Origin of the sequence: Streptomyces sp. NPDC001544 (genome assembly GCF_042894285.1) — a bacterium.
Classification (GTDB): domain Bacteria; phylum Actinomycetota; class Actinomycetes; order Streptomycetales; family Streptomycetaceae; genus Streptomyces.
The window spans coordinates 57,085-114,755 of sequence record NZ_JBIAVN010000016.1; the positions used below are offsets into that span (position 1 = coordinate 57,085).

Genomic DNA, 57,671 nt, shown 5'->3' on the forward strand with positions numbered 1-57,671 from the left:
CATGACGACTTTTCCCCGGGAGTGTGCATCAGCGCCCGAACCGTGCGCTGGACGTCGACTGCATATTGCCGAACCTGGCTGTCCTCTGTCGTTCAGCAGCTGAGTGGCCCCACGGAAATGTGGCGCGGGCCCAGCTTCTCGGCTCTCGCTTCTGCCCGTGAAGGCAGGGAGACCGTACAGCTCAGGCCGGTCGCACAGTCCGGACGGTGGGGACCCTAGCATGAGCGGGCGCTGAGGTTTTATCTTTGCCTTTCCCTACTTCTTCTTCCTGTACGCCGGGGCACAGAAGGCCGCTGTTATGGCCGCTATTTACCCGGTTCCTGGCACTCTTGGGGAAACCCAGGGTCCAGTTGCGCCCGTCCGGATCACTATTGTTCTCGCCCGAAACGCTTTCCCACGGTTCAAAAAAGCGAATGGTGCAGCTTCATGGCTCCTACCCTGTGCAGGCCGGCGCTCTGGTTACCCGAGAACACGATCAGCCTGGAAGAAACGCTGAAGCTGTGCCGCACACTGCACGGCAGTCACGAGAAACTCAGCACGGTTCTCAGGATGATCGGGAACACCGGAGTGCAGAAGCGGCACATCGTCCAGCCGATCGATGCCACACTCCGGCACCCCGGGGTGACATCGTCTTCACCCTGCTGTCCGACGAGGAGTTGATGCGGCAGGCACAGGCCGACTTCTCCGCGACGTTCGAAGAGCTGCTCCGGTACATACCGTTCCGGCGTGGCGTCGGTACACCACGTGTGGCTCTCGAGGACGTCACGGTCGGCGACAAGATGATCAAGTCCGGGGACGTCGTGCACGTTTCCTACATGGCGGCGAACCGGGACCCCGAGAAGTTCCCGGATCCCGATGACATACAGCCGGACCGCCCCAAGGTCCCTCACATGGCGTTCGGATGGGGAACGCATCGCTGCCCCGCCGAGCCGCTGGCACGCCTGGAGATCGAGACCGCCCTGAAGGCTCTCCTCGCGAGGTTTCCCGGCCTGAAACTGGCTGTGCCCCCGCATGAGATCGAGTGGCAGAGGGAGAACGTCAACAGGCTGCCGTTGCGTCTTCCCGTCGCCTGGTAGGCCCGCACGCCGGCGTGCCGGAATGCTCGCAGGAAAGGAAAGGTTCCGCACTCGTGCAGCTAGGGTTGGGCCTGCCCCATTACAGCCGCGACGCCACACCGGCCAGGCTCGTCGCCTTCGCCCAGCGCGCCGAAACACTGGGATACGGCTCGCTGTGGGCACTCGAGCGCCTGCTCCGCCCCCTCGAGCCACACAGTCTCCCGCGGAAAGGCACGTACCCGACGTCGCCTGACGCCCACATTTTCGACCCGATCGAGACGCTGACCTACATCGCGGCCCACACGCGCGCCATTCGTCTCGGCACCAGCGCGGTCGACGTCCTGTTCCACATTCCCGTGGTCCTCGCCCGGCGGCTGTCGACGCTGGACCATTTCAGTGGCGGACGGCTCCTCGCCGGCCTGGGACAGGGGTGGTCCGCCGACGACTTCGAAGCCGCATGCGTCCCGGTGCGGAGTCGTGGCGACGATCTCGCCGGGTTCATCGAAGCACTACAGGCCGACTGGGGCCCCGATCCGGTGAGTTCTCAAGGACACTGTCACCGCACACCCGCGGTGGAGGTCGGCCCGAAGCCGCTGCAACGGGGCGGGATACCGATCCTCGTCTCAGTCGTGCCCCGGTCGGACGCCCTCGTCGAGCGGGCCGGCCGCATGGGGCTCGGTCTGCATCCCGTGATCCATGACTGGAAGACCCTGGAACACCAGCTCGTACTCTTCCGGGAAGCGGCTCCCGTCGGTGGCCGGCCCGGCCCCGTCGTCGTCCGGGTGACCGCCCCCGTCACCGAAGCCCCCCTCGCCGACGCCGGGCGCGGGCCGTTGTCCGGATCCGTGGGCCAGGTAGCAGCAGACCTGCACCGCGCCGCCGAACTCGGCGTCGACCACGTCGTGTGGGACCTCACCGCTGCCCGCGTCCCCTACGAAGTCCAGCTCCGCCTCCTGGAGCCGCTGATCGCCGCCAGGCCCGAGTGATCACTCGCCGTCGGGCCCGGCCTGCTCGGACGAGAGTCCGCGACGCCCCAGGGCGGAGGACGCGACGGGACCCCGCTTCCTGTCCGTCCCTTCCGCCGGCCCCCCTGCCGTCCAGGCCTCCCAGAGCAGGGTCCTGATCGCCTCCTCCGACTCCTCGGGGTCATCGAGTTCGGTCTCCTCGCCCGGGACTGCCGCTCGTTCGTCCATGTCCGTCTCTCCGTCGGTCTGTTCCTCTCCGGGCATGAGCCGCGGTTCAGGGAGCGGGGTGCCTGCCGGTCCGTGACGTGACGATCAGTCCGGGGGGCCGCGCCCGCGGACCGGCGGCCACGGAGGCGACCGGCAGGAACCGGTGCGCCGTACGCGAGCCGGCCGTCATCCGCTCCAGGTCGGCCAGCGTGCTCTCGTCCAGCCACGTGGCTCCGTCCTCGCCGGTGTCACCGGGCCGGTCCCCGGCCGGCTCCGGCGGGAACAGTTCGCGCAGCAGCACGAGGGGCTGCCGCCCGTCGATCACCCGCAGCACCTTGAACCGCGTGCCGGGCAGGAAGATCAGCTGCTCCGGGGCGTGCGGGGCGACCGCCGCGGTACGTCGTGCGGTCAGCGACCACACGACGAAGCCGGGTCCGCCCGCACGCAGCGCGGCCGCCGATGCCGAGGCCGCCCAGAAGCCCTGCTCCGTGACGTACCGGTTCTCGCGGTACCACTCCGTCACCGGTCCGGCCGTGCTGGTGCGTACGATCGCCGGACCGCGGTAGGAGGCCAGCCGGCGCAGCCCCGAGGCGAGGCACCGGGCGAGGGACAGGTGCCCGCCGGCCGTTCCCCCGGACAACGCCTCGTCGAGTCTCTCCCACTCCTCGGCCAGATACAGGTGGACGGCCGCCAGGTCGGCGAGGACGTTGACACGGTCGTGACGGATGCCGCCCGCAGGACCCGGGGGCTGGGTCGGCGCCCGTGCCGCGTCGGCCATCGCCTCGCGGTACCGGTCTCCGTACGTGCGCCACAACCGGAGGCGGTCCAAGGCGATGCCCCGTCCACCCGTCGGGACGATCCGCGCGGCGGCGTCCGGTACGGGCTGCACCCGGTATCCGGCACCGCCAGGCGTCCAAAGCGGTGCGGCCACCGAGCACACGTCCCGTTCGCGGCCAGGGGGCGAGTCAAGGATGCTCATCGCGTTCTCCCGGGAGTTCTCGGGTAACCGGTGCGCACCCCGGAAGGCCACCGTCCCCGCAGGGGCACCCGCTGGAAGGACCGTGCCGGATGGCACCGCCGATGACTCTAGGAGCGGCCTCGCGCTTCGTGGCGGGCCGCTGAGCGAAAGCGGCACGGAAGGACCGCGGGTCTTCCCGTCTGTACCGACACCTCCGGCTGCCGAGCGGACCGGGTGGGCGGAGCGGGCACGACCAGCGTGAGTGCCTGCTCGGACAACGCCGGTCGTCGGGGTACCGGCAGTACCTCCCTCCGTGTGCACGACCGGCTTACAGTGCGGAGATGGCTATGAAGGAGCTACGCGCCGAGATCCGGGAGTTTCTGAGCTCGCGTCGCGCCCGCATCGCACCCGAGCAGTCAGGCCTGACCGCCTACGGCGGCAACCGTCGGGTCAAGGGTCTGCGCCGCGAAGAAGTAGCGCTACTGGCAGGGGTGTCGGTCGACTACTACGTGCGCATGGAACGCGGCAGCCTCGCTGGTACTTCCGACGGCGTGCTCGAGGCGTTGGCCTCCGCCCTGCAACTCGACGAGGCGGAGCGCGAGCACCTGTTCCACCTCGCGCGCCGATCCGGCGCGCCCAGCGGCACACGCCGGCGGAGTCCTGCCGTGACGGTGCGCTCGACGCTGCGGCAGGTGCTCGACGCGATCTCCGATGCGCCGGCCCTGATCGGTAACGGCCGTTGTGACGTGCTCGCCATGAACCGACTCGCTCGCGCGCTGTATTCACCGATGCCGGTCGACTCGCGGCGGCCCGCGAACACGGCGCGGTTCGTCTATCTGAACCCCGAGGCGGCCCAGGCGTTCTTTGTCGACTACGACCGAATCGCCGGCACCATGGCCGCGAAGCTCCGCATGGAAGCCGGCCGCAATCCACGCGACGGGGAGCTGACCGCCCTGGTCGGCGAACTGTCGACGTGCAGTGAGCTGTTCCGGCAGCGGTGGGCATCCCAGGACGTGCGGCTGCACCGGTCCGGCCGCAAGCGTCTGCGCCATCCGATCGTGGGCCAGCTCGACTTGGACGTCGAGCCCCTCGAACTGGCCGCCGAACCCGGCCTGTACCTGAACGTCTACACCGCCGCCGCGGGCACACCGACCGCTGACGGTCTGGCGCTACTGGCGTCGTGGGCGGCCACCCGACAGACGATGGCCGCCGAGATCTAGGCACTGACGGATGGGGGGTTCGTGACGACGTCGTCGCGGTCCGTCGGCCGCCGGCAAAGGCTCGCGCCGACGCCAGACCCCGCGACGCCGGGGTGATCCAAACGACAGGGCCTGGGTGTGCTGTGCGGACAGCACACCTAGGGGGTGCCCGTTGCGGTCGTCGCGATACCGCCGTCCACCGGGATGATGGTGCCCGTCAGGTAGGACCCGGCCCGGCCGGCGAGAAACACGGCGATACCCGCCATGTCGTCGTCGCGGCCGAGCCGGCGCAGAGGGGCCGCCGCCGCGATCGTGTCGCCGACGGCATCGAGCGTGGGCCCCGTCATCTGCGACGGGAACACTCCCGGTGCTACCGCGTTCACCGTGACGTGCTGCGGGCCCAGCTCCCGGGCAAGCACTCTGGTGAGTTGATGGAGTGCCGCCTTGCTGCTGGCGTACGAGTAGTTGGGTGCCTGGGCGACGTGAATGCCCCCGGCGATACTGCCGATGTTGATGATCCGCGCGGGATCGTCGGCGGTGCCGGCCCTGCGAAGTGCGGGCAGCAGCGCCTGCACCAGCCAGAACGGCGACTTGAGGTTGAGGTCGATCACTGCGTCCCAGGCCTCGTCCGGGAACGTCTCCAGCGGCTCGCGCCACATCGCTCCCGCGTTGTTGACGAGGATGTCCAGGCGTTCCGAGTCGCCCTTGACGAGATCGGCGAGGCGCTGGCACTCGTCGTGCCTGGACAGGTCGGCGGGGATTGCCCGAACGTCGCCGAATTCGGACAGCAGACGCTGTGCCTCCGCGCACGTGTCCGCACTGCGTGAGCTGATGACGACGTGGGCGCCCGCCTGAAGAAGGCCGCGGGCCATCATCAACCCGATACCTCTGGTGCCGCCGGTGACAAGTGCGTACTTCCCCCTCAGCTCGAAAAGGTCTGCGTGAGTGGTGGAATGGTTGTCCGCCATGGGTCTTCGTCTCTTCTGTGGTGGAAGCATGTGCTGCCACGGTCGCGCGCCCGGGTGCAGCTGAATCGGACTGACGGGGGGCGCCTGGGGCGGCTTCCCGGGCGGCCGCCTTGCGCGTCTCCGCCTCGAACAGGTTGGCAGGCGACCGGGCCGTCCGGGGAGACCCTGGTGATCCGGGTACTGCGAGAGCCCCCCTTGCCCGGTGCGCCGGCCGTGCGAGAACATCCAGCCCCGACCGGCGACCGGGCCGTCCGGGCGGCCCCCCCCTGCCGCAACGCCGCCGTGCGTCACCGGCCGTCGCCCGCGGCGGCCTGCCCGGCGGGCGGCGCCACCAGCGTGGTGAGCGTCAGTGGCGCTGCCAGGGGGGCGTGGCCGTCGTCCCTCGAAGGCTTCCGCGAAACCGGCGTTGACGGTCGAGTACAGGATGCTGTGGACCCTGTCGACGCGCCGCTCGGCGACGGACCGGTCATGCCTGACGCCGGGCCGGCAGGTCTCGGCGCCGATGAGGGTCAGCGCCATCGGGCCGCCCACGGCCTCGCGGTTCCCGCGGTTCCCGCGGTGGTGCTCGGCGGCGAGCAGGGCCAGTTTCCCTGCGTACCCGTACAGGTCGCGGAGGCTCTGCGCGCTCGGCCTGGTCCCCCCGGGGCCGAAGGTGAGCGCCAGCGGATCGAGCCTGTACGCCTCCTCCGGCGCGCCGTCGTCCGCCACGATCACCACCGTGCCTGGGCGGGCGGGGTGACCCTGCGGACAGGAGCCGGGACGGCAGGAGCGGGACGCGTGGGCGCGGGAGGTGCCGGAGGCGCGGGGACGGCCAGGAGGCCGCCCAGCACGGTCTCCAGGCCGTCCGCCAGCTTGCCGGACCTGTCGACCGGCAGCATTCCGTAGAGGCCGCCGGGGACCGCCACGCGGACGGTTCCGTGCGGGCCCCTGATGACCGCCGTGACGTCGAACCGGTAGATCCGGTACTTGCGCTGGCCCTCCTTGTTGCGCTCGTCGGTGCCGCCGATCGCCGCGGTCCGGCCCGTGCTTTCGAGCCAGCTTCTGAGCACCGCCGGCATGCGGTCGAACATCTGCTGATCGTCCACCTTGCCGCCCAGCTCGGGGCCCAGCACGAACGTCCAGCCGCTCTCCTCCTCGTTCTCGTGCTTGGGCTCCTCCTCGGTCTGCACATAGGTGCGCTGTTTGATGAGCGTCCCCTCGGGGGGGCCGAGGATTTCGGCGCGGTCGAGGTCGAGACCGACGACCGCGGTCTCGGAGCCGACCGGGAGCTTGTAGCTGTGCCGGAGCAGTTCCACGATGTGCGGCCGCAGCATGGTCGCGGCGGCGTAGTGGCTATAGCGCAGTCCCGCCCGGGTCGTGAAGTCCAGGCCGTCGATGTGCGGCGGCCGCTGCACATCGAGCGTGGGCACGGTCCGCTGGCGTACCGCGGTCATGCCGGCCCAGCGCTCGATCGACGCGGCGGCGGGCACGGCCCACGGGTGGAGGTTCGCCAGCAGCGCCTTGGGCGGCGCGGTGGGGCGCGCGTACGGCGGCAGCTCGGGCTTGTCCTTGGGCTTCCTGGGCTTCCTGGGCTCCTTCGGCGTGCCCGGAGGCGGCTTCCGCAGCCGGTTGCGCGGCGCCGGCGGCGGCGTCGCCCAGCTGACCTCGGTCTCGCGGTGCTTGGTGAGGTCGACGGGTTCCGGGCGCGCGTCGGTCTCGACCGTGAGGTGCCGGGGCACGAGCAGCCGTACGCTGCCGCCCTTCACCAGCGGGCTGTTCCCCTTCGTGCCGTCCCCCGCGTCGTACCAGGTGAAGATGCGCCGGCGGCGGACCGGCTTCCCGGCGAACAGGCGGACGATGCCGTGCGCGCCGCGCGCCGGGGCGCTGATGACCTCGGGCAGCTCCGTGACCACCCCCATCTCGACCCGGAAGGTGATGCCGTGCTCGAACTCCTCCGAGGTGTCACGGGGGTTGGCGCGGTAGATCCTGACGGTCTTCTCGACCTCGCCGTCCTTCACCTTGCGGGAGGCCCGGTACTCGCCTCCGCCTTCCAGGCCGCCGTGCACCTCGTGGTTCCCGGCGCGGGCGCGGAGGTCGAGGCCACCGCCGTACTCCGAGCCGGAGCCGGCGGTGTCGGAGTGCTCCTCCTGGTACTCCCCGCGCAGGGTGAGCTTGATGTCGTCGCGGGGACGCCGGCCGTGCGGCGCGGCGAGCTCGGCCGCCGTGACCCTCACCCACAGGTAACGCGCGGAGCCGAAGGGGCCGGACAGCGGAATCCAGCGTGAGACGCCCTGGTGGGTGAGCGCGTGCCACTCGGTCTGCAGCGCCCCTGAGGAGAAGGCGGAACGCAGTATCCGGGCCACGAGGTTGGGACGGCCGCCGGTGGCCCCGGCCTTCTCGGTGGTGATCACTCCGCGGGCGCGCAACCGGTCGGTGATCGTCTGGAGGACCTGGTGGGCGGGCAGCACCTCGGGATGTCCGACGCCCGAGATCAGATCGGGCGACAGGTAGGTCCGGGTCGGCGGCTTGCCTGCTGCCTGCCTGGTCCTGCCCGCGGCCTGCCCGGACGCCTCGGCGGACTGCTCCGGCTGCTTCCCGGCCGGCACGGCCCCCTCGGCGGAGAGTTCCGTGCTGCCCGACCCGGCCGCGGCGGGCTCCTCCGGCGGAGGTGTGACCACGATCGCCGGGACCGGCGGCGGCATGATGTCGGAGAGCCGTCGTTCGGGGACGAGCAGGTCCAGGGCGTCGTCCGCGCTGAGGTACCGGGTCTGCTCGCTGAGCGCCCCGTTGCGCCAGCGCAGGTACGTCACCTCGAAGACCGGGACGGTGCGGAGCGTGTGCACGTTCCCGCTGTACGTGGCACGGGTGATGTCGATCCGGCCGTTGCTCACGCTCTCCTCGCCGCCCCGGCTCCTGGCGGCCTCCGCGAACGCGAGCGCCGTCACCCGCCCGCCGGGCCCGGAGCCGTGCTCACCCGCCGCGTCCGAGCCGAGCCTGAACTGCGGGCCGAGGGTGCCGGCGAGGCCGAGGCTCCATCCGTCGCTGTGCTCCCGTTCGTGGTTCGACACGGCCTGGAGGTAGTGCTCGACCTCGACGTCGGGACTGGCTCCGAGGTCGGCGCGGAGGTAGGAGGTCAGCCGCACGCGCAGCGCCTGCTTGTGACGGCCGTCCTTCTGCAGTTCCGTCTCGAGGCCCAGGCTGTGCGTGAGCTCGTCGAAGTGGGAGGCGAGCCGGCCCGGGTGGGCGAGGTCGCGGATCTCTTCGGGCCACAACGCGGGATCGTCGAGCCAGGACTCGGGGAGGCCGTTCTCCTCGGCGTACATGTCCGCGGCCAGCCGGGCCAGTTCGGGGAGCATGTGGAAGGCGGGGTAGATGCCGTGCGTGCCGCTGCTGAAGTCCAGCGGTCCGCTGCCCTGGTGCGTGGGCAGGACGGTCGACCGGTCGAAGCCGACGCGGACCGTGCCGTGCGCCTCGGCCTGCGTCAGGGTGACGGGCCGGGTGGGAGCGTGCTCGTCGGGGACGACGATCCGCGCCACGGCCTTCTCGCGACCGCTGAGGTACGAGGGTTTCTTGGCATCGGAAGTGACCGTCCACCGCACGGTCAGCTCGTAACGGTGCTCGTCGGCCCTCGTGTTCGTCTCGGTACGGCGGTAGCCCTTGGCGAGGCCGCTGAACTTCTCCTTCTTCCCCTTGGACCGGGTGATCAGCCCGCGGACCAGACCGAGCGAGAGCCGCACCGGCGGGGTCGTGATGTGCAGCGCGCCGAGGTCGAACTCGTGCTCCGGGAGCGCGAGTCGGGCGGCGCCGCCGAAGGCGAAGCGGCGTCTGATCCCCCTGCCGCGCTCACCGGCCTGAGCCGTGCCGGTGACGGCCCGGGCGTTGACCTTGATCGGGTAGTTCTCGCCGGTGGCCTTGGGGTCGTCGGCACGGACCGGGTCCGCCATCGGGTTGGGGCCCTCGATACGGGCGCCCCACCGGGCCTGGGCCGAGACCTTGTAGCGGTGTCCGCCGACCTCGATGGTGCGGTGGATGCCGAGAAACGCCTGAGCCGGGTCGGCCTCGAGGGCGGCGCGGCCGTAGAACATCGCCAGATCGCGGTCGGCCCCGGCCCAGTCGCTGCGCGCCGCCGCAACCTTGCCGACGGCCTTCGCATGGTGCTGCGCGATGGCGTCCCGCAGGTCCTGCTGGAGCGTCTCGGTGCCCGGGAGGGCGATCGGCATCGAGAAGCCCATCCCGCGCCGCGAGGCCAGCGCGAGCGGCTCTCGCGGGTGCGGCTGCGGCAGCTTGCCGACCCGGTCCAGCAGGGGGAACCGGAACGGCGACCGGGTGGTCGGCGTCTTCTTCCGCTTGGGCGGGGCGGGCTGTGCGAAGACGGTGTGCCGTGGCGCGTCGCTGCCGCCGGAGACGGGCCGCAGGTCGGCGGTCCAGTCGGAGCCGACGGTCCGGGCGGCGAAGTGCGCCGCCTCCCGCTTGGGCACGCTGATCTCGGACTCCGTGACGATGTCGACCGGCTGCACCTTGTGGGTGGCGGACTCGACGGTCGCCACGAGCCGCATGCCGGCCCGGTAACGGGACTGGTGGCCGAAGATGTTGAGCACCGTGTGGCTCATGTGGCCGCTCTGGAGGGCGTGGCCGGCGGTGCGGTCGCTGATGAACATGGCGTTGGCGGCCGGCGCGAGGCCCTTCGCCTCGAACCCGTGCCCGTGGGAGCCGCCTTCGTGCGCGGAGCCTTCCCCGCCGCCCTCGCCGTGCGAGCCGCCGACGGCGCTCCCGGGAGGCAACGCGTCCACGCCGCCGCTGATGCCCGCGGTGTTGTAGCCGGCGCCGAGGCCGGCCACCGACGCTCCGGCACTGGCCGCCGTGGTGGTGGTGCCCGCGCCGATGTCGTCGCGGGTGCCGACGTTCGTGTCACCGACGTACTGCAGGCTGTCGAACGTGCGGTGCAGGCGCAGGTGGCCGCGGAACGTCCTGCCCAGCGGGCTGCTGACCTCGATGGGGTTCGAACTGTCCCCGCCGGACCACCACGGGTAGCGGTTACGGGCGGTGGGCTCGGTCAGAAAGCCCTCCTTCCCGTCCATCTTGGCCGCGTCCATGATCTTCTTCACGGACGCGGGGGGCAGCCCGGCGGCGATCATGTTCTGGTGCAGCCCGGCGATGACCGGCGTCAGATCGACCGCGTTGAGCAGTTCCCGGGCCTCGGACGGCGACTTGCGCGGCTTGCCGGGACGCGGCGCGGCGGGCGCCGCCAGGTCGGGACGGGGCTCGTCCGCGCCGGTGTACGGCGTGGGGATGTCGAGGTGGATGCGCTCGGGCACGGTCACCCGGCGGCGGGGCGGGGTGGCCTCTTCGCCGTTGACGAAGACCCGCATCTCCAGCCCGGACAGGAAACGCCTGAAGTCGTTGATGAAGGGCTTGCGGCCGGAGAGCACGACCCGCTGCCAGGCGCTTTCCCGGCTCTTCGAGGACCCGACCACGAACTGCGGCGCCGCCACCGCCGCCGCGGACGCCGCGGCGCCCGCGCCCAGGCTGAGGGCGGTGAACAGGATGGTGTCCGCGCCGTACCGGGTCTCGTGGCCGCTCTTGCCCCCGGTCGCCGTCGATCCGAAGCCGACCGGGTATTCCTTCACGTCCTTCTTCGGCAGGACCAGCGGCGTCAGGCCGCTCGGCACGGGACGCAACCACACCAACCGGCCCGCGACGACGACCATGCGCCCGGCCGCGAGCAGGTCGTCCCACTCCTTCGGCGTGCCGGCGAGCAGCAGGTCGCGGATCGCGCCGCGGATGCCCGCACGCAGTTCGGCGTCCCGGTCGGTCGCGGGCAGGAGGAGGCGCTGACTGACCCGGCCCGCCCACAGGGTGGCGTCCTGCGGTGTGAACTCCACCTCCCCGATCGAGTCCGGGACGACGGTCTGGCCCAGCGCGCCGTGCGAGATGTACCAGGGGAACTCGTCGGCAGGCGGCGGCTGTTCTCCTTCCGGAGGGGTGACGGTGATCACGGGGACCGCCGGTGCCTGCGGTTGGGACGCCGACCGAACCGCCACCGGCTCAGGTACCGCCGGAGTGGACACCGACGGCCGCGGCGCGGCGGTGTCCACGGTCCCGCTTTCCGCGGCGGCCCGAGGCTGGAGGTCCTCGGCCGCCGGGGCCGCCGTCGCCGCGCCGATGGGCTGCTCGTCCGGATGTACGGGGCCTTGCTCCGGCGCTCCGGGCGTCCTCGGGAACCGCCCGGTGCTGATCTCCAGCGGACGGCGCTCCCCGGCCTCCAGGCCGATGGCGTTCCGGTACTCCGGCGCGGGGAAGGCCGGTTGCCCCGCCGGTGCCCCGGTGACGGGTGTCTGCTCCTGGGGCAGGCGCCCCTCGGGCAGCGCGGAGACGAAGCCCGTGGGGCTGCCGTCGGGGCGCTCGTGGGTGTGCAGTCGGGCGGGCTCGTTCCGGGTGGCGGGGGTCACCGACACATCACCCGTGGGCAGATGCGCCGCGAGGCCGGTGGCCTGCTCGATGCGGCGTGCCACCGCCCGCACTTCCTCCTCCGCCGCGCCGGTCTTGCACGACGTCACCAGGATGTCCGTGGCATCCGCCGGGAGCCGGTCCCTCATGACGGCCAGCAGACCCTCGGTGTCGAAGTCGGCGGTCCGGCCCTTCTCCGCGGCACCCCGGAAGCCCTCGCCGGTGCCGTGCGAGCCCCACACGGCCACCTTCGCGCCGGGTGACAGGGGAAGCCTGCGCCGCGTGCTCACCAGCCGGCCGTCACCGTCCCGCCGCCATTGGACGTACTCCCGCATGCCGGGCACGTCGCGGTGTGCTTCCCGGCGCGCCGCGGCGTTGCTGTCGGTGAACGACGTCAGCCCCGCGTCCCGCCCGTCGCGGTCCTTGAGCTTCTCCACCTGCACCAGCGAACGCAGCAGATGCCGCTCCGGATCGGTGATGGCCCCGGCGGCCAGCATCCGCTCGGCGGACTCGCGGGTCATCCGGACCGGAACGGGGTGCGCGATCGGTACGTCCACCTCGGCTCGGGGGGCGTGGACCCCCATGGCGTGCGCGACGGTGTCGCGCTTGTGGCCGACCAGCCTCAGGTCGACGGTGAACTGCACCAGAGCCGACGGCCCTTCGAAGAACAGAACGGCGTCGTTTCCGGCGGCCCGCTGGCTGCTCTCGCCGGTCTCACCGCCGGCCGAGCGGTAGGGCGCGGGCTCGTAGTCGTGGTAGTAGTGCTCCCCGACGTTCATCCAGCCCGGCAGCGGCGCACCCTGTCCGCCGGTGGTGTGGGCGCTTCCCTGGGTGCCGGCCTCCCCGCCCTGGCTCTGCCGCATGGTTCCGCGGGCGCCGCCGGCCACCGCCTCGAATTCCGCCGCCTCACCCGCGCCGAGTACTTCGCCGCCGGTGAGGCGCGCGTGCACGGTGACGTCCAGGTCCTCGGTTCCGGGGAACCTCTTGACGAACGCCTTCGGCAGGGGCAGCCCGGTGGTGGCCAGCACGGGCAGCGCCGACTCCAGCCACTCCGTCGAGACTCCCTCACGGCTGACGTGCGCCCCCGCGGTGCCGGTGGTGCCGAAGTCCGGCGAGGCGCCCAGCTTCCGGGCCAGGTCGACGATGCCTGCCCGCACCAGCGGCGCTCCCCTGAAGCCGTTGGCCTGTGCCTCCCAGGGCAGCCGCGCCCCGGAGGCGCGCCACTGCGCCAGCGGGACCGGCGGTGCGACGGGGTCCCCCGGCGCGGGCAGGGCCCGCGGCGGGCGCAGTCCGGCGAGCGCCCGCAGGTCCGACTCGGGGATCCGGAACCGCAGGTAGCGGTCGTCCTCGGCCGGGGAGCCGTCTTCCGCGGCGGGGGGCGCCGTCAACTCCACCGAGACGATCGGCTCCGCGTCCTCCGGCAGCCCCCCGCGGTACAGTTCCAGCCGCGCGGACACCGGTATGCGGAGCCGGACCATCCCGTCCTTGCCGGGAATCCTGGTCGTCACGCCGGTCACGAGGGCCCGGCGCACCGTGTCGGCGAGGGACCGCCGGCCGGACGTCCCGATGAGGGGTACTCCGGCGACGGTGCCGGAGTTCTCCGAGACGGCGCCGACGGCGATCAGGGGGACGTCGAGGCCCGGCCCCCGGTCCTCCGCCTCGGTGGACGAGCGGTCGAGCACGGCCGTGGTCGCGTAGCCGATCTGGCGCTTTCGCGTGGGACGGCTGTCGAAGGTGCCGTCCCGCCGGTCCAGCACCAGTTGTGCCCAGTAGGCGTCCCGGCCCTTGCTCTGCCGGAACAGCTCCACGCCCGCACCGCCGTCGTCCAGGCCGGCCAGCAGCCCCGCGGCACCGTCGAGCAGTGCCGCGAGGCGCACGGTGTTGCGCCGCCCGTCGTCCAGCAGTCGTGCGGGCAGCAGGTCCTCGGTGAACTTCTCGCCGAGGGTTTCCAGCAGCTTGCCCCTCAGCGCGGGCAGCAGCCGTCCGAAGCCGGGCAGCTTCTCCACCACGCCGAGCCCCAGCGGCGGGCCGGCCGCCAGCACGAGCCCGGCGGCGGAGTCGGCCGGCACGGGCCCGGCCGGCGTGCTCTGCGCCGCGGTCGCGGCAGAGGCGTCGCTTTCCTTCACCGCCCCGGTCGGCGCCACGGTGGACGGCAGGGGAGCGGCCGTGCGCCCCGCCGTGTCCCCGGTCTTCGCCGCGGCGGCGGCCTCGGGTTCCGACGGAGCGACGCCCCGCGCCCGCAGGCGCTCGTCGACCTGCGGGCCGAGGCCCAACTCCCGCGCGTGCTCCTCGGTCACCAGCGCGGCGACCGCCCGGGACAGCAACCGGCCATCGGTGCGCAGCTGTCCGGAACCCATGCCCACCTTCGCCTCGGCGGCCATCAGGACCTCCAGATCGCCCTGGACGAGCACCAGCCGCTCGTCGGCGTCTGTGAAGCCGATCCGGTCGACCGCCCCGAGTGAGGCGAGCGAGTCCTGGGAGGACTTGCCGAGACCGTAGCCGGGGACCAGGCCGCCCAGCACGAACGAGTCGCCGGAGGGGCTTCCGGCTCCGCCGCTCATCAGCGAGAGCATCATCGACCTGATCGCGCCCTGGACTCCGACGGCCTGGTGTCCTCCGGTGATCCACCGCTCGGTGGGCGGCCCGTCGACCACTTCCACCACCGTGGGGTTGAGCACATGGAAGCGCGTGCCGACGGCTCCGGTCAGCGTGCCCAGCCTGCGCTGGTAGCGCAGGTCGTCGACCACCCAGGCGCCGTTCGTCCCACGAGCCAGAGCGACCGGGAGCGAGTCCGGGCTGAAGTCCTCCTCGATCCACAGCGCGGGATCCAGGGCCGGCACCGCGAACGCCTCGTCGCCGCCCGCGGCTTCGGCCAGCAACTGCTGCGCCAGCTCGCCGATCTCCGCGCCGTCGCCCACGATCTCCAGGGCGAGCCACTCCTTCAGCGCCCGCTTGCCGGGAGCGGGGGCCGCCCACGCCGGGTCGTGCATCTGCGCGATACCGCTGAGCTCCGGGACCGGTGTCGCGACGGTCCGGGCGGCGATGTGCGGCAGGTGCCGCTGGGCCCTGGAGAACGTGAGGGCGGTCGAGGTCGTCAGCCGTGCCGGCACCGCGTCCATGTGCAGCGGCCGCACGCCGTCCGCCGCGGCCGGGGCCGCGCCGGTACGGGCGATCGTCGTCACCGACGGTGTCTGCCTGCCCGGCCGGCCCGGCAGCAGCCGTCGCCGCCACGTCCTGGGGAGCCGGACGGAGGTGACCTCCACGTCGAAGGCCAGCGAGGTGTCGAACGCGCTCGTGGCGCCCGACCCGGTGGTCAGCCACCGGCCTCCCGTGTTCAGCCCCGCCTGGCCGGCGCGGATGCGGGACATGCCGAGCGCCGCGGCGAAGGTCAGGTACAGGTGCCCCGGGAGGGGCTTGACCGACACCGTTCCCAACAGCGAGACACCGTCCTGGCCGCTGCCGCCGCTGTGCACGCTCTGCGCCGACACAGCGCCCCTGCGGCTCTCGAAGTCCTCGATGTCTCCCCTGTACCGGGGCTCGGTGACCAGTCGGCCCCTGACGCGCACCAGGACGTACTCGTTCACGTTCCAGTCCTTGCGGCGCAGCCGCACCGGGATGCCCCGGCCGAGGAAATGACCCTTGCGCGCGCTCAGGCCGGAGGGCGACAGCGCGGTGGTCAGGGCCCGGTGGTTGCGGCGTTGCCGGACCAGCTCGGGGACCTGGTCCCAGCGGTCGGCGTGGTTGGCGTCGGCGAAGCCGGGCAGGATTCCGGCCAGCCGGGGATCGCTCGCGAACAGCTCCTCGATCCGCTGGATCAGCTGGAAGGTGTCCACTTTGGACAGCGCCACGCTCGCGCTCGTCGGCCCGAACGGCAGGAACCGCTCGTATCCCGGATCACGCAGGAAGAGCGGGACCGACGAGAGGTCGCCGGGCACCTTCACGCCCAGCGACAGCGCCTCGTCGGGACGCAGGCTCAGCCAGGCGGTCACGTCCTTGTACACCGGCCCGTCGCCACGCCCCGCCCGCATGGCGGTGGAGCGTGCGCCCGTGCCCTCCACCCAGATCCGCACCCGGGCCCGGTAGACGATCCGCTTGCCGGTGATCTGATTGCTGTACGAGGAGGTGGCAGCGGACGCCGAGTAGATCGTCCGGTTCGCCGCCGACGACGCTCCCGGCCGCAGGGCCAGTCGTACCCGGGGTCCGCCGGCAAGGAGCCCCAGGCCGACGGCCGGGCCGAGTCCGAGGTCGCCGCCGACGCCGCTGCTGGTGTCCACCGCCCGCTGCCGGCCGGACTGCCGGCCGGGGCGGGACATCATGTCGTCGATGGGGAAGACGGGGGCCATCCTGACGATGTCCGCACGCGCCCGGTAGGCGCCCAGCACGCTCTTGTCGGCGCTGACCAGGTCCTCGGAGTCGGTCCAGCCGTCGAAATAGGCGGGCAGGTCCTCCGTCAGACGGTCCGCGGTGCCGGCGCCGAACGCGGCGGACCTGCCGCGGGCTCCGGGCGCGGTGACCGCGGGGTGCGTCACCGACCGGATGACGTCGAAGAGTCCGCCACCGCCCTCGTACTGGCCGCCGGCGTCGGTCACCGCGAGCACGTCCAGCGACTCCGCGAGCCGCACGGCGCGCGCGAGGTCGACGGACAGCGGCTCCAGCGGGGCGTTCCAGGGCCGGACGGCGGCCGGGACGAGGTGGTTGACCGGCACCCGGGCGGTCACCGTGCCGCCGCTGTTCATGGTGCGGGCCGTGCCTGCCCCCGCTTTCTGCACCCGCAGCGTCAGGGTCACCTTGCGCGGGACGTCGACCGTGCCGCCCGTGCTGGCCCGCAGGTGCGTGTTCGTCACCGTCTCGTCGACGGTGACCTGCCGCGACGTCTGGCCGAACGCCAGGTTCGCCGCCGCGGTGCCGCCCGCGAGCAACCCCGGTACCGGTGTCGGCAGGAGGACGGTGGCGGCCCCCTTCAGCCCCCAGCCGTCCGTCGACCTCTGCGAGCGCGAGGTGGCCGACACGGTGCCGTGCGCACCCGCCACTCCGGAGGTGTCCGCCTGGTCCTCCTCGGTCAGGACGATCAGCGGCCGGTTCTCGTCGTGGGCGCGGGCGAGGGAGACAGTCACGTCGTACCAGCCGTCCCCGCCGCGGACCTGGTACGGGATGCCCTCGCCGAGGTAGGCCTCGGTGCGTGCCTCCAGCTCGTCCACGATCGGTTGGGGGTCACCGCCGTCGGTCAGCGAGCGCACCTGGTCGGAGACCCACTGCAGCCTGGGCCCGTCCAGGCCGTACAGATGGACCGTCCCAGGGGCGTGCATCCGCTCCAGGTAGGGGTGCAGCCGGTAGCGGCCGCCGGCCGGCCGGGTGACGGGCGCGTCGGTGGCGGTGCCCTGGGGCGTCTCGGTCCGCTGCTGCGGGTGCGTGTCCCGGGCGTCCGTCCGGTCACCGGGCGCCTGGCGGGCCGGGGCGGGACGCGCGACGGCCCGGTCACCGGTCGCATCGAGAGCCGGGGCGGGACGCGGTGTCTGCGTCGGCCCGCTCTCTTCGGCCTGCCCTTCGTGGACGTCGGTTCCGTTGCGGGAACGGGCGTCGGGATAGGCCGCCTCGGCGTCGGGGGCGGCTATCGCCGGACCGATCCGACCGGCCGGGACGGCCGCAGGGGTGGTCGTGGCATCGGCGGGTGGCATCTGGAAGTGCCGCTCGGACTCCTGGGCTTCGGGCTGGCCGGCACCCTGCCTGAGCACGGTGCTCGTCTGCTGGATCGTGTGGTCCTCGGCCACACCCGGCGCACCCCCCGTCAGACCGGCTTCCCGTTCCACCGGCGCACCGGCGTAGCGCGTGTACCCGGTACCGGCGGGCCAGGCGTCGTCTGCGTCCGGCCCGCCGATCCGCAGCCACGAGTCCGCGGGTATCGATGCCGTGAGTCCATCGTCATCGACCGTGCCGTCGCCGTGCCGGAACACCTCGGTGCCGGCCAGCTGGGACGACGGCAGCTCGATCTCCCCGGGCAGGTACTCGTCGGTGACGGTGAGGTGAACCGGCTTGCCCAGGGCAGTGGTCACACCGTCGGCCCACTTGAACACGGCCGGAGGGATGTCCGCGCCGGGATACACGACCACGAGCGGTTTCTCCGGCGACCAGCCCAGCTGGGACATGAGCGCGGTGAACTCCGGAGCGCGCAGGGGACTGCTGCCTTCGAGGCCGAAGACGGCCGGCACACCCCGGGCACCCGGCACAGCCTTGACGACGAAGGCGTCGTCACGCCCGAAGCGTTCGCGTACGCCCGCGGCGTCCCACTCCTGCACCGATCCGCCGGCCTCATTGAGGAACGCCACGGCGTCCGGCTGCCGGGTCACGAAGATCCGCCCCAGCGACGCCAGCGGCTCCAGCTGCGGCACATCGTCCGGCACGGGCCAGCCGACGCTTCCATGGGCGCCCGGTTGCGCGCCCCGGCCACCGAACCAGGCCTTGACGGCGAAGGCGGCCAGGGCCTGCTCACGGTCGGCCCTCCGCCAGAAGATCGTGTCCAGCATCGCGCGCACGCGCGCCGTGTTCCTGGGCGTGTCCGGTTCGAACACGACGACGTCACCGGACTGCCGCACCCCGTCTGCGGGGTATCGCACCCGCTGCACCAACTCGGCGTGCGCGTCGATCGGGTCGTAGCCGGGCGGCTGCCAGGCGGGGTCGTCCGCCAGCCGCAGAGCGGCGTGCACCAGCCCGAGCGCGACCTTGACCCCGACCTGGATCTCGGCCTCGTCCAGTTGTCCGTCCTGCAGCCGGAACTCGACGTGGTCCGAGCCGACGCCCACGACGTTCTCGAAGTTGAGTGCGTCATAGTGCTCGGTGGGGAGCCAGTGGTCCGGAACCGCCCCGACGGGGGCGGTCCCCTCGGGCCCCTCGGACGCCTTCGGCGGCAGGGCCTGGGCGTAGGTCAGGCCACGGTGGGCCTGGGCACGCGGGTTCATCGCAAGCCTGCCCAACGCGCTCTGGTAGCCACGGAACAGATCGGTCAACGCGAGACGCTCTCGCGTGCCCGTGCCGAACTGGCGCGTACTCACGTGGACATGCGCCCCCGCAGCCGGAGTGATGATCCCACCGTGGTCACGGATGATGCGCGTCGCGGTCGCCAGGTCCTCCCACGTCCGCCGACTGTCGCGCAGCAACGGAGAGACCAGTTCGGCGCCGATCGATGCGTCGCCCTCCAGGACCCAGCCGTTCCTGGTCTCCTGATAGCCCCCTTCCTGTGTCTGCGCGGTGTGGTGACTCCCGAACTCCCGCTGCGTGGTGAGCCCGGCCGCACGGAGCCTGTCGGTGATCTCCTTGAGCGCCGAGAACCGCTGCCCGCGAGTGAAGTTCTCAGGGAAAGTGAATTCGATCTCGACACCGAACACCAGACCGCCGCGGTCCGGGTCGGCCAGACCGCCGGTGGCGTCCTCCAGCATGTACGGAACGGGCGACTCACCGCGCTCCAGCCGCGCCACCGCCTGATCGGTCGCCTCGTCGACCAGCCCAGGACCCGACGCGGGCGCGGCCCCCGTCAGAGACCACCACTCCCGCGCGTGATCCCGCACAACGGATGCCGGAATCCAGACCGTTGAGGCGCCGTCGGCGCCGAGGGCCGGCAGGTGTGCGGGCAGGCGATGGCGCACAACGTCGTACAGCGTCGCGTCGGCTTCCACGAGGGAGGGGTGCCCATGCGGGTGCGGCGCGGCGGCGTTCAGCGAAGGGTCGAGCGGAATACGGATCGCCGGGGCGTCGTCCTGCCCGTCCGGTACGAAATACATCCCCTCCCATCCCGCGACCAGCGTGTACGACGCGCTCGCGGCGCGCTGGAAAGCGGCAGTCTCCGTGTCCTTCTTGGCGACCCGGCCGATCCACCCGCTCCCCCCGTGCAGGAGCGCACCCGCCGGATGGACGAAGTGATCGTCGAACCGCACCCACCCCTTCGACGAGAGCGGTGTCTTCCAACCGGGGATCTTGATCCGGCCCCGGTCACTGACCTCGTACCTGAAGGGGACGCTACGAGACGATGACAGACGCACGTACGGGAACCACTGTTCCGGAGTGTCACCCGTACGTGCCGGAACGTCCTGCGCCGGAATCTCGGCGAGACCACCGCGACGTAGGTCCGACACAGTCACCGTACGACCGAGCGGCCACCCCAGCTCCAACGGATCCGCACCCGTGTCCGGCGATCCATGTGTTCCGAAGTCCTCCGACTCCAGGGGCCCTGCCGCCTCACCCTGGTCATCGAACTCCACCGGGCTCGGCGCCGGTTCCTCGCCATGAGCCCGGGAAGACTCCGGTGCGGCACCGGACGACGAGTACGGCCGCGGTTCCTCTGCCTCGGTCTCCGCAGAAAATGCCTTCGGTGCACCGTTCGCGGAGGATGAGGCGTTAGCCGTCCCGACGCCCGGCGGGGCTTCGGCGGCGGAGGTCACGGCCCGGACCGCGTCGAGCGCGTCCTGCGGCGGGGCCGTGGGCGCCTCGGTCGTCTCCAGCACCTCGTAGGGGTCGCCCTTGACGTCGGTCGCCGGCCGGGCCGACACGGGGACGAGGTCGGTCGGCGCGGCATACCTGACCTGCGGCCGGCTCGGGTCGTGGGCCAGCGGGGTGAGGTCCCGGGCCGAGGAGTCCGCCACCCGCACCACGACACGGCGCCACCCCGGCGCCACCTGCCCCAGCGCCGCCAGGGCCGCCTCCTCGTCCGGCCACACCTCCTGGAACCGGCGGGCCGTCAGCCCCGTCAGGTCCACCGCGGCAACCTGGTCCGGGACCGGGACGGCGTAGTACCCGGGACGGTTCACCGGAGGCAGCAGTGCCAGAGCCTCGGCCGTCATACCCGCGTGTACGGGGATCTGGCCGCTCAGCAGCTCGACAACATCCGGGGCGTGGTCATGCATCTGCTCGCGGATCCCGGAGTACTCACTGCTCCCGGGCTCAACCCCCGTCGCATCGTCCAGCAGTGCCGCCAGGTCCTCGTCCTGCGTCAGCAGCGGCGGTAGCACCGGCGTGCGGTCGGGTTCCATCGCCTGGTCGATCATCTCGCCGACCAGCCGCTTCAGTTGCTCGGTCCGCTCGTCGGGACGCAGGTCCTCCAGGCCGGAGTCCAGCAGCGGACGGTGGGAGTCCTCGCTGAACATGTACAAGGCGTGGACATGCGCCTCGTCCAGACGGTCCAGCGGAAGACCCTGACCGGCACCGCCCCAGGCACGGGTCGCGGCGTGCCGGGCCGTCCACTCCGCCGCAGAGACCGCCGACCGCCACTCCGGCGGAACCGGCGGAAGCTGCTCGGCGGCCGCCAGCAGACGCACCGCCTTCGCCAGACCGTCCCGCACCTTGAGGCTGCCCGCCGGGTGTCCGGAGGACCACCCCGGCGGATCCTCGGCGTAGTACCGCCAATGGGGCGGACGCAGACGGTCCGCCAGGTCCCCCGCGGGCAGCCCCTCACGGGGTGCGAACACCGTGTCCGCCAGACCGTACAGGTGCACCCCACCACCGGCCAGCGCAGCACGCAACGCGGCCTCGTTCCGGCTCATCCCCGACGCCCGCAGATCCGCCAGCAGGTTCACCAGCGGATACTCCTGGCTCAGGCCCCAGCCGGCCACACCCTTCACATACGCCGGGAACTGGTCACTGGGCAGCTTCAGCGACCGGTACATCTCGTAGAACCCCCGCGTACTGCGGATCGGTTCATCGCTGGTACGGATCCCGCGCTCCGACCGGAGCTCCGCCATTCCGGTCTCGTCCTCCGCCAGCGAGCTCCAGCTCTCCGGGTACCTCTTGTCCTCGGCGTGCTGGACGACCGCCAACAGCTCATCCAGCGAGACCGTCGGGTCCTTGGGATCGAACGGCAGCTCGTAGTCGGGGTCCGCGGCCAGCGCGGTCACCACCTGGTGCATCACCGTCCACACGGCCCTGCCCTGCAACAGCCGCTCACCCAGCGCCCGCTCGTACTCCTCCGCCATGTCGAACCAGAGCAGGTCGTCCCCGAAGCGGTAGCGCCCCGACTGACCGGCGAAGTACGGATCGGTCACGTTCCTGGGAGCCGGGAGCGCCGCGGCCCGCGGCCGGAACTTCACCAGTTTGGCTTCCGGCTCCGCACCCCAGCCCGGAAAGAAAGCCAGGAAGCGGTTGTCCGTCGTGTTGCCGACGGCCATGTTCCCGGCGAAGGCGACACGCTGGGGGGGGTGCTGGTCGACGGACAGCTGAGCCACCGGCACCGCACCGGGGCGCTCAGCGCCCACCGAGCACTCCCACTGCACCAACGGGGTGTCATCCGGTATCCCCGCCGCTGCCAGCCGCCGAGCCACCGCGCTGCCGAACTGTGAGCCGGGCACCGACTTTCCCCAGCCGAAACGGCCCACCACGAAGATGGCGTGCTTGGTGCCGTGCGCCGTGTCCAGCACGAACCGGGCCGGCCCGCCCGTCTGTCCCGCCGAGGCCAGCGGCCAGGCCTGGAGTGGGCCGAACTGCTTGGTCTCCGAGTCGTAGACCTTGATGCCCTTGGCGTCGGGGAAAGCCATGAGGTGCTCCCTGCGCCCAGCGAGGTCCCGCAGAGTGTGGCTCTCGAAACCGATCAGGACCCCCTGCTTCGTCCGGATCTGGCGGAACAGGATCTCGTTGTTCCAGGGGACCGGTGAGTGCGGATGCGGTTTCTCGGTCGCGATCACATGCGCGTACCACTGGCCTGTTCTCCCGGCCCTTCGGTAGCCGACGGGCTTGTCGACCGACAGGAGGAGCGCAGCAGGAGACTGGACCGAGCGTTTCCACGGAGCCAGCGAGAAGATCGCCGTCTTCCGCGGCGACAGGTGATTCCTCACCTCCACCAGCACCGGATGCAACCCGTCGGGCATCCGCTTGGCGAAGTCGTGCAACTGTTCCTCGGCGACCGCGAGATCCGACGTCCCTCGCTCGAACGGCGGTTTGCTCATCATCTGGCCCTGGCCCGCGCCGGGCTTCGCTCCGGCGGACAGGGGAGCGGGCACGAGTGACCAGTAGTACATCGGACCGCTGTCAGCCTCTTCAGCGGGAAGCAGGTCCAACGCCTCCTCGGCCATCGACGCATGACCCCGCATCTCGAGGAGCAGCGCCGGGCCCGCGGCACTGGCGAAGGCTTCGACCGCCGCCTTCACCTCGTCCGGGGGAGCGGCCCGGTCGAGCACGTCCCGGATGTTGCTGTCCCGCAGCATGACCAGCGGCCACGTCGTACGGTCGGCGGGATCCGCCAGCTCACCCACCCTGCGAATGTTCTTCCGCAGTTGATCGACGTTGAGCGAGGCGAAGAGCCGTGCATCAGGTCCGCCGGCGACCGTCAACGCCATGGAATGCGCCGGCTGCATCCGCTGGAGCGCCGACGGAACCGCCGGATTGCGCATCAGGTCCTGCCACGCCTCCCGGCGTTGCCGCCACAGCTCCTCCGCTTCGGAGCCGCTCGACGGCTGCTGGCCGAGCTTCTGTCCCAGGACTCTGATCGGGTCGGCCCACGTGCCCTTGCCCGCGACGTCCATGCCCAGCAGCGGCTTCGTCGCCTCCGCGTACATCTGCAGATGCGGCATGCGCAACAGCTCGCGGGCGAGTTGCCCGTCCTGCGCCGCCGTGCCCTTGCTCAACCGGTCCTGCGGATTCAGTACACCGTTGATCCATCCGTGGATGCGGGAGAGATCCGTCCGCCACGGATCGGGCTCCATCTGCTGGTCCCACACGCCGGCCCGGTGCGAGGCGTCCAGGAACCACTCCCACGGCAGCATGGCACCATCACGCTGCACCAGCCATCCCGCCACAGCGTCCCGGAACAGCAGCGGATCACTACTCGGGAAACCCATGTGCCGGTACACGTGCAGAAGCAGTTCCACGAAACGGAGCCGACCGATCTGCTGGGCCGTCAGCTCATCGAATCCACGGTAACCGCGATGCCGCACAGCCGCGTCCCACGCGGGCCCCCGCGACTGGGGCCCGGTCGGCATCGGCAGCTGGTGGTCCACCGCGTACGGCAGAGCCAGCCGCTCCAACACCCCCATCGACTGGGCGAGCGGCGGGGGGTCGGTAGCCGTCAACCAACCCTGGATCTCCTTGTCGACGTCGATCCCTGCCAGCGACGGCTTGTCCAGCAGCAGTCGGGTGAAGATCTCGAAGCGCGGAGTGCTGATGAACCGCATGCGGGCGTCGAGGATCAGGCAGCGAACGGCGAACTGCGCATGCCGGTGCATGTACGGGTCGGCGCCCAGTACCCGGGCGACCGCGTTGCCGTACGTGTCGGACAGGGCCAGCCAGCGGTCGCGGGCCCCGAGGAAGAAGGACGGGAACCTCAGGGGGAGGGCAGCCGGCGTGTTCGGCGGGGCCTGCCCGGTGCCGGTCGCCGGGCCCGCGACCGCCTGGCCGCTCTGCGCCGGGGTGGTCGCGGGGGCGGCCGTGGTACCGGCGGGTGGCGACTGGAGTTGCCACTCGGAGAGTCCGGTGACGAGGCCCCCGGCCGAGCCGTCGCGGATCGCGTCGTCCACGACGGAGGCGATCTTCGCGACCAACGACGCGTCGAGCGGCGGGACCGTCCCGGCGGCCTCCTCGCCGTGCGGCACCGTCCGCGTGAGGTCGTGCCCGGACACGGTGGTCTCCTGCGGCGCCGCTTGGGCGGCAGGCGCCTGCCCGGGCCCGGCGGCGCGGCCGGATGCGAGGTCCGCAGGCGTCGCAGTGATCGCGGACCCGTCGGGGTCGGCGGGGTCGGCGGGGTCGGCGGGGTCGGCGGCAGCATTTGCCGTCTCCGGTGTCCGGGACGCTGCCGTGGCACCCATGGGGCTGCCCGCCGGAAGTGAGGCGTTACCCACCTCGAAGTCCGGCTGGGCTTCGGCGGGACGAGCGGTCCCGATCGCGCCGAGTGCCTCTGCCACCGGGGCCACGGGCGTCTCGGTCGTCTCCAGTACCTCGTACGGATCACCGTTCGCGTCCGCGGCCGTCCTGAGCGGTCCGGGGACGGGGGCCTGGCCGAGGGAGACGCTGTGCCCGTCCTCCATCGACACGTCGGAGTCGTTCGCCTCCTCGGAGGAGGTCTCCATCGCGGAGCCGTCCGAATCCGACGCCATGTCGACGTCCGAAGCGCTGTCGGTGTCCGAACTCTCCGTCACCGACGCGGAGTCGGAATCGGTCTCGTCCCCGGCGTAGGGATCGGTATCGGTCGCCTCCTGGTACTCGTAGGGTCGGCCCTCCGCGTCGTACAGCACTCCCCGGACCTTGATGTCGAGGTCCGTCCGGTCCGGGAAGACCACCTGTCCCAGCCGCGGATCGGCCGCGCCGAACGCCGTACGCCGGGCCGAGGAGCCGTCCACCTTCACCAGGACCCGGTGGTGGCGCGGCCCCGGGTCGTTCTCCTCCAGTTCGGCGAGCACCACGGACAGGTCCGTCGAACCCGGCTGGAACGCCGGCAGGGACATCTTGTGGAGTGCGCCCTGCGGGGCCGCGCCCGGTACCCCCGAGGCCCAGTACCCGATGTACACCGGTCCGGTCGGGCCCACCGCCGGCAGCTTCGTCAGGGTCTCGTCCAGCATGGCCAGATGCGACGGGAGGTTCGCACGCACCGTTCCCGTCAGTCGCTCGCCCAGCGCCAGCAGTTCCGCACCGATCTGCCCGAACCGCTCGCCCTGAGGGTCGGTGGCCCTCGCCTCGGCCGCCAGTTCCCGGAAGTGCGCATCGGTCTGAAGGAGGTACGGGAAGTCGAGATCGCCCTGCATCGCGGCGTCGATCGAGTCGGCGATCGCCGCCGCCAGCGGGTCCTCGCCCACGGCCGGAGCGGTCAGGAACCGCGGGTCCAGCAGCAGGCGGTCCGGGGTGTGGCCCGCCAGGAAGAGCGCGGTGGTGTGGGCCGGCAGCAACCGGTCCAGCGGCGACCCCGAGTGGTGCCGCGCCCACTCGCGCAGGGCCGCGTGCCGGGCCTGCCAACTCCCCGCGCCGACGTGCTGGGACGCACCGTGGGGCACAGCCGGCACGCCGTGGGTTCCCGCCATGAGGTCGAGTGCCGAACGGAGCCCGTCGGGCACCGTGATGTCCCCGGTGATCCGGGGCGGCAGACCCGGGTACAGCTGGTGGTGCGGCGGCAGCCATGCCTGGCCGTGTCGGGCGGTCAGATCCTGTGCATCGCCCTTGAACGGCCGCAGGACGGAACGCGCCCAGTCATAGACGTCCGGCGCGTCACCGAGCGCGGCGTCCCTCAGTCGGTCGACGTCCACCCCTCGACCGTCCGCGGCCAGACCGTTGTCAAGGTAGTCGGCGAGGACCTCCATGAGGGTGGCGCCGGTGGACAGCCGCCAGGCGACCACCGCCTTGAGGAGCGGGAGGTGCCCGTCGGGGAAGTCGATGGCGTCGTACGCCTGGAAGAGCGGCTTTATGCTCCGGTAACCGCCCACGCGCACGGGCAGTCCGCGCCGGGCGACGAACGCCGACCGCTCGCCGTCGTCCGCCGCGATCCAGGACAGCTCGACCGGGTGAACCTGCCGGACCGCGTTGGTGATCGCGGCCATGAGGTCGGCCACCGAGGGCCGGCCACCGGGAATCCTGATCCGGTACTTGCCGGAGGCCGCCAGGGCGTCGGCGAACTCCCCCGCGAACCTCCGGACCTCGCGCTGCGCAGCCAGCGCGTCGGCGACGGCACGTTCGTGCAAGACCGCCGCCGACTGCCACGCCGGCTTCCGGAACAGGTCGCGCCACAATCCGGACCGGCTGGCGAACGGCAGCCGCGCCGCCTGATGTCGCGTCCCGGCGGCCTTCCCCGGCTGCCGGTCGAACGTCTCCCAACGGGCCTTCTCCCCCACCCGCCGGTCCTTCGGCTCCTCGACGAGGAAGACCCGTGTCTTCCGGTTCGGGGCCTTCGTCGTCACCGTTCCGCCGGACACGTTGAAAGCGGCGGTCCTGACCTCGTGGACATGCGCGTCGGCGATCTGCTGGGCCGCGGGCACGACTCCCTCGGCACCACGCGCCGCGTAACAGGAGAACACCAGCTGGGTGGTGCCGCGCCCGAGCCCGAGCCGTTCGATCAGCCGGGCTCCCCTCCTGGCGATCGGTGCTCCGCCGAGCTGCCTCACTCCTTGGGGGGTCAGAGCAGCGAACCTTCCTGTTTCGCCGTGCGAGGACCAGACGGTGAGGGCGGGCTTGCCGTCCGGCCGCAGACCGGGGGTGTAAGGAATCGGGAGGAGCTTGCGCGGTCGCCCTGCGAGTTCGTCCTTGTAGACCAGGGAGCCGTCACCCAGGTGGAGCAGATCCCGCATCTCCTCCCACCGTCCCGACCAGTCGTACCGGCTGAAACTGGCCTCCCCGAACTCGGTCCCGCGACGGTCCCGGACTTCCCGGGTGATGATCGGTTCCTTCCACTTCCGCTCTCCGGCGGGCTGTTCGGCCTCTTCGACCGTGACGAGCCGGTACTCGAGGCCGGTCGCCAGATCCCGGACGATCTCCTCGTCCGTGGTGGTGAACGTCGGGCGCCTGGGGTGGACCGCCTGGCCGTCGGGGTTCGCGGTGAACGGGCCGTACTCACGGGCCTCGAGCGGGCGGGCGAGCCTGTACAGCACCGGATGCCCGGAGGCGCGTCGGAGTTTCGCCGCAAGGTCCCTGGTGGCCGCCGGGAGGCTGGACGTGGTCTGGAACAGCCGGGCCTTGGTGAAGGTGCGTCCCGGGGCCGCGTACGCGTGCGCCCCGTGCAGCGGGCCGGGCTCGATCTCGGGCCAGTACAGCGGGCCCTCGGCCTCGGGCAGCAGCTCCACGGTGCCGGCTGCCATGTTCGCGAGCTGGGCCAGCTCCGCCATGAGGTCGTCGGTCGCCAGCGACCGCGCCAACTGCCGCAGTGCGGTGGGCGTCCGTTCATCGGGGTGGTCGACCAGGCCGCGCACCGCCGGCTCGCGCCGGAGGACGTGCGGGAGGGAGGACAGGGGCGCGCCCGCGGCCAGCGGCATCAGCCGGGACAGGATCCGTTCCTGAAGCAGCTGCCGGCCCGGTGCCGACCGCGCGGTGATCCGCTCGTCCAGGAACTCCGGTGCGTCACCCAGGAGATAGAGCGCCGCCGCACCGCCGGGCGCGATACGTTCGTACTGGCGGCGGTGCCTGCGCAGCCATGCGCGGAAGGCGTCCCTGCGGGCATCCGACGAGACCGCGGCGGAGAGCACCCCGTCCGTCGCAGCATTGACGAGGTCGTCGGGGGTGGGGCCGCCGGCGGTCTGCGGGGCCAGCAGGCCGGCGGCCAGTTCCGCGAACATGACCTCGTGCGGCAGCCGGCGCAGGGTTTCCCTGAGCGCCGTGTCCCCTGCCAGCGGACCGTCGGCGATCCTGGACATGGGGTCGAAGAGAAGCGGCACCAGGCCGTACAGCTGGGCGGCGTCGACCTCGACGGACGGCGCGGTCCGCACGTCCGGCTCCATCCACCGCGAGCCGTCGGTGTCGAACACTCCTGCCCGCTGGGCGGCTCCGAGGAGCTGCACCAGCGGCGGCGCGCCGTCCTGCGACAGCATCCAGCCGAAAACGGCGTCCCGGAAGTCCAGCGGGTCCGCTCGGGGGATGTTCAGCCTGTCGTGGACGCGCATCAGCGTTTCCGCCAGCCGGACCCGCTCGGCCTTCTCGGCCGCCCCTTCCCCGGTCACCGGATGGCCCAGCTCGGCCAGGCGGGACTCCAGGGCGGGGTCCCGGTCCACCGGTTCCACCCACTGGGGGTCGTCCGCCGCGAAGACCGGGGCGGCGAGGGCGAGGGCCTCCATCACCTCGGCCTGCGACGGCCCGCCCTTCTGGTTTCTGCTCAGCAGGCGGTCCATCGCCGCGGCGTGGTCGAACGTCTGCGGGTCCTGCGGGGCGAAGAAGTAACGGAGGTGGTCGGTGTGCCTGGCGGCCAGTGCGTCGACGAGCGCCCGCAGGGCGAACTGCGGCGTCACCACGTCGACCGACATGGCACGGCCGAGGGCGCGTTCGAAACGCAGCGCCGTGTCCAGCCACCGCACCCGGTCCTTGGTGTACACGCCGGGCAGCGTCGGCCTGATGCCGGAGGCACTCGACGGCACGGTGGCCGGCAGGCCGGTGCCGGCCGCCGCCGTCCCCGGCGTGCCGGTGGCGGTGGTTCCCGACGGTCCGGTCTCCTCGACCCGCCAGTGGAGCACCGGGCCCTGCCCGTCGTCCACCGTCTCGCTGGACCGGACGGTGTAGCCGGTGTTCCGGGCGAACGCGGCGGGCCGCGCGTCCGACTCCGGACCCAGGAACGACAGGTCGTGTGCCGACGGGTTGACCACCTCCACCAGCAGACGGGGCCCCGACACGGAGTTCGGCGCGGCGAGCCCGGCCAGTGCGGTGGCACCGTCCAGACTGGCGCGAGCGTACTTCGGGATCGTCAGACGGTCCGGGACCGACGGATACGCCAGGAACACCGGTCCCTGCACCCGGGGCAGCCGCTGCAGACCGTCGTCCAGCATCATCAGGTGGTCGGGAAGCTGCGCGTACAGCGGCTCGGCCAGTCTCTCCGCCAACTCGAGCAGCTCGTTCGCGAGCGGACGGAACCGCGGGTCCGCCGGATCGGTACGGGCCAGGTCGTCGGCGAGTTCCTGGAACGGCGGCTCGGCCCTGAGCAGCCGCGGGAGGTCGGGCACCGCGCTGCCCAGGGCCCCGGTCACGACGTCGCGTATCTCGGCGGTCAGCAGGGCCAGACCCTCGGCATCGCTCGGCGCGGCGCGGAACGCCGGGTTGAGCAGCCGCATGTCCGCCGGGCTGGCCGCGAGCAGGTAGAGCGGGATGAGATGCGGCGGCGCCAGCGCGTCCAGCGGGGAGCCGCCGTGGCGGTCGGTCCAGTCGCGCATCGCCGCGTAGCGTTCCGGGTCGGCGGAGCCGGGGCCGGTGCCGGACCGGGCGGCCAGCGCCGCCTCGACGATGTCCTCCGGAACCTCGACGCCTCCGGTGGCCTCGGCGGTGAAACCGGGGAAGTACACCTGCCACTGCGGAAGTTCCAGCGCCTCGCGCAGGTTCTCCGGGGCCGCGGCGAGCCGCCCCTCCACCAGCGCCCTGCGCGCCCAGTCGTACAGGCGTGCCCCGCCGCCCGCCAGAACGGTGTCGAACCCGGTGCCGTCGGGTGAGAACCCGGCGTCGTGGAAGTCCTTGAGCATCTCGGCGAGGCGGTACCGGCGGGTGGCCAGTCCCCAGCCGAGCACCGCTTCCGCGAAGGCCGGGACGCTGCCGTCGTGGATGTTCAGCGACTGGTAGGCCCTGAGCAGTCCGCTGACGCTCCGCAGCTCCCCGGAGCGGCCGAACAGGCCGAGTTCGTCGCGGTAGCGCTGCCGCAGGGCAGGGGTGCCGGCGAAGGTGAAGGTTCCGGGTTCGCGGCGCGCCGCGACAGCGGTGTCGAACGCTGTCATGAGGTCGATCAGCGGCGGTGTGAAACCGCCGGGGCCGGCGGGCGTCGCCGCCGCGGCGCCCGTCAGCGCCTCCTGGGCCTGCTGGACGACCTCGGCAAGTCGCGGATCGTGGGCCAGCAGTGCGCCGAGCCCCTCCTCGAAGCGGAGGGCGGCTTCGCCCCACGCCTGTGTCGGGTAGTGGGCGGGCATGGCCTGGACGGCCCAGTCCGGGGTGGTTTCCTCGGCGTCCGAGAATGCGTGCGTGGGCGGTTCGGTTGCCGCGGTCGGTTCGGTTGCCGCGGTCGGTTCTGTGGATGCCGTGCCGTCAGGGCCGATGGTGCCCTTCAGCGGGATCCTGACCGCCTTGGCATCGTGTGCCGGAGTCGGCATGTCCGGCACCAGGTACATCGCCGAGTCGTCCGCCACGAGCCGGTACCGCGCGGTTCCGGGAGCCGGGAAGTCGGGGTGCTGCCGCAACGCATCCGGATCGGCGACACGCCCCAGCCAGCCACTGTTCCCGTAGAGCAGCCCGTCCAGCCCGTCCGCCGACTCGTGCACGAAGAGCTTGCCGAACCTGACCCACCCGTTCGGCGACAGAACCTTCCCGCCGGGAGCCAGCTCGACCTCACCCGCCGCACCGACCCGGTACGTGACCGGCCGCGACCCCTGCCCGGTCGTACGCTCATAGACGAACGGTCCCTGCGAGGCCTGCGCGGCCTTGCCCTTGCCGCCGATGCCGGGCACCTCACCCACGGGCACCTCGTCCAGGTCCCCGACGACACCCGGCCCCTCGACCATCACCGCACGGCCGATCGGCCACCGCTCCGCATACGGCTCCCTGCCCGAGTCGGGCGAGCCCCCGGGCAGACCACCGCCCGGCTGCTGGGCGGCTCCGGCGGCGGGAGCGGCATGCGTGGCCGGGGGGACCAGCAAATCGTTGGGGATGCTGCCCCACCGCGCCTGCCACAGCACGTTTTCCAGCACGCTCGCGCTCACCACGGGTTGCCAGTTCTGCTGCCTGGCGTAGCCGACCACGATCCGCTCCAGCGACGCCCAGGTCAGCGGCCCGGTGTCGGGGTTGCCCGGGGCGTTCATCCGGAGCGACTCCAGCGCCCCGAGGCCCCGGATCAGGTTCTGGAACTCGGCGACCCGTGCCGGGTCGGTGTCGATGCGCACGCCGTGGGTCTCCCGCAGTGCCCGCACCCACCGCAGCGCCCGCGTCGTACGGTCCCCCAGCCCGGCGGACAACCCGCCCATGTCGGCCAGCCCGGACAGCCTCCCGGAGCCCGGTTCAGGGGGGAACTCGAGCCACTGGTACACCGGGCGGTCCGGATCGTCCATCTTGACCAACCGAGCCGGCAACTGCCCACTCGGGGGCTCCGCCCCGGTCTTCCCATCCGAGGCCCGTACTGTCCGCCCAGTCTTGTTCGCCACTGTCTGTGCCCCGGGCCGGGACACCAACCGGTCCCGTCCCGGCCCCAGCGCCCCCAGTTCACACCACAGCATGACCAGCGGCGCATCGGGATTCATCAGCTGCAGACTCTTGCGGCGGCGGTGTATCCGTCCCAGTTCGGCGAACGGCACCGTCTGGTTCTGACCCGTACTGCGCCTCGCCACCGCCGCTTGAACGGCATTCGCGTGACCCAACGAGATGTACGAACCGGCGAGAGGCCACGGCAACGGCTGCAGCCCGCCCAGCCGGTTGGGTATCACTCCCGGCAGACCCTCGTAGTGATCGATGTAGTGCTGCACCTGGGAGATCGTCTGCAGTTCAGGCTCACGCACCGCGACGTCCGACGCGTTCATGTAGATCCGCCCGGTCAGCTGCTGCCCGTCCGCCGTCACCAACGGATACGAATGCAAGTCCTGGTCCGTGAACCTCGACCCGTCCGACGCCGTTATCTCCTCCTGCGGTTCATCCGGCACCAGCCTGGGAGGCGTGGGAACCCAGGCGCCCACCGGAAGGGTTCCCGGACTGGGATTCGCAAGGGCCGGATAAACCCAGGTGTTGCCGGCATCAGCCGGCTGGAACCGGAGGTCGCCGTAGGTGTACCACACCAGCGCATTGGCTCCGTCCGCCAGCCTGCGCGCCAACTGCTCACTGGCATCACTGAGCAGCAGCACGATCGGAACGCCCGCCGGCCGATCCGGATCGTGTGCCACCAGCTCGACGAACTCCTCCTCGTTCAGCTCCGTCCGGTACCCCGAGCCGTTGTCCAGACCGATCCGCCCCGCGGACACGAACTGCGCCACCACCGCGTGAACCGGACCGCTCCACGGCAGCGAACTCTGCTGGATGACACCCGCAGCGTCCTGCCTGCCGACCCTGTCCAACAGCAACTGCAGCGGCCGCCCCGTCAGGTTCTGCCCCAGGAAACCGCCGCCAGAAGCAAACAGATTCGTCGGCCCGCCCAGCCCCTGCCCCTTGCGCTGCAACCCGTACGCCGCGATCGACGCGAGACTGTAAGCCCGCCCGCGCCGGTAAGCACTGCTCGCAATACCCAAAGCCTCGCTGACATGTTGCAAGTTCATCTGCAACGAAGGCTCCAGGTGCAGCACCTGCCTGGCGACACCCCACACGTCGATCGGCCCCGCACCCAGGGACGGATCGCTCCTGCGCGCAGCCTCCAGCATCGCGAGCGAATTCACCATCGCCGGGAACGTCGGCTGCACGGCGGCATGCTGCCCGAAAACCGAGACGAGCGCAGCGGCCAGTTCGTGGTTCGACGGCGCACCAGGAGCACCCCCCAGCAGACCCGCGGCCACGGTGGCCTGGGGAGGCTCAGGGAACTCGGGCCGGCCCGCGTCGGTCACGCCGGAGGCCGGCTCCACGGGTGAGTGCGGGTACGGGATGTACGCCGCGGACCGTGCCCGCTCCGCGTCCGCCGGACTGGCGCCGGGCACGAGATACAGACCCGACTCGCCCGCCACCAACGTATACGGCCGCACCTCCGCCGGACCCAGCGCATCCAGACGGCGCTCCAGCCCGTCCCTGTCGGCCACCCGCCCCACCCAGCCGGTGTCCCCACGCAGGAACCCACCCGCGCGCCGATGGACGAAATCATGCCCGTGCCCGACCCACCCCTCAGCCGGCAGCACCTCACCGGAAGGCAGCTCGATCCACCCCGCCCGGCCCACGGTGTACACCTCGGAACCGCCGCCCACACGTACATCCCCGCCGGCCCGCCGCACCTCGCCCAACGGCACCGTGCCCGGACCACGGCCCACCCGACGCGGCTCCTCCACCCGCACCGGAGCCCCGACGGGCAACCCCGCGGCGAACGGCTCGACATCGATGCCCGGGTACTCGACCAGCCCGCCCGCCACCATCATCCATGCGATGCGCTCACCACGCGCCTTGGCGGTCTCCTTCCGCTGCCACACTCCGGGAAGCAGAGCATGCAACCGCCCCACCGTGGCATCGTCCACGGGCTGGCGCACCTTCCACCGCGCCAACTGCTCCACAACCGCCGCACGGACGCTCTGCAGTTCGTCCGACAACGGCAGATCCTCAGCCGACGGACCGGCGGAGTGCCCGGCGTCGGCCTGTGCGGCCTGGGCCGGTCGTGATACCTGGGCGCCGGGCTGGGTGGTGGGCTGTCCGGGCGTGGTGCTTGCCTGCCCGGTCGCGTGATGCTCGACGACGTCCGGCGATCCGCCGGGCAGTCCGGCGGTCTGCGAGGACCCGGCGGTGTCAGGCGCCTCGTAGGGCAGCAGACGGGCCGCGACCGACTGCTCGCCGAGCCACCAACCGTCACCGTGCGCCTGACCGAACCACTCCTCCCCGTCGCCCTCGGGCAGGTCCAGTGGCGACCGCTCACCCTCCGGATACTCCAGCAGGTCGCGCACGCCGTCGGACAGCCCGACCACGAACTCCTCGTCCGCCCCCGGCCGACGACGCAGCGTCACGCCACGCACCAACTGCCGTATGTCCTCACGGGAGGCCAGGAACCGCATCACGGCCTCCTCCACCATCTGCGGCTGCGCATGCCGGGCGATGACACCGGCCGCAGCGGTCAGCCGCAGGTCCCCGTTGCGGTTGTACAGATCCCGCACCAGGCTGTGCACCACACGTCGGGTGAAGAGCAGAGTCCGCGCACGCCCCGTGACCAGCAGCGGCGCGGAAGCCGGAGCCTTCCAGCTCCCGTCCGTGCCGATACTCACCCCCTCCAGCCGCGGCAGATCCCGCACCTCCTGGAAACCACCGTGCCGCAACAGCACATCCAGCACCGCCGGCGGGAAGGTACGCACCAACACCGAGTTCCGCCTGGCCCGGCCCACCTCCGTCGTCACCCAGAAATCACGCAACGTACCGGCCACGCCATACAAGTCCTGCTGGGTCCTGCCGTACTGAGCACGAATCAGCTCACGGATCTCACCGACCGCCGGATGCCCCGGCACCATCAGAACCGCCGAGTTGGCAACCTGGTCACCCACACGATGAACAGCGAAACCCTCACCGTCCGCGGCAGACCGGAAATCCTCGCCCGGATCCGTGATCCCGTTGTCCCCATCGCTGTACAGACCACCGAACCGGTCGACGATCTCCCACCGCAGAAGGTCACTGGCAGCCGCCCACCCCGGCCCCGACTGCTTCGCCATCTCAGTGAGGAACTCCGCCTGCAACCCCATCGGCCGAGCGGAATTGAACGCCTCACCGATATTGACCAGACTTATCCCCGCATCCTGCGCCCACGCCGCCATCCGCTGCACCGCCAGCAGCCACGGATCCTCGGACCAGTCCGTCAGCCGCAGAACCGCCTCGACGTCCTCACGCGGCACATCGGTGAGCACCACGAAGTACATCTGGCCCCGGAACTCCCTGGCCGCACTGCCGAACTTCTCCCAGAACCCGGCAGACGGCCCGGTATCCGACAGCGGATCACCCTGCCAGACAGCCGACACCAGCAACGGCACCCGGTGGCGCTTCCCCTGATGGCTGTAAGTCCCCTCCGCTATGTCCCAGGTCCCCGGATCCATAAGCCCCGGCTCCGGCCTCGGATCCAGCATGTTCATCAGATACAGATAATGAACCCCATAATCAGGGCCATACCCCGAATAGTCATACGGCTGCCCCGTCGCCGGATCCCGCAAAAACTCCGGCACCTCCGGCGGACTCAACACACCGACAACATCCACACCCAACGTCCGGTCCACCGCCACCTGACCAACATCAGGAACACGAACCGAAGCAAACAGATCACCCAACAACTCATCAGAAGACCCATAAGCAACACCATCGCCAGGCGCCCCACCCAACAACCCCACCCGCGAAGCCGGCCGCCGGCGTAGCCCGACGGGGGCGAAGCCCTGGTCGGGGGAGACGCTGTGCGCGTCGTCCATCGGCGTCGGAGGTGTGGTCTGCCCCTCCGCGGGCGGCGGCTCGATCTTCTCCGTGGGCGGCAACACGGCTTCGTCCACGCCAGGTGCCGTCGGCCTCTCGTCTCCGACGGCGGCGTTGCCGGAGAGGTGCTCGACCGGGTTCCGGGTGGCGTTCTCGGTGAGGTTTCCGATGCCCACGCTGCTGGATGCGTCCCCGCTGTTGAAAGCGTCCCCGTTCGCGGCCTCGTGGGCGCCCCAGAAGTCCGACGGCGGCTTCGGTGCCCACCGGCGGTGGAGGGCGTCGATGAAGTGCTGCCGGAATTCGTCCCTGATGTTCTCGCGCCGGCCCTCGTCGATACGGTGGCCGTCGGCGAGGTGGTCGAAGGATCCGGCTGCGGCGGACAGCATCCGGGTGGCCTCGGCCTCGAAGGCGAAGTGCTCCGGCAGCCGGCGGATCTCGTCGGCCAGGCGGGCGTCCCAGTCCCACATGCGGCCCGTCACCGCGGCAGGGCTGCTGGCGGGCATGCCGAAGACGGTGTCGAACGTGTGCAGGATCCGCTGGTGCCACTCGGACCCGGCCCGGGCCGCGTCGGCCTCGGACAGCTCCTGGCCGGGGTGGTCGCTCTGCCATGCGGCCAGTTGCTCGTCGAACACCGCGCCGGCCGACCGCACCGCGCTCCGACGCGCGTGGTTCCGCAGGATCGACGCGTGGATCCGGTCCTGCCCCGTCACCCGGCTGTGGGCGTTCTTCCAGTCCTCCAGCCGCGTCTGGAGCGGGCCGTCTCCGTTCACGACGGTCCGCTCGAACTCCTCGCTGATCCGGGCGGCGACGTCCTGCTGGAGCGCGCGCAGCAGGGGCGGGGGCACGTCCGGCGGGATGTCGAAGCGGCGCTGGAAGGCCTCGCCGGGCGGCGGAGCGGTCGTCCACGCCTCCGTGGCCGCCTCGACGTCATTCAGGGCGTTCCGGAGCACGGTCTCCCGCGCGGCCTGCACCGCCAGCTTCGCCGGCAGATCCGCCACCACCTGGTCGTATCGCGCCCGCCACTGCGGCAGCAGCTCCTGGGGCGCGGCGGGCAGGGGCTCCATGGAGTCCGCCCACCCGAACACCCTGGTGTACGCGGCGTCCAGGTCGTGGCGGGCGGCGTCCAGTACCAGTCCCAGCCCGGGCCCCGAGACCTCCGTGTCCCAGGCGTTGAAGGCGGTGAGCAGGGTACGGCCGTCGTCGTCGAGGGCGTCCCGGTAGGAACCACCGGCCAGCCCGTCGAGCTCGGACGCCAGGCGGGCATGTTCCCAGAGGTATGCAGCGCGCAGGTCGAAGGCGTCCCACAGGGGGCCGGTGAGGGAGTTCAGCTCGCTCTGCGCCTCCCGGACCCGCTCGTCCAGGGCTTCGGCGGCGTAGGAACCGGCCGGGAACGTCTTGGCGACCGCATGGCCCAACCGCTGCTCGAACCGGGCCGCCGCGTGGTCGTGCACCGCTGCGGCGATCTCCGGGGTCACCTGGAACGGCGCCGCCGGCTGCGGGGTGCCCCACCGGTCCAGCCAGCCTTGGAACCGGTCTTCGAACGCCGCCCGGCCCCGGGCCATCGCCACCTGGCGAACCGCTTCCCGGGCGAAGGTGTCCCCGGTCGCGGCGGCACTGCCGGCCTGGCTCTGGTCCTCCTTCGCCTGCTCCTGGGCCTGGTGGTCCTGCGGCTCCTCGAGCCCTTGGCCGTCGGCCGCCACCGGGCGAACCTCGTCCAGGGGGAATACGACCCCGGTCGCGGCGGAGTCACTGCCGACCCGGCTCTGGTGGTCCTCCCACGCCTGCTCCCGGGCCTGCTGCAGCTGCTGCTCGTCGAGCTCGTGGCGGGTGGCCGCCGCCCACGCGTCGAAGGCATCGTCGAACTCCGCCCGCACGGCGGCCCGCTGCTCCTCCCGCCGGGTCGCTTCCTCGGCCTGCTGCAGCCGCTCCTCGTAGCTGGTGTGCAGCTGCTCCTGGTCCGCCTGCCACGCCGGACGGCGCCAGTCGTCCTCCGCGGCGTGGGAAGGGGCGTCGACGAACCGGCCGGCCGCTTCCTGCGTGTGGGCCGCCTCGCGCGCCTGGACGTAGGCGTCGCGCGCCGCGTCGATCCGGTCGGCGGTCCACCGGGCCATCTCGGGCGACGTCAGCTGCACCTGCTGCGGCGGCCGACCGGCCAGAAGTCCGCGGAAGTCCTCGGACATGCCGTGCCGGGCCTGGGCGGTCTGTGTCAGGGCGGCGGCACGCTCGTCGTACTCCCGCTGCGCTTCCTGGAGCGCCCACGGCCCCTGCTCGGTCAGCCGCTGCCGCAACGGCTGGGTGATCGCCTCCTTCTCGCCCTCGTACCAGGACGTCAGCCGCGGGTCCCAGCGGCCGTCCTTCTGCCACGGGGTTGCCTCTTGATGCTCCTCGAACGCGCGCAGCGCGCCGACCGTCCGCGCCGCCCGCGCCTGAAGCCCCTCGGCCGCCTGCCGCAGCTGCTCCGCCAGCCGGTCCTGTTCGGCCGTCCGGTCCTCCGCGGAGTCCAGCGCCGCCCGGTCGGCGGTGTAGCGGTCCCGCAGCTCCTCCAGCCGGTTCCGGTACCACTCGTGGGTCCGGGTGTCCCAGGTCGCGCGTCCCCTGACCAGGTCCTGCGGACCCGACGGCCCCCTCGTCCGCAACGCCTGGTGGAACGAGGACTCGGCGGCCACCCAGTCGGTGCGGGCCTGGGCGAGCTCCTGCCGGAACCGCTCCACCACGTCGGACGGCGCCTGGAGCGCTCCCTCGAGGTCACCGGCCGAGGCCGTGACGGCCGGGTCCGCCGCGGCCATCACGGCGTCGTGGAAGTCGTTCCTCAGCTGGGTGACCCGGGGGGTGGTGCTGAACTTGTCGGGCCGCAGAAGGGGCGGCAGGGACGACTCGACCTGCTCGTGGAAAAGCCTTTGGGTGGTCTGGTGCGCGGCCAGGTCCGCGTCCGCCCGGCGCAGCCGCTCCTCCAGCTGCTCGTGCAACTGCTCCTGCGAGTGGTCGCCCAGCGGGACCTGCCGGCCGTCGGCCGGCGGCGCGGTCCGGGCGTCCGCGTACCACTCGCGGAGGGCGCCGACGTGCTGCGCCGCGTCGACGTTCCCGAGGCGCGGGAAGGCCTCAAAATGCGTCTGGAACTCGCGGTAGGCCTCGTCACGGGTTTCCAGCCCGTCCCGCAGCGCGTCCAGCTCCGCCGCCGCCCGCTCGTCGGCCGCCGCCCGGGCCGGCGAGACGTGCGGGGCGGTCTGCTGCGGTGCGGGCGTGGCGGACTGCTGCGGTTCGGACGTGGCGGGCCGCTGCGGCTGTTCCCGCACCGTCTCGTGGGGTGCGGTCTGCCCGGGGTGCTGCGCGGGCAGTTGTGCCATCTCCTGCTGCCCACCGGGGGCGGCGGCGGTCTCCTCGGGCGTGTGCTCGCCGGAGGTCGGAACGGTCTCGGTCGCGGTGTGCTCGTCCGCCGGCGAGAAACGGAACGGGTCCCGGTTGATGTCGAGCTGCGGGTAGCGGAGAGTCCAGGTCGGACGGCTCCGCCAGTCCTGGTACGCCGCCTCGTGGGCCTGTGCTTCGTCCCGCAGGGCCTGCCACCGGCCGCGGGTCTGCTCGACCAGTCCCGCCCGGATCTGTGCGGTCTCCTCCGGCGTACCTTCCTGCCGTGCCTCGTTCCAGGCCTGGGTGAAGTCGCTCCGCAGCTCGGCCACGCCACGCTCGTAGAACTGCCTGGCCTGCGCCGAGTCGAACCTGTGCGGATCGAGCCCGACCGTCTGCTGGAGATCCTCCAGCACGGACTGCCTGGTCTCCCGGTCACCGAAGGTGTCCCGCAACTGCGCACGCCACGCCGCGGCCTCCGCGGCCGTCCGCTGCTGTACGCGCTGCTCGTGCGGCGACTGCTGTGCGAACTCCTCCCACCGCTCGCGCAGTCCGTTGCCGAACGCGTCGCCACCGGCCTTCTCCGACTCCAGCCACGTGTCCAGGTCGCGACGGGCCGGACCGAAGTGCTCGTGGTACTGCTTTCCGGTTTCGCTCCGGTAGTCGTCGGCCAGCTTGCCGAACGTCTCCTCCTTCATGGCGAAACGCCTGGCGGCCCGGTCGGTGAGCTCGTGCACCCCGGACGATATGTCGTGCAGGTCCCCGGCGGCGTTCCGAAGCGCCTGCTCGGCACCCTGCTCGAACGCCACCCGGTGCGGCGCCGACTCCAGCGCCGGCTCGTACACCAGCCGCCTGAACTGGTCCTGACGCACCGCCAGCTCGTGTTCCGGCCAGGCGCCCTCGTCGGGCCGGCCGACCACCTCGCGGTAGCCGTCGGTGAGTTCCTCGCGCACCCCGTCGCGCGCCCGGTTCGCCGCCGCTTCGTCCCCGGACAGGTCCCGCAGCCGGGCGTCGGCTCGCCGCAGCCATCCCTGCAGACCGGCCTGGTGCTCGTACCGCGCCCGCAGCTGGCCCTGCATCGCGGCGTCGGCCTCGCGCAGCCTTTCGGTGTACGCCACCCACTGCTCGCTGGAGGTGTCCTTCGGCGCGAGGCCCTCGAGTTCACCGCGGGCCCGGTCCCGAACGGCGTCCCCGTACTGGTCCAGCACCTTCGTGTCGTCGACACCGTCGAAGTCGTCCGGGTGCGCAGTCCGCTGCCGCCACTGCGGCTTGAACGCGTTGACCACCCGCTCGGCCTGCGTGCGGACGCTCGCCTCCGCGGACTCGGCCCGCAGCCGCCCGTGCCAGCGGTCGAGCACGTCGTCCGCCAGCCGCTCGAACCGCGGGCGGTTGGCACGCCACTCGGCCTCCGGCAGGCGGCGTACCTCCGGCCCGTCAGGTCCCGGCAGCCGCTGCGTGGACTCCTCGAAGTCCCGGGCGAACTCGTCGCGCAGCTCCTCCAGCCGCTCCCGGCTGGTGCCGGTGAGCCGTCCGGCGAAGTCGAAGCCGTTCGCGGCGTGCTCCGCCGCCTCCAGCCGCGCCCGCAACCCGTTGGTCAGCTCGTCGATCCCCTGCCCGGCCCGCTGATGGATCCCGTCCCAGTCGGACGGCACGATCCTGCCCTCGTCGGTCCGCGGGACCCCTTCGGCCGCCTTGTAGACCTCGTTCGCGGCCGCCTCGGCGAAATCCGACCGCACCCTGGCCTCGTCGGCCGGTGACAGTCCCGACGGCCGGTCGGGTGCGGTGTCGAAGGCGTGCTCCGCCGACATCCGGGCGCTGTCCGCCGCTGCCGCGAGTTCGAACTCGTCGGGCAGGCCGCCCACCAGAGCATCGAACCGCTGCGCGAATTCCGCTGGTGCGATGTCGCCGCGCTGCAACTCCTCCAGGTCCGCCTGCCACCGCTGGTTGAACCGGGTCTCCACCCGCTCCCGCCACGTCGGACCGCCCCGACCGGCCCGCGCCTGCTCGTGCACCAGTCCGTTCGCGAGGGTGTCCACCGACAGGTCGTGCTCGACACCGTCCAGCCGGGACGACAGGTGCTCCCTGACCCGGTCCACGCCGGGGAGTACCGCGGCGCCCCCTTCGGGTTCCCCGTCGGCACCGCGCGGCCGGCTCTCGTGCAACGCCGTCCGGTAGGCGTCCGTCACCGTGCCCACCAGCTCGTCCGGCACGCCCAGCCCCCGCGCCCACCCCTCCGGGCCGGCGTCCTGTTCCTGGCGGATCATTCCCCGCGCGACTTGGTCCAGGGACAGGTTGTGGCCGAGGCCGTCGAGGTGGTCCGAGAGCTGCTCGATCAGGTGCTGCTCGTTCGGGATACCGCCGTTGCCGGCCGCCGGCCGCCCGTCGGCGTCGCCCGCCCGGTCCGGTCCGGTGCCGCGTGCCGCGGCCCGATAAGCGTCGGCCACCGGCGCGACGAGTTCCTCGGGCACGAGCTGCCGTGCCCAGGTCTGCGGATCCGGCCGCCCCGCGCCCGGCACACCGTGGATGTTCTCGCCCCGTACGTAGTCCACCTGGGCGGCGTTGAGGGCCTCGTCGGCCTTCTGCTGCTGCCAGAACTTCTGGTGCTCCCGCGACAGCCGGCCCTTGAGGGTGTGTGTGGTCTCCTTGTGCGCCGCTTTGAACCCGTCGACGCGCGTCTGGTCGTCCGGAGAGAAGACGTACGCCCGGCCCCGCGGCCCGGGCCCGGACGGCGGCGGCATCTCACCGCCCGCCGCATCATGGGGGGCCTGCTCGTGGGCGGCTCCGTCGTGGGCGGCCTGGTGACGGGTGGCCTGCGTGCCGTCCTCGGGGCCGGTGTGTTCGGGGCGGGGGTGTTCGGGGACGGGGTGTTCGGCGTTCGCCGTGGATCCAGTGTCGCGAAGCTGATCGGCCACGGGCTCCGGGGAACGCGCCGGCGGCCGGGCTGACGGAGCGGGTGTCGCGGGCGCCCCCTCCGCGGCCGTGGCCGTGGCTCCCTCGGCCGCCTCGGGGCGCTGCTGCTGTGCCGGGAGCCGGCTCTCGGTCGTCGGGCGCGAATGTGCCGTGGACTGCTGCTGGACCGCGGGCCGTTGCGGCGTAGTGGATTCGGCGGTGGTTCGCGTCGGGGTTCCGGCGACGGCGGTCTGCTCCGTACCTCCGCCGGGCACGGTGTTCCGGCCCCCGGAGCGGGCCGGGCCTCCGGCCGTCATCTGGGTGGGGCCGCTCTCGGTGGCCGGCCGTGGTGTCGCCGTCGGCTCACCTGCCAGGGCCTGGTCGACCGGCCTGGCCGGCTGCCGCTGCGCCGGCCCGGGGCCGAGGGGCGCCTGCTCACGCGGGGGCTGCGACGCGTGCGTCGGCTGCACGACAGTCGGCTCGGTGCTCCGCATGCCACCGGTGGCCGGCTCGACCACGCCCCGGCCCGTCGGGGCGGCCCCGGTGTACGGAGCGACCACGGGCTGCTGGGCAGTCGGTTCCTCGGAGCCGGTCCGGTCGGCACCGGTACGGGGTTCCGTCGCTTCACCGGAGACATGTCCGGGCGCCGGTGCAGCGGTTGCCTGTTCGGGTCCGGACTGCGGTGCCTGCACACCGTGTTCGGGCTCGGGCACCGGACCGGGCACGGACTCCTGTCCCGCAGGCGCGGACGCGTCCTGACGTCCCTGCGCCCCCTCGACCCGCCCGGTCGACCCCACCGGAGCCGGCTCATGACCGGACCCCGACCCCACCGGAGCCTGTTGCCCGGCCTCGGGCTGCGACCGCTCCGGCACCACCCCGTGGGCCGGGCCACCGGCCGCCTGCCCATGTGCCGGCATGGGCGCGGCCGACGCCGACGACTGCTCCGGCCGCCCGGTCGGCCCAACCGGAGCCGGCTCACGCCCGGACCCCGACCCCACCGGAGCCTGTTGCCCGGCCTCGGGCTGCGACCGCTCCGGCACCACCCCGTGGGCCGGACCACCGGCCGCCTGCCCATGTGCCGGCATGGGCGCGGCCGGCGCCGACGACTGCTCCGGGCCGCTCCGGACCTCGGCCGGCTGCCCGGACACAGGGACCTCCCCGACACCGTGCGGGGCGGCTCCGGTGGCCTGCGGGGCGGCGGGAGCCTCGGTCAGGGGGAGTTCCTGGCCGTGGCCGAGCGGCTCCGTGACAACCGTCCGGGGCGCCTCGGGGGCGTCCACCGGATGTGCCAGGTTCTCCGTGCCCGTCTGCGTGGGGGTCTGCGACCGGTCCACCTCCGTCACCCAGTCGTCGACCGAACGACCGGGGGAGGCAGCGGCGAGGTCGTGTTCGCGCAACGCGTTCTCGGTGAGGCCGCTGCCCGCTTCACTCGGCGGCCCGGGTCGCTCGGTCGACACCTGTCCCGGGGCGTCCGGAGCGCCGTGGCCCGACGTACCGCCCTGCTCTGACGGGTCCGCGACACCGAAGGGCTCGGTCCTCCCCGGCGTCTCGAAGCCCGGCAGCTCCCGCGCGGTCGCGGGCGGTGCCTCGAAGCCCGGCAGTTCTTGCGGCCGGGCCGGGAAGCCCGTTGAACCGGCGCTCCCTCGCGGAGCGGCGGCACCGCCCCGGGCGCCGGGAAGCTCCTGCCCGTCCCGGCCCGCGCCGGTCCCGAACCGCTGCTCCCAGGCACCCGGCGCGATCAGCGTCCCGTCGTCCGACCCGATGCCCGAGACCGAGCGGTCGTCGTTGAACGACAGGGTGTCAAGATCGGACACGTCGTCATGTGCGGGACGTTCCCCGCCGCTCCCGGCGCCCCGGCTCAACTCACCGCCGGCACCCTCCTCGCCCGGGTGGGAGGAGGTGAGCGGGGTACCGCCCTCGCCCGCGAACCCGGTGAGGTCCGTGTGACCACCACGGGCCTGGTCGACGGCTCCCCCCGTCGACCCGACCGGGGACTGCGGTGCCCCGCGCCCCGCCTGGACGCTGTCCTCGGGCAGTGGCAGGCCGTTGTACTGACGTCCGCCGGGGTACTCCGGCGGCTCCTCACCCCTGCCGGGGTACATCGGCAGCTCGTCGCCCCCCTCCCGGGCCAGACCGCCGTAGCCGTCGGCGCCCTTGTCGCCCTTGGCGCCAGGGCCTGCGCCCGCCCCGGTGCCGGCACCCCCCGCCACTTCACCCTTCAGGTCCGGCGCTTTGTCGCCCAGCCCCGGAACCTCGATGTCACCGTCGCCCCGCGCCCCGGCACCGCCCTTACCGCCACGCAGCGTGCCGATGTGGCCGATCGCACCGCCCACGGCCCCGGCCAGCGCGCCGAGCCCCGGGTCGCCGTCGATCCCGTACGCCAGGTCGGTGAGCTCCATGCCCAGCGCGCCGGCCGCCGCGCCGACGCCCATCTTGCCCACCAGGGACGCCAGGAGCGCCGGCGCCGCCGCACCGGCGCCCGTGAACATCAGCCCGGCAACGGCACCGTTGATGGCGCCCGCGCCCAACGCCATCTTGGTGGCGTCGAAGTCCCAGTTGGTCCGGTGCGCCTCACCGGCCTGGCCCATCTGGATCAGCTGGGCGATCGCGTCCATCAACCCGGCCATGGCCACGTTGATCGCCACCGCCGCCAGCAGCCGCGTCAGAATCATCCTGATCGCCGCGGTGCCCGCCGCCACGATGCCCGGCACCGCCTCCGGCGCCCACCAGGCCAGGAAAGCGATCTGCGCCGCCATCCAGGCCAGCATCTCCAAGATCATGATCTTGGAGTACTGGACCTGGAGCCCCATGTTCTTGGCCAGGTTCGCGAGTTGGTCACCCGCGTCGGCGAGCGTCGGCAGATCCTTCTTCAGCTTCGTCAGGTACGCCTCGAACGCGTCCGCCGCCGGCCCCGAAAGTCCCGCCCGCACCTGCTCGATGGCCGGATCGAGGTCGGCCGCGAGCTCCCGTATCGCCTTCGCGAAGTCCTTGTGTGCCGTGTCCAGTTCCCACAGCTTGTCCTCGTCGCCCTGCGGCCACCCGCCTCCGGCGAGTTTGGCGACCCACTGCAGCCCGGAAGGCAGATTGATGCTCATGAGTCGACAACCACCACAAACAGGACTAGGCAGGGGAAGGAGGAAGACGGGGGAAGTTCAGCGGCGACCGCGCGATGGCGGCGCGGCACGGCGCCGCGCCGGCGAGCGGTGTGCGGTGTGCGGTGTGCGGTCGTTGTCGAAGCCTCAGGCGCCCATGCCGGTCCCCAGGTTCGTCGCGGTGTCGGTCGCGTTCTGCTCGACCTGCTCGTAGGCGTTCACCATGTCCTGCACCTGTTCCGTGGCGCCCTTGAGCACTTTCGCGCCCTGCACCGCGGCGTCGATGGCGTTCTCGTGCGGGTCCCAGTACTTCTCGTGGAACTTCTTGCCGGACTTGTCGTCGCCCCAGCAGTCACCCAACTCGTTGGAGCGGTCGACCAGGTCACGTCCCGCCTGGTCCAGCCTGCGCCAGATGCCCTCGAGGGTCCCGATGGCTTGCCTGATCTGCTCTGTGTCGACCCGGACGACGTCACCCGAGGACGGCTGCTGCTGCTCACTCACCGCGACTGTCCCCCTGCGTCCCTCGGTACCCGTGGTCCACGTAGTCCTTCACTGCCTCGGGCATGGGGAGTTCCTCCGGCAGGAACGCGCGGGGGTCGAACTTGCCCTCCAGCAGGTCGGCGAGGGGAATCCCTCCGGGCATCGCCGCGGTCACGGTCTCGGTCACCTTCTTGAGCGCCTGGGCACGGGCCTTGTCGACGGTGGCCTGGATGACCCTGGCCAGATCCTTGGGCGCCATGTTCCGGTAGGCGCCGGTGGGGAAGTCCAGTTCCGTGATCTGCCCCTGGGCCCCCACCGTGACCCGCACCACCTGTCGGGGTGCCATCGCCGTCGCCGTCACCGCGTTGATCTGCTGACGTGACTCGAACGCCTGATCGCGCTGCTTGCGGTAGTCCGCCAGCAGCTCCTCGATCTGCTGATCGTATGGAGACGACATCCCGGCCCTCCCGGACAACACGTGGATTCGAATGCTTCGGAAGGTCAAGTGAACCTGCTGACGGGCGCACCACCATGGTCACGGGCGGATGATGGACCTCCTGTACAGCGGGTTCTGCCTTCGTATCCGCATCCGCCCCGTGCTGGTGCGCGCCGCGCCGCCGGACGGCCCCCGCTACAGCGTTACAGCAGACCACCCGTGTCCACGGTCGTCGTCCCGTCGGCCGTTCCTCGGTGCGTCTTCCGCGCGGTTTCCAGGCCAGGTGCCTCCGGGGCAGGGGCAGCGGAGGCGCCGGTCGCACCGTTCAGCATGCCGTCCACGGAGCCGTACCAGCTGTTCTCCCCCTCCATCCGGGCCGCGGCCTCGACCGCCTCGCGCAGCGGGCCGGACTCGACCGTCATGCTGACCGGCCCCGAGGGGTTCAGATAGAGCAGATGCCCCTCGGGGATCTGGTCGAGAAGCTCGGGGATCTTCATCGGCTTGAACGACAGGCGTCCCGCCGCATGCAGATGGTCGGGCGAGGTGAACACCGGGACGATGGGCGTCTCGTCGTCCGGTGCGACCGCGGACAGCAGTCCCCCGCCCGGCGCGAGGAACACCGCCACCTCAGCGGTGGCCAGGGTGTGGGTCACCGTCTCCGCCGGACCGTAGCCGGTGGCGGCGAGTTGCACCGCGTCGTCGACCGGGTCGGTCGGATCGGGCCAGCCCATGGCCTTGGGAGAGGGCTGGTACTCCTCGTTGTCCTGCCATTCGACGATCTCGCCGTCGAGGTCCGACCGCCACTGGCCGACGAGGGCCCAGTTCGGCGGCGTTCCCTCACCCGACCAGGTCGGATCGACAAGGCCGAGCCAGTGGTCGGGGGCCTGCCGGGCCGCCTCGCGGATGTGGTCCGGGACCGGTGGTATGTCGCTCTCCGCGGCTTCCGGCTCCTGTTGCTCCGGAGGGACGGCCTGTCCGGTGCCGGCCCCGGAGGGCGCCGTGGTCTGCTGCGACACCGGCACGGTGGGGATGACCGGCTCGGACTGACCGCCCGCCGCGTCCTCCCCGTTCGACTTGCTGCTCATCGTTTACGTCTCTCTCGTCTCTCGTTGCTTCCAGGGTGCGCCTGAACGGCCCGGGCGTCCGCCCGTCCAGCGGGCGTCAGCCGAACACACTCGAGCCTTGTCCGGCGCCGCCCCAGACGTTCTCCTCCTGGCGCAGCAGATCGGCGACGCTCGTCTTGCCGTCCTGGTCCCGCTTCTTGCCCTTGCGCCTGCCCGCGTCCTCGTCCTCGTCGTCTTCGTCGACGGCGGAGCTCCGGCGGCGGGTGTTTTCCGCAGGCGGTTCCTCGGGCTCGTCGATCGCGCACGACAGCTCCACCGGAATGCCGCCGCCTGACGCCTTCGGCCGCCAGGCCGGCCGTGCCGGCTCGGTGAGAGCCTGGTCGGCGGTGACCGCCCGGGCGATGGCGTACGCACCGGCCATGACGGAGGTGGCGGCGGCCGCCTCCTGCCGGGCCGCCTCGGTGCCCGTGCCGGTGCCGGTGCCGGTGTCCGTCTCCTGCCCGTCCCCCCCGAGCAGGGGGAACAGTGAACCGGCCGAGACGTCCCAGCTCGTCGGGTCGTCCGCCGCGGGTGCCTCGGCGGCCGGGACGTGGGGGACGTGCTCCTGGTGGACGGGCTCCTGGCGGGCGGTCGCCTGTTCGCCCTGCGCCTGCGGCTCCCCGGCCGGAGCGGCCGGTGTCTGGTAGGCGGTCGCGGCCTGGTGCGCGGGCGCCGCGACCTCGGTGTGCACGGGGAGCTGCGCCCCGGGTGCGGGAAGGGCCTCCTCGGCCGGGGGGTGGACGCCCGCCGGGTCGGCGGCAACAGGCGGCTGTGCGGCGGCCACTGGGGTCGTCGACGGCTGTATGACGGCCGCTGCCTGCGGCATGTCCCACGCCGACTGCGAAAGACCCTGGGACGGCTCGGCGCCCGGCGCGCCGGGCTGCCCGGCCGGCCACTCGGCATCGCCCCACAGCGCCGCCGGGGTGCCTTCGGCCTGCTCGCTCCGTTCACCGCGCTCGCCGCGGCTGCGGCTGCTCGTTCCGGTACCGCCCGTGGACGCCCCAGGTCCCAGGAACGGCAGCACCGCCGGGAATCCCGCGGCGGACTGCTCGGCCTGCGCTGCGTACGGCTGCTCCTGATCCGGCTCCCCCGCCACCGACGGCGGCCATGCCGCGGTGGCCGCGGGATGGCCGACTCCGACGCCGTCGCCGAGGCTCAGGTACGCGTCACCGGGCGACGCACCGTTCGGCGACCCGACGGCCGGACCGTCCGCCGTCGGGGTGCCCGCCCATGGCTCGCCCGTGGTGAACAGCAGTCCGGACGCGTCGGAACGCTGCTGCTCGCGTTCGCCGCCCGCCGCTCCGGCGCCCATCCCGCCCATCGGCATCATGGGCATCATCGGCGTACCGGCGGCGCTGCCGGCGCTTTCCGCACCGTCCGCACTGTTGGCGCCGTCCGCCATGTCGGCCCCGTCGGCGGTCTGCGGCGACGGCCCTCCGGCCACCAGGTGGTCTGCACCGTCACCCGGCAGGTTCAGCCCAGGCCCACCGGCCCGGGCACCGCCGACGACGTCGGCGGTGGGATCCGCGGCATCCGCCGTGTGAGCCCAGGGACCGGTATCACCGCCCAGCAGACCGGACGCGTCGGACCGCGCGCCCTCCTGCCCGCCGGCACCGCCACCCATGCCCCCCATACCGCCCATCGGCATCATCGGCATCATCGGCATCATCGGCGTACCGGCGGCACCTCCCGGGGCCGTGCTGCCCGGATACGCGTTCGCACCGTCGCCAGGAAGCCCGGCGGCATCGGTCGGCATGTCGGACAGCCCCGGAACCCCGTCTCCCACGCCGGTCGACGGGAAACCGGCGACATCCGCCGATCCAGCCGATCCACCGGGCAGCCCGGGCACCGCCAGGTCTTCTCGACCCGGCAGGTGCAACCCGGGCCCACCGGCACCGACACCGCCGGTCACCTCACCGGGCGTGTCACCGCCCAGGTCGGACGAGCCGGTCCACGGAGTGACATCGCCGCCCAGCAGACCGGACGCGTCGGACGGCGCGCCCTCCTGCCCGCCGGCACCGCCACCCATGCCCCCCATACCGCCCATCGGCATCATGGGCATCATCGGCGTGCGACCGGCACCGTCGAGGGCCGTGCTGCCCGGGAACGCATTGACACCGGCGCCAGGAGCCCCGGCGGCATCGGTCGGCATGTCGGACAGACCCGGAACCCCGTCTCCCACACCGGTCGACGGGAAACCGGCGACGTCCGCCGTTCCGCCCGACAACCCGGGCGCGTCGGTGGACAGGCCGGCCGACGGGAAACCGGAGACGTCGGGGACCGAACCCACACCGGTGCCCGGGGCCGCGATGCCGTCGGTGTTCACATCGGGCAGGCTCGTGTCCGGGAACCCGGCGATGTCGGCGGTACCCGGTGCGGTGGGCGAGCCCTGACCGGTCGCTCCCGGAGCGTCCAGGCCCAGGTCTCCGGGAAACTTGGCAGGCGCGTCCAGCGTGCGGGGCTTGGCGCCGGTGTTGCCGGTTCCGGGCGAGGTCAGGCCCGCGCCCAGCGGGAAGGGGGCGACCTCGGGCATCGGAGCGCCGGTGCCCTGGCCGTTGGGGTTGAGCGCCGCGTCCATGGCCGGGTCCAGCTGCCCCGTGGAGGGCATGTTCGCCGGGTCGCCACCAAGTGACGTATCACCGGTGAACGCGTTCGGGCTCAGACCCGGCCCGTTGTCCAGGGGCGCGCCCGAGCCGAGATCGGATGCGTCGAAGGGCGCCGGGGACACGGTCGCGTTCTTGATGCCGGGGCCGCCCGCGGTCGAGCCCGGGGCTCCCGGGTCCGTCGCGTTCGGTGAGAAGGAGCCCGGGTCCGTGGGGTCCAGCGTCCCGGTGCCGGGCGTCAGACCGGTGTTCGGGTAGTCGGTCGGGGCGGCGACGTCCTGGGGCGAGTTCCCGCCGTAGTTCGGTATGCCACCTCCGTTGTACGGCATTCCGTCGCCGGTGTACGGCGCTCCGTCACCGTAGTTCGGTACGCCACCGCCGGTATACGGCATCCCGTCGCCGGTATAAGGCATACCGTCACCGGTGTACGGCATTCCGTCGCCGGTATAGGGCATGTTGTCGGACGGGGAGTTCGCCGGGTTGGTGGGGGAGGTCGGCTGGCTGACGGAGTCCTTGGTGACCTTGTAGTGCTGGGACAGGGCAACGAGCACACTCCGCATGTCGTTGCCCATCATCTCGACGATCTTCTTGTTGGCACTGACCCGGACCAGGCCGTTGCTCATCAGAAGGTGCGGATTGATCGCCAGCGCCTGTTGGGCGTACCACGCGTTGATGTCGTTGATCTTCGCCTTGGCCTCGCGCAGATGCTGGGCGTTGTCCGCCAGTTGCTGCGGGACGTTGTAGTCGCCGGTGACGCCGCCCGACAGCGTGTCGGACATGTGCTGCACCTGCGTCGAGAGCCCGGCCATGGCTGTTCTCAGGGTTGACGCCGCCTCACCCTGCCACGGTCCGTTCTCGCCCGTCAGTTGGTCGGTCTGGTCCTTCAGGACCTGAGCGACCTCCTCCAGCACCTGCTGCGTGTAGTAGAAGGTGTTGGCCGCCTGCTGGACGGTCTCCGGATCGGAGAACTGCTTGGCCTGCTCCTGATTGTGACTGTCGGCGACATAGGCGGCGCCGCCGTTGATGGCCGCCATGATGTGCTTCCAGTCCCAGCTGCTGTAGTCACCGCTGGTGTCTCCGTCTTTGGTGGCCCAGACACCGTCCTGGCCCTCGGAGAAGCCAGGGACGTCACTGCTCTTGTTACCGCCGGCCATGGCCCCGCGTTTCCCTCCACCCGACGCTCGCGTCGATCCCAGGTCTACTGCATGCGCTGGCCCGGCCGGTCACGAGGCGGGCGCCAGCCGTCTAGAAGCCGGGCAGTACCGCCGGCTCCGGCTCCGCCGGACTGTCCGGAGTGACCCCGGGCTGCTCCGGCCCTTTGGACACCGACATCGACCATCCCACTATCGTGGGCTGCGGCGGGGGATCGAGCGCGACCCCGGACTGCTCCGGGCCTTTGGACACCGACTCCGACACCCCCACCAGCGTGGGCTGCGGCGGTGACGCCACCCCAGGCTGCTGCTGCCCCGGCGTCACCGCGGGCTGACGGTCATACGCAACCCCGGCCTGCTGCTCCTCCGGCGTCAACGCCGGCTGACGGTCGTACAGAACCCCAGGCTGCTGCTCCCCCGACGTCACCGCCGGCTGACGGTCATACGCAACCCCGGCCTGCTGCTCCTCCGGCGTCAACGCCGGCTGACGGTCGTACAGAACCCCAGGCTGCTGCTCCCCCGACGCCCCGGCGGGGGCAGGGACCGCCATCCTGAACTGGGGCTGTCCCCCGTGGCCCTGTGAACCCTGGGACCCAGGCGCGTACCCGTTGCCCGAGCCCCCGTACCCGCTACCCGCACCCCCGTACCCGCTACCCGCACCCGCGTACCCGTTGCCCGAGCCCCCGTACCCGCTACCCGCACCCCCGTACCCGCTACCCGAACCCGCGTACCCGCTGCCCGAGCCCGACGCGTTACCCGTCGCCCCGTTGTAGCCCGTCGTCGAGTAGTCACCCGTCGCCGTCGGCGTTCCACCGGTCGTCGCCGGATTGTTGGGTGGTGTCGGCTGGGAGATGGAATCCTTGTTGATCTTGTAGTGTTTCGCCAGGGCGACGAGGACCTGCCGCATGTCGTCGGTCATCATCTTGACGATCTTCTCGTTGGCGCTGACCCGGACCAGGCCGTTGCTCATCACGAGGTCCGGGTCGATCCGGGCGGCCTCCTTGGCGTACCAGTTGTCGATGTCCTTGACCTTGGCGATCGCCTCGTAGAGGTGTTGCGCGTTGTTCGCGAGCTGCTGAGGCACGTTGTTGTCGCCGGTGACGCCGCCCGAAAGCACGTCGGCCATCTGGAGCGTCTGCCGCCCGAGCCCGGAGATGGCGGAGCTGAAAGCCGTCGCCGCCTCTCCCTTCCAGAACCCGTTCTCACCGGTCACACTTTCGGCCAGGCCGACCAGGTCATCGCCGACTTCCTTCAGCACCTCCTGCACGTACCAGAAGGTGTTGGCCGCGTTCTGGACGGTCAGCGGGTTGGAATAGCCCGCTGCCTTCTGCTCGAGGTCGGAGCCCGTGTAGGCCGCGCCACCGGTGATCGCGGCCATGATGTGCTTCCAGTCCCAGTTGCTGTAGTCGCCGCTGGTGTCACCGTTGGCGTCGGCGAAGACGCCGTCCTCTCCCTCGGTGAAACCAGGGACGTCACTGCTCTTGCTGCCGTCGGCCATGCTTCCGCGCTCCCGTCGCGCAACGCCAATAACGCGCAACGCCACTTCATGGACGTTGCGCTGCCACATCACTCACGAGGCGCCCCGCCAGGTACGGGGCGCCGTTGTCCGTCATTCCGCGCGGCCGCCGAGGGCCGGTCGATCGGCGCTGTGTGCCGACGGCGTCGACTTCGATCAGAGCTGATCCTGCTGCAACGCCTGGAGCTCCGTCTGCGCCGTCGTGATCAGGGTCCGCAGTTCCTCGCCCCCCTTCTGGTTCAGTTCCTCGATCGTGGAGTACTTCGTGGCCAGCGTCCGGAGGTTCTTCGCGGTGTCCATCAGTGCCGTACGCAGGTCATGGAGGGCCTCGGTGTAGTTCGGCCGCAGACCCTTGTCGCCGGTCACCGCGGCCTTGAGTTCCTCGGCCTCCTTGAAGGCGCCGGGCGCGATGTCCGCGAGATTCTCGACCTTGGTCCTGGCGGTACCGATGATCTCGGCCAGCTGGTCCAGATTGTCGGCGTAACTCTTCAGCACGGCGGTGTCGACCTTTACGTCGCCGGTCCCGTCCTTGGAGGTCGAGGACACCGACAACGCGGGGAGCGCGGGCAGCGGCGAATGGTCGATCGTCCCCTGGCTGCTGTCGGAGTACGTGCCGCCGCTGTACTGCTGCGGTTCCTTGGACTGGCTTACCGCCTGCTCGTGCGCCTTCTGGTTGTCGCTCTTGCTGTAGGTGCTCTGATCACCCACCGTGGGTCACCTCCCGTCCGTAACCGAGGTTGCGGCCCCTTGTCAGCAAGGGATCACGACTCCCAGAGGTTCACGCCGTACTTCTCGCCGTGCACGTAGTGCTCGGTGATCGTCCCCAGCGACGAGGTGGCAATCCCGGCCTGCCGCTGCATCTCCTCCGCGGCCGCGTCCCACTTGGCCTTCGCGGCGTTGTAGGTGTTGCGCGCGTCACTGGTCCACTCCTGCAGGCGCTGCTTGGAGGAGTCGTCCAGGTTGCGGATCATCTCCTGGAGGTTCTTGGTGATGCTGTGCATCTCGCCCGCGACGAACTCCATCTGAGAGAAGTTGACCTCGTACGTAGCCATGCCCGTTCCTTTCGTTCAGAGGTTCTGTGGTCTCACCGGTCGGCCGACCGGCGCGCCCCGGGTGGGTTCGCGCCGGCCTCGGCTCAGAATCCGGGCAGTCCCGCGCCGATGGCCTGCTGGAGAGAGGTCGCCGCGTCGGTCGTGCTGGTGTGCACCCGGCCGTACTCGCCGGTCAGCGACTCGAGCTTCTCGGTGACGATCTGAAGCTGCTTCTTGACGGTGTCGCAGTTCTCCAGCCACGTGTTGAGGGCGTTGAGGAAGGTCGACCCGGCGTCCCCCTTCCAGGTGCTTTCCAGGGTGTTCACCTGGCTCTGCATGTTGGTGAACGCGCTGCCCGTCTCGGTGAGCGCCTGCTCGAAATGCGGCAGCGCCGCCCGCATTCCCTCTACGTCGACCGTTGTCGGCGAAACCTCAGCCATCGCTCATCCCTTCCTCGACTGGGTGGTGCACCGCGGCGTTCCCCGCTGCACCCTCTGCTGTGCTCAATCCTGCGCGGACACCGCACCCGCGAGGAACGGTGAACGGTCTTCGTTGCCTGCCGGTACGCGGAGCTGTGCCCGCGTGTCACCAAACGCCTCCGGAGCCGGGGCGGGATGCGGTGCCGGGATGTCCCGGGGCCGCAGGGCGGGCGCCTTCGCCCGCTCCGCGATGCGGTCCGCGAGACGGTGCGCGCCCCGGGCGCCGTCGGCTGGCGGCTGGGCGGCCAGCATGTCCGCAAGGGCGTCGCGGGTGCCCTCGCCGAGCTGGTGGCCGCGCCCGGCCAGGCGGCGGCAGACCAGCTCGGTGAGGTCTTCCGGCCCGTAACCGGGCAGGTGCAGGTACTCCGCGAAACAGTTGGCGGCGGCGCTGCCCTGCGGCAGCGCCGCACGGAGCGCGGTGGGCGTCGCCCGCAGCACCATCGCGGTTCGCGGGAAGCCACCCGCGGTGGCCACCACGGCGTCCCACACCGCCGTCCGCTCGTGCGCCGGCCGGGCGGTGAAGGCCGCGTCCAGTTCGAGTTCGAGCACTCCGCCCTCGGCTTCCTCGAACAGCGTGGCCACATGGGCCTGGGGCTGGTCCGTCCACCGGGCCGGAACCCGCGAGAGCGCGGCGCGGTGCACCGCCCCGTTGGGCAGGACGCCGGTCTCCGCGAGGCACTTCGCGTACAGCGTGGACACGGCGCGCCGGCCGCTGCCCTCCTCGCCGACGAGGGCGACGTTGGCGGCCGGGACGACCGGCCCGCCCTCGCGGCACGCCGCCACCAGGTCGTTGGTGCGCTTCAGCAGCGCCGCCCGCACGTCCCGCAGACCGCACAGCCCGGCCAGGCGGCGCATGGCGGGCGGTGGCTCGGTGGGCGGCTGGAACCCCGCCGCCCGCTGCGGGGCCGGCTCCGGCGCGGACTCCGGCCGGCCGGCGTCGCCCTCCGGTACGGGCCCGATGTCGGCCGCCTCCAGGCGGCCCAGCGCGGCCGTGTCACGCGGCGGGTCGACGGCGAGGCGCGACGCCTGGTTGCTGATCATGGTCTCGAAGAGCGAGCGGGCGACCCGGCCGTTGCCGAACGTCGGTCCCTTCGGGATGTTCTCGAAGTACCGGGTGAGGGCGTCCAGGGCGGAGTCGTCGAGTTCGTAGTAGTGCTTGCCGCACAGGCCCTGCACGATGGTGACCAGTTCGTCGACCTCGTAGTTGGGGAACTCCACCGTGCGGGCGAAACGCGACGCCATGCCGGGGTTGGACTCCAGGAACTGGTCCATCTGCTCGGAGTATCCGGCGACGATGACGACGATCTCGTCGCGGTGGTCCTCCATCAGCTTCATCAGCGTCTCGACGGCCTCCTGGCCGAAGTCGGGGCCGCTGCCCTTGGACTGGTTGGTGAGCGTGTAGGCCTCGTCGATGAACAGCACACCGCCGAGGGCCTTGTTGAACACCTCGGTCGTCTTGATCGCCGTGCCGCCGATGATCTGGGCGACGAGCCCCGAGCGGGAGACCTCGACGATGTGTCCCTGGCTGAGGATGCCGAGTTCGGCCAGGACGGTGCCGTAGAGACGGGCCACGGTGGTCTTGCCGGTGCCCGGCGGCCCCGCGAAGACCAGGTGACGGCTCATCGGCGGCATGGGCAGGCCCAGCTCCTCGCGCCGCTGTGTCATCTTGTTGAGGTTGATCAGGCCGTTGACCTCGCGCTTGACGCTCTCCAGCCCGACCAGCGCCTCGAGTTCGGCGAGCGGTCCGGTGCCGACGGGTCCGGAGCGGCGTTCGCGGCCCGGCGCCGCCGCCCTGTCCTGGCGCGTGCCGCCGCGTGCGGGGGCCGGCGCGTCGGGCGGCGGCTCCTCGTGGTCCTCGCCGCCCCTGAGCCGGTTGACTCCCGTGCCGCTGTTGTTGGCGACCTCGCAGCGCTGGATGCCGACCAGTTCGTCGGAGTTGCTGCGGACACCGTCGCCCACGTTGTCGACGATCGTGCAGTCGCTGAGGTCCGCCCGGCCCGACGCCTGGATGTTGACGCCGTGCCCCTTGGCGTCGTGCACCCGGCAGCCGGCCGCGGTGAGGGTGCCCCCGCCCAGCACCCTGGCCCCGTCCACCGAGGACCCCGTCAGCTCACTGTCCCGCAGCACCACCTCCCCGTCGGTGCCGACGAGCACGCCGGCGTCCGAGACGGTGGACGACTCCACCTCGGCCCGTGCCCCGCCGGACACGGCGATGCCCCAGTCGCCCGCGGCACGCAGCCGCACACCGTCGAGCCGGGCGGTGGAGCCCTCGTTGAGCTCCACGCCGGTGCCCTGGTGGAGGTCCAGGTCGCAGTCGCGCAGTTCCAGGCGGGTGGAGCCCGACCCGCGCAGTCCGGCCGAGCCGTCCTGGGCCGACAGCTCCTGGAAGACCGCGGTGGCGCCGCCGCTCAGCTGCGCCGTGCCCCGGGCGGCCCCGCGGACGCGGAGCCGGACGAAGGCCGCCTGGCTGCCATCCTCGAGGAGCACGGCCAGCGGAGTACCGGTGATCGCGCAGTTCTCCAGGCGCGGCTGGGAGGCGCCGGTCACCTGGAGCCCGCTGGTGGTCGCGGAGTCCAGGGTGCAGTCCCGCAGCACGGGGGACGCTCCACCGCTGACGTGCACCGACTGGCCGCCCGACCCGCTGAGGGAGCACTCGGTGAACGTGGTCAGGCCCGTACTGGTCAGATACGCGTCCAGGCTGGCGGAGCCGGTGACGGTGACGCGCATCAGTTCCGCCTTGGCCTGCTGCTCCACCACGACCGCGGGCTTCGCGCTCCCGGTCACGGTGGTGGACTCGACGGTGATCCCGCCCTGCCCGTTGACGCAGATCCCGTTCCCGCCGACGCGTTCCAGGACGCAGCCGCGCACGGTGAGGCGTCCGTTCTCGGCGACGACGACGGCGGAGGAACCCAGATCGGTGAGGGTGGTGCGTTCCACCGTGTTGGCGGTGGGCGCGGTCACCACGATCCCGGCGCCGCCGGGGTTGCTCGCCCGGCAGTCCCTCATCGCCAGCTGACCGGCCTGCCAGGCGATCACCGCGGCCCAGGCGTTGCCCACCACGGTGCAGCCGTCGAGTGCCGCCTGGCCACGGCGGACGTCCACGACGGCGGCGTTCGCGTCGGAACCGGCGAGCGTGAGGCCCGACAGCTGCACCGCTTCGGCGTCCACGACGACGGCACTGCCCACCGGCGACTCGAGCCGCACGCTGCCGGGGTCGCCGTCCGCGGACAGGGTGACCGCGCGGTTGAGGGTGAGGGCCTCCTGGTAGGTGCCGGGCGCGATGGAGATCAGCGCGCCCTCCCCGGCGGCGGCCAGCGCCTGGGACACGGTGCGGTAGGCACCGGGGTGGGTCATCGAGACTCTCAGGACCTGCCGGTTCACGGCTACGCCCCTTTCTGCGGCAAGGTACCGGCCGAGGCCCCGGGCTGCCGCGGCCCTCCTGGTGTGTTCGGTGGGGTCTGCAGCAGTCCGGGAGCGGCACGGAAGGCCGCCGCGTGCTCGTCGGGAAGCGGATCGCCCGTCCGCTCCGGGTCGTCACCGGCCTGCTTCCAGAACCCGTGGATCTGTTCCAGGCCCGCCAGCGCGATCTCGTCCAGCGGTACGCGGCCCTCGCCGACGCGTCCCTGCTCGTCGGCCTCGGACGCCGACAGCTCGCGCAGCATGATCGCCGGGCGGTCGCCGTCGACGGTGCGCAGCACCTTGAACCCGGTGCCCGGCGCGAAGACGACCCGGTCCGGGATCTCCGGCAACACCAGCGCGGTACGACGGGCCGTCAGTGACCAGATGAGGACGTCGGTGTTGCCGGCCAGGCCCCGGCGGACCGCGGACAGGGCCGAGAGGAACGAACGCTCGGTGAACGCCGTGCCCTCCCGGTACCAGGCGCGTTCGGCCGCGCTGAGGGTGGCCCGCAGCAGTGCGCCGCCCCGGTAGGACGGCAGCCTGCGCAGTCCGCCGGCGGCGCAGCGCGACAGCGGTACGTGCGGTCCGGTCGTCGCGGCCCGGATGGCCGCGTCGATGGCCGAGGTCGCACCCGAGAGGTACAGGCGGGCGGCCGCCAGGTCGGTCAGCGCGTCGCTCGCCGAGCTGCGCGGGCCGCCG

General features: G+C 71.9%; 18 protein-coding genes (2 of these 18 only partly in view). 3 read left to right on the forward strand and 15 right to left on the reverse strand.

Annotated elements, in window-relative coordinates; genetic code table 11:
* Positions 1–3: the 5' end (the start) of a protein kinase gene (locus ACFY0F_RS30950; protein WP_388801524.1), read on the reverse strand. The gene continues 1,554 nt to the left of window position 1, outside the view; only the first 3 of its 1,557 coding nucleotides appear in the window; it begins with the start codon at positions 1–3; its stop codon lies off the left edge, out of view.
* Between the two features lie 656 nt (positions 4–659).
* On the opposite strand from ACFY0F_RS30950, the gene ACFY0F_RS30955 reads away from it, so the two are divergent.
* Both ACFY0F_RS30955 and ACFY0F_RS30960 read left to right on the forward strand, forming a co-directional pair.
* Positions 660–1,076, forward strand: coding sequence for a cytochrome P450 (locus ACFY0F_RS30955; RefSeq protein WP_388801526.1), 417 nt, complete (start codon positions 660–662; stop codon positions 1,074–1,076).
* 53 nt (positions 1,077–1,129) lie between these two features.
* Positions 1,130–2,041, forward strand: a complete 912-nt coding sequence (locus ACFY0F_RS30960) for an LLM class flavin-dependent oxidoreductase (RefSeq protein WP_388801529.1) — start codon at positions 1,130–1,132, stop codon at positions 2,039–2,041.
* Here ACFY0F_RS30960 and ACFY0F_RS30965 read toward each other — a convergent pair whose 3' ends face one another.
* The gene (locus ACFY0F_RS30965; protein ID WP_388801533.1) at positions 2,042–2,248 is read right to left on the reverse strand and encodes a hypothetical protein; all 207 of its coding nucleotides are present in this window, start codon (positions 2,246–2,248) and stop codon (positions 2,042–2,044) included. It abuts the gene before it with no gap.
* A 46-nt stretch (positions 2,249–2,294) separates the two neighbouring features.
* Complete coding sequence (locus ACFY0F_RS30970) at positions 2,295–3,206, reverse strand: hypothetical protein (protein ID WP_388801536.1); 912 nt, start codon at positions 3,204–3,206, stop codon at positions 2,295–2,297.
* 320 nt (positions 3,207–3,526) lie between these two features.
* On the opposite strand from ACFY0F_RS30970, the gene ACFY0F_RS30975 reads away from it, so the two are divergent.
* Positions 3,527–4,405 carry a helix-turn-helix transcriptional regulator gene (locus ACFY0F_RS30975; RefSeq protein ID WP_388801539.1) on the forward strand — a complete coding sequence of 293 codons (879 nt, stop codon included), beginning with the start codon at positions 3,527–3,529 and terminating at the stop codon, positions 4,403–4,405.
* A 137-nt stretch (positions 4,406–4,542) separates the two neighbouring features.
* On the opposite strand, the gene ACFY0F_RS30980 is transcribed toward ACFY0F_RS30975, so the two are convergent.
* The 12 genes from ACFY0F_RS30980 to ACFY0F_RS31035 form a co-directional block, all read right to left on the reverse strand.
* Positions 4,543–5,352, reverse strand: a complete 810-nt coding sequence (locus tag ACFY0F_RS30980) for an SDR family oxidoreductase (RefSeq protein WP_388801542.1) — start codon at positions 5,350–5,352, stop codon at positions 4,543–4,545.
* A 710-nt stretch (positions 5,353–6,062) separates the two neighbouring features.
* Positions 6,063–44,777, reverse strand: coding sequence for an amidoligase family protein (locus ACFY0F_RS30985; RefSeq protein WP_388801545.1), 38,715 nt, complete (start codon positions 44,775–44,777; stop codon positions 6,063–6,065).
* A gap of 144 nt (positions 44,778–44,921) precedes the next feature.
* Positions 44,922–45,275: a WXG100 family type VII secretion target gene (locus ACFY0F_RS30990; RefSeq protein WP_388801548.1), complete on the reverse strand. Its 354-nt coding sequence runs from the start codon at positions 45,273–45,275 to the stop codon at positions 44,922–44,924.
* A complete protein-coding gene (locus ACFY0F_RS30995) occupies positions 45,268–45,711 on the reverse strand; it encodes a YbaB/EbfC family nucleoid-associated protein (protein WP_388801551.1) in 444 nt (147 codons plus the stop codon). Before ACFY0F_RS30995 ends, ACFY0F_RS30990 begins: the two co-directional genes overlap by 8 nt.
* 182 nt (positions 45,712–45,893) lie before the next feature.
* Entirely contained in the window at positions 45,894–46,775 is an 882-nt protein-coding gene (locus ACFY0F_RS31000; protein WP_388801554.1) for a type VII secretion system-associated protein, read from the reverse strand.
* A 76-nt stretch (positions 46,776–46,851) separates the two neighbouring features.
* Positions 46,852–50,550 carry a hypothetical protein gene (locus ACFY0F_RS31005; RefSeq protein ID WP_388801557.1) on the reverse strand — a complete coding sequence of 1,233 codons (3,699 nt, stop codon included), beginning with the start codon at positions 50,548–50,550 and terminating at the stop codon, positions 46,852–46,854.
* A gap of 91 nt (positions 50,551–50,641) precedes the next feature.
* On the reverse strand, positions 50,642–52,045 hold the full coding sequence (locus tag ACFY0F_RS31010) for a hypothetical protein (protein WP_388801559.1): 1,404 nt from the start codon (positions 52,043–52,045) through the stop codon (positions 50,642–50,644).
* Positions 52,046–52,219: 174 nt separating this feature from the next.
* The gene (locus ACFY0F_RS31015) at positions 52,220–52,771 is read right to left on the reverse strand and encodes a hypothetical protein (RefSeq protein ID WP_388801561.1); all 552 of its coding nucleotides are present in this window, start codon (positions 52,769–52,771) and stop codon (positions 52,220–52,222) included.
* Positions 52,772–52,824: 53 nt separating this feature from the next.
* Positions 52,825–53,115: a WXG100 family type VII secretion target gene (locus tag ACFY0F_RS31020; RefSeq protein WP_388801563.1), complete on the reverse strand. Its 291-nt coding sequence runs from the start codon at positions 53,113–53,115 to the stop codon at positions 52,825–52,827.
* A gap of 83 nt (positions 53,116–53,198) precedes the next feature.
* Positions 53,199–53,534 (reverse strand): WXG100 family type VII secretion target, encoded by a 336-nt coding sequence (locus ACFY0F_RS31025; protein WP_388801565.1) that lies wholly within the window; start codon positions 53,532–53,534, stop codon positions 53,199–53,201.
* A 63-nt stretch (positions 53,535–53,597) separates the two neighbouring features.
* A complete protein-coding gene (locus ACFY0F_RS31030; protein ID WP_388801567.1) occupies positions 53,598–56,954 on the reverse strand; it encodes a right-handed parallel beta-helix repeat-containing protein in 3,357 nt (1,118 codons plus the stop codon).
* A 2-nt stretch (positions 56,955–56,956) separates the two neighbouring features.
* A protein-coding gene (locus ACFY0F_RS31035; RefSeq protein WP_388801570.1) for a hypothetical protein crosses the window boundary here: on the reverse strand, positions 56,957–57,671 show its final stretch. The gene runs 2,345 nt beyond the window's last position; the window shows 715 of its 3,060 coding nt (coding positions 2,346–3,060); its start codon lies off the right edge, out of view; its stop codon occupies positions 56,957–56,959.

Excerpts from the sequence above, each read along its gene's own strand:
- ACFY0F_RS30955 (WP_388801526.1), top strand. The coding sequence starts at position 660 with ATGCGGCAGGCACAGGCCGACTTCTCCGCGACGTTCGAAGAGCTGCTC.
- ACFY0F_RS30965 (WP_388801533.1), bottom strand. The coding sequence starts at position 2,248 with ATGGACGAACGAGCGGCAGTCCCGGGCGAGGAGACCGAACTCGATGAC.
- ACFY0F_RS30970 (WP_388801536.1), bottom strand. The coding sequence starts at position 3,206 with ATGAGCATCCTTGACTCGCCCCCTGGCCGCGAACGGGACGTGTGCTCG.
- ACFY0F_RS30975 (WP_388801539.1), top strand. The coding sequence starts at position 3,527 with ATGGCTATGAAGGAGCTACGCGCCGAGATCCGGGAGTTTCTGAGCTCG.
- ACFY0F_RS30980 (WP_388801542.1), bottom strand. The coding sequence starts at position 5,352 with ATGGCGGACAACCATTCCACCACTCACGCAGACCTTTTCGAGCTGAGG.
- ACFY0F_RS30985 (WP_388801545.1), bottom strand. The coding sequence starts at position 44,777 with ATGAGCATCAATCTGCCTTCCGGGCTGCAGTGGGTCGCCAAACTCGCC.
- ACFY0F_RS30995 (WP_388801551.1), bottom strand. The coding sequence starts at position 45,711 with ATGTCGTCTCCATACGATCAGCAGATCGAGGAGCTGCTGGCGGACTAC.
- ACFY0F_RS31000 (WP_388801554.1), bottom strand. The coding sequence starts at position 46,775 with ATGAGCAGCAAGTCGAACGGGGAGGACGCGGCGGGCGGTCAGTCCGAG.
- ACFY0F_RS31005 (WP_388801557.1), bottom strand. The coding sequence starts at position 50,550 with ATGGCCGGCGGTAACAAGAGCAGTGACGTCCCTGGCTTCTCCGAGGGC.
- ACFY0F_RS31010 (WP_388801559.1), bottom strand. The coding sequence starts at position 52,045 with ATGGCCGACGGCAGCAAGAGCAGTGACGTCCCTGGTTTCACCGAGGGA.
- ACFY0F_RS31020 (WP_388801563.1), bottom strand. The coding sequence starts at position 53,115 with ATGGCTACGTACGAGGTCAACTTCTCTCAGATGGAGTTCGTCGCGGGC.
- ACFY0F_RS31025 (WP_388801565.1), bottom strand. The coding sequence starts at position 53,534 with ATGGCTGAGGTTTCGCCGACAACGGTCGACGTAGAGGGAATGCGGGCG.